Raw genomic sequence first — 43,386 nt, 5'->3', positions numbered from 1 at the left:
GCCCCACCCGGGACCGGCCCTTTTTCAGCGCCTGCTGTAACTCTCTACGCCGTCTTCTTCACCGCCGGCGCGAGGATCTCGCCCAGGGCGGCCAACCGCTCCGACCAATACGCCTTGCGTCGTGCGGCGTCGGCCTGGTCCACCAGCTTTCGGTGCTGGATCTGGACCAGGCTCATCGCCGCGCCCGTGCCGGTGAAGTAGGCCTCCACCGATGTCCCGTCCGGCCAGGCGATCCGCATGGACTTCTCACGGGTCGCCGTGCGCACCTTCAGCGCCACGCCGGAAAGCCAGCGCGCCCGCGTGCGGCTGTCGTGGAAGGCGCGATAGAGCCGGCCGAGCGGCACGGGGAAGACCTTGCTCCTGGTCGCCTCGTATCCGCCGCCGCGGCGCTGGCCCTTGGCCCGCAGCCCCTTGATGCGCTCGTAGCCCACCGTCACCATCTGCGTCCACCAGTCCGGGACCTTGTACTTTTCGTGGACGTAGTCGGCGATCTCGCGATGCGGCCACGTGTACGCCTCGACGTGGTCGAGCGCCTTGACCCACTTGGCCCACGGGCAGCCGGTCGCCTTCTTGACGGCCTCATCACTCATCCCTGCGATGCGGGCGAGGTCGGTTGTGGCGGAAGTGACCAGTGGCTCGGCAATGACCGGCGTGAATGGTGCGGCGGTCGCGACCGAGGCGCGCGAAGCAAACGCGCCGCGCGAGATCGAGGCCTTGCGGCTGGGGTTGCTTCTCTGTCGGAGGAGGTGTGAGCGGGCGGCGGTGTAGGATTCGCCCGTCTTCTTCATGCGCCCGCGAACCAGGCGCTTGAAATCCTTGTTGGTCGGCATCGTGGTCTCTCAGTCCTTTGGTGAAGCCACGGTACACGCCCCCCAGCAGCGACGCCCGCGGCGCCAAAGGCCCTTGCGATGCCGATCCGGGAGTGTGCCCCCCTTTGCCTCACAAGGACCCCCGCTGGGGGAGGGTCGAAGAGGTTGGGCGTGGATCGCCGCCACCTCCACGATGCAACGTCCGCCTTCGGCACGCAAGACCCAAGGCCGCCCTCTTCCTGAACCACCCCTCCGCGCGCTACCCTATAGGGGTCATCCACGCCCGATCCCGTCAGGAGACCCTGTGCGACCTCAGTCCCAGCGCGACGATTACGACGTCTGCATCGTGGGTTCCGGTGCCGGTGGCGGCATGGCCGCCTACGCCCTCACCCGGGCCGGCGCGAGAGTCATCATCCTCGAAGCCGGTGGCCCGTGGGACAATGCCACGGACGGCGCGATGATGCGGCCGAACTACGCGACCCAGCGGCGTGGCGCCTCCACCCGCGAACGGCCCTTCGGCGAATTCGACGCCTGCATCGGCGGCTGGGAGATAGACGGCGAGCCGTATACGCGGGCGGAGGGCACCCGGTTCGACTGGTGGCGCGCGCGGATGGTGGGCGGCCGCACCAACCACTGGGGCCGCATCTCCCTCCGCTTCGGCCCCGACGACTTCCGCCGCGGCGACCTCGACGGACTCTCCCCCAACTGGCCCATCACCTACGACGACATCAAGCCCTATTACGACCGCCTCGATCGGCTGGTGGGGCTCTTCGGCAGCAACGAGGGGCTGCACAACCAGCCCGACGGGGTCTTCCAGCCGCCGCCCCGGCCACGCGCGTATGAGCTGCTCGTGATGGACGCGTCGAAACGGTTGAACGTGACGTGCGTCCCGGCGCGGCTCTCGATCCTCACGCGCCCGCTTAACGGCCGCGCGGCTTGCCACTACTGCGGCCAGTGCAACCGCGGCTGCGCGGTTCACGCGAATTTCTCGAGCACCAACGTGCTGCTGGCGCCCGCCCGCGCCACCGGGCGCCTCACGCTGGTCACGAACGCGATGGTGCGCGAGGTCACCGTTGACGACCGCGGGCGCGCCACCGGCGTGCAGTACATCGACAAGACCGACGGAGGGGACAAGCGCGTGCGCGCGCGCGTCGTGGTGCTCGCGGCGAGCGCCTGCGAGTCGGCGCGGCTGCTGCTCAACTCGAAGTCGTCGCGATTCCCGCAGGGACTCGCGAACTCGAGCGGCGCCGTCGGGAAAGCCATCACCGACACGACGGGCACCGACGTCGCCGGCTTCATCCCGCGCCTCGTCGGCCGGAAGCGCTACAACGAGGATGGCGTCGGCGGCGGCCACGTCTACATGCCGTGGTGGCTGGACAATCGGCAACTGGACTTCCCGCGCGGCTACCACATCGAGGTTTGGGGCGGCCTGGGCCAGCCGGGCGCGGGGTTCTTCGGCGGCATCCACCGCTATCCCAACGGCGGCGGATGGGGCCGCACCCTGAAGAACGACTACCGCCGCTACTGGGGCACGACGATCGGCTTTTCGGGCCGAGGAGAGATGATCCCCAACGACGGCTCGTACTGCGAGCTCGACCCCGACGTGCGCGACCGGTGGGGCATTCCGGTGCTGCGTTTCCACTGGCAGTGGACCGACCACGAGTACAACCAGGTCCGCCACATGCAGCAGACCTTCCGCAACTTGGTGGACGCGATGGGCGGACAGGTCTTCTCCTCCATGCCCACGCGTGAGCAGGAGTACGGCATCGCCGCGGGCGGCAGGATCATCCACGAGCTGGGCGGAACGAAGATGGGGAGCGACCCTGCGACGTCGGTGCTCAACTCCAACTGCCAGGCGCACGAAGTCCCCAACCTCTTCGTCGCGGACGGCGGGCCGTTCGTCTCGCAGGCGGACAAGAATCCGACTTGGACCATCATGGCGCTGGCGTGGCGGACGTGCGACCACATCAGCCAGGCGATGCGGCGGAGGGAGATATGAAAGACGGGGAGCGGGGAGCGGGGAGCGGTACCTTCGGTTCGCACGAGATGGATAGGCGGGAGGCGATCGAGGCGATGGGGCTCGGCGCCATGGCGGCGTACGGGGTCGGCTCGCCCACCTGGGAGCGGTTCCGGAAGTGGACCGCGCAAGGGCAGGCCTCTTGGCGCTTTTTCAACGAAACCGAGCTTGCTACCGTGCGCGTCCTCGCCGACATGGTGATCCCGCACGACGAGAAATCCGGTGGCGCAACCGACGCCGGCTCGATCGAGTACATGGACTTCGTCCTGGCCGAGTCGGGCGATCAGGCGAAGCAGGCGTGGCACGACGGCCTCCGGTGGTTCGACGAGGAGTGCGGGAGGCGCTTCCAGAAGCCGTTGGTGCAGTGCGACGACGCGCAGCGCGCCGCCGTGCTCGACGACATCGCGTGGCCGGCTCGGGCGCGCGAGGAGCTGCGCCCGGCCGCCCAGTTCTTCAACCGCGTCCGCGACCTCACTGCTTCGGCGTTCTTCTCGAGCCGGATGGGAGTGGAGGATCTCGGCTACATCGGCAACGTCTTCATTCCGGTCTGGCTCGGCGCGCCGGATGAGGCTCTTCGTGAGCTGGGCGTGAGCTATGCCGAGTGGGATCGCCGGTACGGCGGGGCCGATGCGTCGCGCCGACCGCGAGGATCCCGCCCGTGAGCGAGCGTCTCGGCATCGGCATCATCGGGAGCGGTTTCAACGCGAAGTTCCACCTCCAGGCGTTCCAGGGCGTGCGCGACGCCGACGTGCTTGGCGTGTGGAGCCCCAACTCCGCGAACGCCTCGGAAACGGCGCGGCTGGCACGCAGACTCGATGTGGGCCGCGCGAAGGCGTATCCCTCGATCGCCGCGATGGTCGCCGATCCGGCGATCCGGGCCATCTGGCTCTGCGGCCCGAACCACGCCCGCATCGCCAACGTCGAAGAGATCGTGGACACCCTCGAACGTGGTAAGGGGGAGCTGGTCGGCATCGCCTGCGAGAAACCGCTCGCCCGCAACGTGGCCGAGGCACGTGAGGTCGCGCGAATGGTGAAGCGCGCGCGCCTCAAGCACGGCTACCTCGAGAATCAGGTATTCGCCCCCCAGGTCGAGGCCGGGCGCGCGCTCCTCTGGGCGCGCGGCGCGAAGCTCACCGGCCGGCCCTACCTGGCGCGCGCCGCCGAGGAACACAGCGGTCCGCACACGCCCTGGTTCTGGCAAGGGAAGCTCCAGGGCGGCGGCGTGCTGAACGACATGATGTGCCACTCTGCGTTGGTCGTCAGGCATCTGCTGACGGAGCCGGGGCAGCCGCTCGGGTCGGTGAAGGTGAAGCGCATCACCGGCCATATCGCGAGTCTCAAGTGGACGCGTCCCCGGTATGCGGCGAAGCTGTCCCGTTCGATGGGGAAGGCGGTGGACTACGCGCGCCGGCCGGCCGAGGATTTCGCCAGCGTGACCATCGAGTTCGAGACGAAGGACGGGCTGACGGTGCTAGGAGAAGCGACCACGTCGTGGAGCTTCGTCGGCGCGGGGCTGCGCCTTTCGGCCGAGCTGCTGGGCCCCGAGTACTCGATGTCCTGGAACACGCTCGACACCGGGCTTAAGCTCTTCTTCAGCCGGGAAGTGCAGGGCAGGGCCGGCGAGGACCTGGTCGAGAAGCAGAACGCGGAGATCGGGCTCATGCCCGTCGTGGCCAACGAGCCCGCTGCCTACGGATACGAAGCGGAGGATCGTCACTTCGTCCGCGTGTTCCTTGGCAAGGAGAAGCCGAGGTTCACCTTCGACGACGGCGTCGAGGTGGTACGCATCCTGATGGCGGCCTACCTGAGCGCCGAATCGGGGAAGACGCTGGCCTTCCCTCCGCGCGGGCTCGACGACTTCGTGCCGAAGGTCGCCAAGGGGACGTGGAGGCCCTAGCTCACCAGCTCAGCCAGTAGGACGCCTTGACCAGGAACGTGTTGTCGGGGCGGGTGTCGAAGAGATCGCGGAAGTCCCCGCCGAACGAGTTCGACCCCTCCGCGCCCGCGAAATCCTGCCGGCCCTGCGTCCAAACGAGGAACAGCGTCGAGCCGGGCCGGTACTCCCACCGCAGCACCGTGTTGGAGCGGAACTGCTTGAAATTGAAACCGCCAGGGTTATTGGCGAGCGCAGTGTCACGGTAGGGCTGGTAGCGGTCCTGGTAGCGCGACGCCCCCGGGTTCGACGCTTCCCGCACGTTCGAATAGGTGCCCTTACTCACGAACGGCTGCGCGTACAGCTGCACCGACAGCGTCGGCGACAGCGTGTAGTCCACCCGCCAGTTGACCGAGCCCGTCTTCTGCATGAGGCGCGCGAAAGTATAGTGCGTCCCTCCCGCGTCGGTGAAATTGCCGAACCACTGGGAGTCGTCGGTGTTCCAGGAATAGCTCACCCCCATGCTGGTGGAGAACCGGGTGGAGACGCGCAGGCTCACGAAGGGGTTTACGTTCCGGAACACCGAGCGCCCCCCGTCCCCGCTGAAGTAGTTCACCCACAGCTCCGGCACGATGATCTTCCGGTCGTCGCCGGCGACGCCGCCCCAGGCGGAGAGGTACGGATCCACGGTGAGGTTGGGACCGCCACGGGTGCAGCGGTCGCATGAGACGCCGCCGAGCTGTCCCAGGGTCCCGCCGGCGCGCACCCACCACCGGCTGTTGAGCTGGGCGTGCAGGTTGGAGTTGAAGGCGCGCTCGGTGGCCAGACCGGTCGCAGTCCAGTACTGCCACCAGTTGAAGTTCCAGGACGCCCGCTGGTACACCCGCGTCGGACGATTGCCCGAGAGCCCGAACCAGGTGTTCCAGCTCTGCTGGTCGGCCCGGCGCAGGAATCCCATGTCGTTGATCTCGAATCCGGGCGACCGGCGCTGGTAGGTGGTCTCGAAATGCGTGACGCGGCCGCCGACCTTCCCGAAGAACAGCTCCTCGGCGTCGCCGCCGAGCGAGGTGCGCGTCGAGTCGTAGGTGAGGCCGCCGTCGGGCCGCTGGAAGTAGTGCACCGAGCTCCGTTGCGTCGCGGCGATGGCCGGCGCCGCTCCCGTCACGCGGCTCAGGTCGAGCGAGCCCGAGACCTGGTACTTCCCGCCGAGGAAGCGGTGACGAAAATCCACGCCGCCCACATAGGCGCTGCCGCGCAGGTAGGGCTCGGTCCACTGGTCCACGTCGCGCCGCACCGCCGTCACGATCCCGCCGATCCCGCTTTCCCCGTGACGGAAGTCCTGCTGCACCCGCACCGCGGCGTAATTGGTCGCCGGCTCGATGGTGCGGTCTGATGTGCCGGCCGCGCGCGCCGTCACCGCGTTGAGCACGCCGAGCGTCAGGCCGCCGGGCAGCCGACCGGTGAGCTTGCCGGCGCCCAGGATCGTCGAGGAGGTAGCCGAGCTCGCGTCGCCGTAGAGGCCCCCCAACTGGGGCGAGCGCCCGATGCGGCGTGAGTAGAACAGCCCCTCGCCGCTGCAGTTCACCTGGCTGCAGTTCACGTTGAAGCGGAAGATCCCCGTCCCCTCGATGAAGAACGGCCGCCGCTCCCCGAAGAAGGTCTCGAAGGCCGAGAGGTTCAGCACCGCGGGGTCCGCCTCGACCTGTCCGAAATCGGGGTTCACCGTGGCGTCGAGTGTGAGGTTGGACGTCAGCCCGTACTTGAGGTCCGCGCCCGCGGTCAGCCGCTGGTCCCGGTCGAAGCCGGTCGCCGACGTCGTCGAGACGTTCTTCGTCACCGCATACGGACTCACCTCGAGCCGCCGTGGCGAGGCCAGGCCGGTGAGGCCCGTGACCTCGCCGAGCTGGGACATGAGGCCCGGCCGTGAATTCCGGTAGACCGGCCAGCTGAACCGCTCGGTGGTGCGCTGCAAGTCCCGCCACACGCCGAACCCGAAGGTGTTGGTCTCCGAGGGGGTGTAGCGCATCTGCGAGAGCGGGATGCGGAACTCGGCCGTCCAGCCGAGGGAGTCCACGGTGGTCGCGACCTCCCACACCCCGTCCCAGGCGCCGTCTTCGTCGCCGTCGTCGGAGACCGAGTAGTCGCGCTTCACGCCCGCCGGGTTCACCGCGAACTCGTAGCCGGTGCGGCGGTCGTGATAGGAGTCGATGAGGATCTTGATCTGGTCCGACGCGGAGCGCACGTCGCGCCGGGAGAGGAGCCGCAGGATGCTGTCGGGGTGCGGATCGTACGCGCGCACGAAGGCGTAGAAGTTGTGCGCGTCGTACGCGACTTTCACCTCGGTAGAGAATCGCGCCTCGGCATCCTCCACCGGCGAGAACTGCCGAAATTCGGTGATGGGAGTGGCCAACCGCCAGACCTCGTCATCGTCGCGTCCGTCCAGGACGGGCGGCCGGGCAGCGCGCACCGCCGCGGTGGTCGCCACGCTCGGCGCGGCGGGGCGGGGTGGCGCCCCGGCCGGCGTCTGGGGCGGTGTCTGGGTCGCGAGGGCTAGCAATAACGCCAACGACGGCATGGTGGTTCCCTGGTGGCTTTGGTACTTGGACGCTCGCGAGGGCCGAAAGGTTGAACAATGGGGTGCGGGGCGTTTCCTTCTGAGATCATGAACGCATTCTTCAGAGCGGCGGCTCCCGCCGCACGCGCCGTGCTCAGCGCCGTCGCGGTCCTGGCCGCGGTGCCGGTAGGGCTACTGGCCCAGGCCGCCGAATGGCCGGTGCACTCGATGGCCCGTCCTCGGCCGCCGGTGGTGAACCCAGGCCACGGGCGCCCGCCCGTGCCGCCGCCCTCGGACGCGATCGTGCTCTTCGACGGCCGCGACCTCGCGGAATGGGCAGGCAACGACAGCACGCCGGCCCGTTGGAACGCGCGTGACGGTTACATCGAATGCGCGCCGGGCACGGGCAACATCCACACCCGGCGCGTCTTCGGGGACGTGCAGCTTCACATCGAGTGGGCCACACCGACGCCGCCCCACGGCGAAGGCCAGGAGCGCGGCAACAGTGGGGTGTACCTGATGGGACTCTACGAAGTGCAGGTGCTCGACTCGTACCAAAACGACACCTACGCCGACGGGCAGGCGGCCGCCATCTACGGCCAGAGCCCGCCGCTCGTCAACGCCTCACGCCCGCCTGGCCAGTGGCAGACCTATGACATCGTCTTCCATCGCCCGCACTTCAACGCCGACGGATCCCTCGCGCAGCCGGCCCGCATCACGGTGTTCCACAACGGCGTGCTGGTGCAGGACAACACGGAGATCACGGGCCGAACCGTGCACGCCACGGTCGCGACCTACCGGTCTCACGCCGACCGGCTGCCGCTGGTGCTCCAGGATCACGGGAATCGCATCCGTTACCGCAACATCTGGGTGAAGGAGCTGCCGGAGTGAATGGCTGGGCGAAGAATCCAGATGCCCAACATGGGTTTCGGGCGGATATAGCCGAATGTCCGCAAAGTCCAGGTCGAAGGTGACGAGGATCCGCTGCTCACTCTGACAGGCGTCGAATACTCTGGGATCTGGAGCACCGGCCAAGCCCTCCGCTAGCGCGGAGTGCGCATCGTGACCTGCAGCGCGGAATACCGCTTCCGCCTCACGGGGTAGATTCTCGTCGAGCTTGAAACGCAGCGCCATCCGGAGCAACTAGGCGGGAATGGGGAGGATGCGTTCCCGCGCCAGCTCAGCCGCGTAGGCAAGGGCGGCTGGAAGGTGCTCTGCCTTCAGGGTAGGATACTGATCCAGGATGCGTTCGGCAGTCTCACCAGCCGCCAGATTGTCAAGTACCACCGTGACCGGAACACGCGTGCCACGGAAGCACACGGCACCGTGCATGATGTTGGGATCGGCAGTTATGTAGGGCTTCCAGTCCACAAAGGCCTCCGGCTTGTACCGTCGGGGCAATATAACTACCAGGCGGTCGTCGAATCGACGGGCGCCCGGTACTGGCGGGCCGACGTGCTCGCTGGTCTGGGCGTTGCGCTCGTGCTCGCCCACGCCACCCGGCTCAAGGCCATCTGCGCCGCCAAGGTCAAGACCGACCAGGTCGACTCCGACGTCCTGGCCGTCCTGCTCCGCGCCGGTCTCATCCCCGAAGCGCACATGATCCGGCCCGAGCAGCGCGGGCCCCGCGACCTCATGCGCACCCGGCTCCGCCTGGTCGAGAAATGCGTGAGCGCCCAGAACAGCATCGACCGGCTGCTCGAGAAGTTCAACGTGCCCGACGTGGGGCAGCTCGACGCGCTCTACCAGCTCCAAGCCTGTTGTCATCAGCGCCACCCCGTAGCGGACCCCCAATCATAAACTCCACCCACGCCGGTAAGTGGGAGTCACCCAATCGCCCGGGATCGAGGTAATGATCCGCCCGGTCGCCGGTTCCACGTCGAGGCTTGCACCTAGCCGCTGAGCGAGGCAGCCGAACAGGATCATCTCGGTCAGCCCCGTGGCGTGATTCGCGAAGTCCGAGCCGGCTCGCGTGCCGTTCTTGATGGCGTTCACGAACTCCGCATACCCGCCGCCTGGAATGCGCGGGTAGCGCTGTTCCAACGGATGCGCCGTCACCTCGGCCATGCGCGCGGCGTCGAGGAGCCGCGGGTTCTCGGCGTAGACCCCCGCGGTCATCTTGCCTTGGTCGCCGATCCACAGCTGTCCGCCGTCGTCACCGAACGGCCAAAGCTCCGTCGCCGGCCACTCCGCTGGCCGCGGCGCCACCAGCGCGCCGTCCCGCCACACCACCGTCACCGCCGGACGACTCCCCTTGGCAGGGAAGTTGAAGGTGATGCGAGAGCTTCTGGGCGCGGTCTCGGTGAACAGCTGCGAGCACTCGGCCTCGACGTGCGACGGGTAGCCGAGGTCCAGGATCCAGTATGCCGCGTCCATCAAGTGGCACGCCATGTCGCCCAGGGCGCCGGTGCCGAAGTCCCACCAGCCGCGCCACCGGAACGGCGCGTAGGCCGGGTTGTACGGCCGGTCAGGCGCCGGGCCGAGCCACAGGTTCCAATCGAGGGAGGGACGTGGGTTGTGCGCCTCCGTGGGACGCTGAATGCCCTGCGGCCAGATGGGACGGTTGGTCCAGATGTGCACCTCGCGCACCGTCCCGATGAGGCCGGCTTCCACCCACTCGCGCATGATGCGCACGCCCTCGTTGGCGTGACCCTGGTTGCCCATCTGGGTGACGAGCCGCGGGCGCTGCGCCGCCGCGTCCCGGATCGCGCGCGCCTCGGCGATGGTTCGCGTCAGCGGCTTCTGGGTGCGGCAGTGCTTGCCCGCCCGCAACGCCAGCATCGTCGCCGCCGCGTGACCGTGGTCGGGCGTGGAGATGTTGATCGCGTCCACGTCGCGCTCACGCTCGAGCATCTCGCGCCAATCCTTGTACTTGCGGGCCCGCGGATAGGCGCGGTACGACTCGGCCGCCGCCTCGTCGTCCACGTCGCACAGCGCGGAGATGTTCGCCCCGGCCTGCGCGATGCCGCGCACGTCGTTGCGGCCTATGCCCCCCACGCCGATGCAGGCGACGATGACCGTGTCGCTCGGCGCTTGGTGGCCGCGGCCGAGGACGTGGCGCGGTACGATGGTGAAGGCCGCCGCGGCGGCCGCCGACTCCTGTACGAACGTGCGACGCGGGATGCGGGCCATGGCCGGGTTCTCCATCAGGCTGCGGGTGCGGGCGAGGGCGCGACTATCCGCGCAGGCCGGAACAGCGCGGCGAACACCACCAGGATCGCGAGGGCGCCGATCGCCGGCACCTGCCAGATGCGATACCAGTCGTGTCCGCCGCCGGGCAGCCGGTAGGCGTCCACGACGCGCCCCGACACGAACGCGCCGATGAAGTAGCCGAGCCCGTTGGTCACGAAGTTGAGGAACCCTTGGGCCGCCGCGCGGATCTTGGGGCCGGCCCGCTCGTCGGTGTAGATCTGTCCGCTCACGAAGAAGAAGTCGTAGCAGACGCCGTGGAGCAGGATGCCGGCGTAGATCATCCACATTCCCGCGCCGATGTCGCCGTGCCCGAAGGCCAGGTACCGCAGGCTCCACGCCAGCATGCCGCCCAGCATGATCCACTTGATGCCGAAACGCTGCAGGAACCACGGCAGCAGGATCATGAACCCTATCTCGCTCACCTGGCCGAAGGTCTGGATGAAGGCCGGCTCGGGCGCGTGGATCTCGTTGAGGAAGGCGTTGGTGAAGGCGTAGTAGAACTGGAGCGGGATGCAGAGCAGGAACGAGCCGACCACGAACACCAGGAAGGCGCGATCACGCAGCAGTTCGAGGGCGTCGAGGCCCAGCGCGTCCCGCGCGCTGAACGGCGCTCCGGCCGCCTTGGGCGGCGTGTGTGGGAGCGCGAACGCGAACAGCCCCATCACGACGGACGCGCCCGCGGCCAGGCGCATCGGCGTGGCAAGCGCGTCCGCGTGCAGCACCTTGCCCACGATGATGCCGGCCACGATCCAGCCGATGGTCCCCAGGACCCGGATCAGCGGGAAGTCGCGCGCCGGGTTCTCGACGTGATGGAAGGCGACGGCGTTGGTGAGGCTGAGCGTGGGCATGTAGCAGAGCGCGTAGAGGATCAGCGCCGGGTAGAACGTGGCGAAGTCGCTGCGCGTGGAGACGAACCACATCAGGGCCGCGCCGGCCAGGTGCAGGATGCCTAACAGCTTCTCGGAGGCGAAGAACCGGTCCGCTACGATCCCCATGAAGAACGGTGAGACCAGCGCGGCGATCGCGGTGGCGCCGTAGGCGAGGCCGATCTGCTGTCCCGTGAAGTAAAGCGTCTGGCTCAGGTAGGTCCCCATCGTGACGAACCACACCCCCCAGATGAAGTACTGGAGGAACATCATCGCCGAGAGCCTGAGGCGGACGGCGTTCATCACTCGCCCTGTCCGGCGGCCCGGCGCAGCAGCCGGTTCACCCGCGCCGTGGCGATGTTGCCGTCGCTCTCGTACATGCTGTACACGATGGTCTGGCCGTCGGGCGTGAAGACCGGTGAGAACTCGTCGCCGGCCGTGGTGGTCAGGCGGGTCGCGGCCCCGCCCGCCGCCGGGATCAGGTAGATGTCGTAGCGGCCGCTCTGGTTCGAGAGGTATGCGATGCGGCCACCGTCCGGTGAAAAGGCGGGGCTGATGTGCCAGACCGTCGAATCGCTCGCCAGGACATGGGGCCGGCCGCCGCTGGCCGCGAGCACCGCCAGATCCACGCCGCGGCCGTTGTGCCATGGAACGGCGAAAGACCGGCCGTCCGGCGACCACACGGCATTGAACTGGTAGTGGTCAAAGATCAGCTGGGTGGCCCGTCCTCCGGTCGCAGCCACGGTCCAGATGTGCCCCTGGCCGTCCGCCGAGCTGGCGGAGTTGAAGAGCAGTGACCGTCCGTCGGGCGACCAAACCGGGCTGTTGGCCGATCCCTGAGTGGTGAGCCGTCGCGGCATCCCGCCCGCGGCCGCAATCGTCCAGAGGTCGCCGTTATCCCGGTCCAGACCGAACACGATGGCTCCCCCGTCCGGCGACCACTCGGCCTGGTACACGTTGGCGCTGTCGGTCGTGAGCTGGAGAGCGGTGCCGCCTGCGGCGGGGACCAGCCAGACCTGGTTCGTGCCGGTCCGGTTCGAGAGATACGCTATCGTCGCGCCGTCGGGCGACCAGCGCGCCGAGAATTCGTTGGTGCTGTCCGACGTCAGCTGGCGCGCAGCGCCGCTGTCGAGCGGCGCGATCCACAGATCGCTGTTGCCACCATGCTCCCCGGTATAGAGCACGGTCCGGCCGTCGGGTGAGACGCGCGGGTCTCCCTCGTTGCCGTCGCCTCTGGTGAGCTGGCGCGGCGCGCCACCGGCCGCCGCGATGGCCCAAACGTGGCTGTGGTTCTCGGAATGCGTGATCACGAGGCGGTCCCGATCGGCCCATTCTGCCGTGTAGTCGTCGGCGCGGTCGTTGGTGACCCGGACCGCATCGCCGCCGGCGGCCGGAACGACCCAGACATCCCGCTGTCCCCCTCGCTGGGAGATGAAGGCGATCCAGCGGCCGTCGCGAGACCAGCGGGGCGAGGTGTCGTCCCTGAGGTCGCGCACGAGCGTCGTCGGCTCGCCGCCGCCGCCGGCCACCGCGAAGATGTCCCAGTTCCCGTTGCGGTTGGACTGGAAGGCGATTCGCGATCCGTCCGGCGACCAGTGAGGCGTGGCGTCGTTGCCCGGTCCGGTCGTGACCGCGCGTGCCTCCCCGCTGTCGGCGGGCATCGTGTAGATCTTGGTGTGTCCGGTGCGGTTCGAGTTGAAGGCGATGGTGTGGCCGTCGGGCGACCACTCCGGGTTGGTTTCATCGGAGCGGTCGGTGGTGAGCTGCCTCGCCTCTCCGCCCGTGGCCGGCATCACCCAGATGTTGAAGTTCCCGCCCTTGTTGCCGGAGAAGGCGATCCGCGAGCCGTCCGGCGACCACCGGGCGTTCCACTCGAGGCCCGGGTCGCTGGTGAGGCGCGCTGGATCTCCGCCCGCCGCCGGCACGACCCACAGGTCGGGCGGTGCCGCGGCATCTGACGTGTAGAGAATGGTGTTACCGTCCGGCGACCACTGGACATCGTCGATGTAGTTGAGCGCCGGCGTCAGGCGCGTCGGGGTGCCGCCCGCCGTCGCCACCACCGCGATCGACGTCTTGCCGGCGTCGGACGACAGGTACGCTACGCGGGAACCGTCGTTCGAGACCACGGCGCCGCCATCGTCGGCCGGGCCGGTGGTGAGCATGGTGACGGTCGGCTCGGCGGTATCCCGGCCGCACGCCGCGAGCACCAGGGCCAGGCTGAGCAGGCGCGAGTAGAGACGGGAAGTGCTCATGGACCTCGACGTCCTTGTGAAGTGGGTGACACGGGAAGTGCTGCGCGGATCTCTTCCGCCATCTGGCGCGCGAGCGAGTCCTGGAGCGCGAGCACGTCGCGCACCTGGCGCTCGTAGCTTTGCGACCACAGCGGCCGGTCGGTCGCGACCTCGATGAGCTGCGCGTTGATGCGCAGCCGTGCTCCGTCGCGCAGCATGGAGCCTTCGATCACCGCGTCGGCGTTGAGCTCGCGGGCGACCTCCGCCATCGTCTTGTCGGTGTGCTGATAGCGCATGACGGAGCTGCGCGGCACCACGATCGGCCCGGCCACCTGCGCCAGCCGGTTGATAAGCGCGTCCAGCAGTCCGTTCGCAAAGGGGTCGGTCGCCCCGGCGCCGGAGGCGTCCGCGATGGGCAACACCGCCAGGCGCCGGATGGGGCGGGGGGCCTCGGCGGCGGCCGAGCCGCCGCGCCCGCGAAGCGCCAGGGCGGCGCCTATCCCGACCACCGCGACGCCAGCCGCGATCCCGGCCCACCGCCGCCATCCGGGCCCACGGCGCACCGCTTCGATCGGCCGGGTATTGGTCGGCGTGATCCCGCCGCTCGGCGTCGCGAACGACTCGAAGGCCGGCAGCAACTCATCGGCGGTCTGGAAGCGGTTCTCCGGCTTCTTCTCCAGACACCGCATCACGACCTTGGCGAGCGCCGGCGGCAGGTTGGGCTGGGTGCGGGTGATGGGCGGCGCCTCGGTGACGACGTGCGCCGAGAGCACCGCCTGCGCGCCCCCCTCGTGGAACGGCGGCTTGCCGGTGAACAGCTCGTAGGCGATCACCCCGAGCGCGTAGATGTCCGCGCGGTGGTCCGTATTCGGATCGGCCACGGCCTGCTCGGGCGACATGTAGAACGGCGTCCCCAGCGCGACGCCCGCGGTGGTCATCTTGTCCTGCGCGTTGGCGGCGTCGCTCACCGCTTTGGCCACGCCGAAATCCGTCACCACCGCGTGCCGGCCGGAGAGCATGATGTTCTCCGGCTTGATGTCGCGGTGCACGATGCCGTGGCGGTGGGCGTAGCCCAGCGCGTCGGCCACCTCCGCGAGGATGCGCGAGGCCACCGCCACCGGAAGCGCGCCTTCGCGCTCGATCCGGGTTCTGAGGGACTCCCCTTCGACGAACGGCATCACGTAGAAGAGGAAGCCGCCCGCTTCGCCGGAGTCGTGCAGTGGCAGGATGTTCGGGTGCTGGAGGTTCGCGACGATGCGGATCTCGCGCAGGAAGCGGTCGCGGCCCAGCGCCTGCGCCAACTCCTGGCGGAGCACCTTCACCGCGACCTGGCGATCGTGCTTGCGGTCCCGGGCGAGGAAGACCGTGGCCATCCCGCCCGCCCCAACCTCGCGGTCGAAGGCGTACCGGTCTCCGAGCGCGACCTGAAGGGACTCGAACGTGGGTGGCACGAGGCGCCTAAGATACGGGCTGGTCGGGCGCGCGGCCAGCCGATCCCTTGGCGGCCCCCGGGGGGGGGGGAGGAGCGCCATACGGTGCGTCACCTCGGCGGCAACCGCTCCTCGGTCACGTCTGACCGGGCGCTGAAGCGCCTGCTCGGCACAGGCGCGTCCTGAAGGACGTCATCACTCCTCGATGCGCCCGGCCCTTCATGGCCTACCTTCGCCGAGCGTGGGCTTCAGCCCACGTCACTGCGTCCGTACGGACCGATCCCTCTTCTCACGGCAGCACCCGGATGTTGATGTTTCGGTAGGCCGGGTGGTAGTCACCGCCGTGGTCCTGCAGCGCGATGTGGCCGCGGTGGGCCATGCCGTACTCCGGCCACTGGCGGAACTTGCTGGCCTGGACGCGCTGTTGCCAGTCGGGGCTCCACAGCTCGTACTCGAAGAACTTGACGCCGTTGAGCCAGTGCTCGACGTGCGCGCCGTTCACCACGATGCGTGCCTGGTTCCACTCGCCGGCGCGGTGTACCACGGCGGCCGGCGCCGGGTAGAGCCCGAAGTCGGAGCCCGCGGCGGTGAGCCGCGACCGGCCGTCCGCGTGCCCCGAGTCGTCGAGCACCTGCATTTCGGGGCCGGAGGTATAGGTAGCCGCGCCCTGCTCGGTGACGCGGTACATGATGCCGCTGTTGCCGCCCGGGGCGATCCTCCACTCCAGGCTCAGCTCAAAGTTCGCGAAGGTGTCGCGCGTGATGATGTCACCGCCGCCGCCCGCGACGAGCGTCAGCGCGCCGTCCACCGCCTGCCAACCGCCCGGCATGCTGTCCCGGCGATAGCCGCGCCGGCCCGCCGTCGCGCGGCCGTCGAAGAGGAGGCGCCAGCCGGCGGCGGCCTCGTCCGCCGTCAACCTGTTGAGCTGGCCCGAGGCGGCGCCTTCGGGGGAAGCCGCGGGCCTGGCGTTCGGCCGGCAGCCGTCCGTGAAGAGCGCCAGGACCATGATGCCGAGAAAGACGGCGGCCGATCCCGCGACGCGCCGGGCGGCGAAGAGTTAACGCAGGACGCGCCAGCCGACGAGGGCTCCGATCACCACGCTAACCTCCCGTACCGAGCACGACGACGGTATAGGCGGTGGATCGGCGCGGCGCACGGCCACGCCGTCGATCAGCGAATATACGGACGGCCACAGCCCGACCGCGAGCGCGGCCAGGAGCGCCCGTGGCCGTATAGGCACTACCGCGCACTGCCGACCACGTCCGATTCGAGTTAGCTTTCCTTCGCCCCAGGTCCATCGGGCTCGAGCTTGCGAACCGCGTCAGAGCCCCGCAGGCAGCAGCGCTAAGTGATGTCTCGTGTCGCGGTGGGTAGCCTGGGGCAATTCCTTTACGGCAAGCGGCAGCCGATGGGGTGTAGGTCAACTGGCAGACCGCCCGGCTGTTAACCGGGAAGTTGGAGGTTCGAACCCTCCCGCCCCAGTCTCGATGCACATAGCCCTCGCCCGAAAGTACCGCCCCCGCCTCTTCTCCGACCTGATCGGGCAGGAGCACGTGGCGCGCGCGCTTCACGGCGCCATCGAGCAGAACCGCGTGGCCCACGCCTACCTGTTCTCGGGGCCGCGTGGGGTAGGGAAGACCACGGCGGCGCGCATCCTGGCCATGGCGCTCAACTGCGACACGCGCCACGCCGGGAAGCCGACCTCGGCGCCCGGCGAGCCGTGCGGCACCTGCTCCTCGTGCGAACGGATCTGGGGCGGCTCCACTTCGCTCGATGTGGTCGAGATCGACGCCGCCAGCAATCGCAGCGTGGACGACGCCCGGGACCTGCGCGAGCGCGCCATGTATGCGGCGTCACAGGAAGGACGCCACAAGATCTACATCGTTGACGAAGCGCACATGCTGACCCGCGAGGCGTGGAACACCCTCCTCAAGATCCTCGAAGAGCCGCCCCCCGGCGTCGTCTTCGTGTTCGCCACCACCGAGCCGCACAAGATCACCAATGCCGCCGCGCCGGTCATGAGCCGGCTCCAGCGTTTCGACTTCCGCCGCGTGGGGCCGCAGGCCATCGGCCGACGGATGGCGGAGGTGATGACGGCGGAGGGGCTCGCCGCCGATGCCGACGCCATCGAGCTGATCGCACGAGTCGCCAACGGCGGGATGCGCGATGCCCTCTCGATCCTCGATCAGGTCACAGCTTTCGGCGAGGGCGCGGTCACCGCGGCCCGCGTGCGCGAGGTCCTGGGGCTGGTGGGCGACGAGTCCTATTCCGAGCTCCTCGCCATCGTGATCGAGCACCGCCCCGCCGGCGTCTTCCCCTTCGTCGCGAGGCTCGTCGAAGCCGGAGTGGACCTCGTCGCTTTCGCCGAGGGCGCAGGGGACCTCTGGCGTGCCGTGCTCGCTACCCGCCTCGGCGCGGAGCCCGACGGCGTGAGTGCTGCTCTGGGGGCTGAGGTGAAGCGCCGTGCCCCGGAGCTTTCGGCCGGAGACCTCCTCCGCATCCTCCGGGTGCTCGAAGAGGCGGAAGAGCCGATCAGGCGTGGCTCGGCGCCGCGTCTCGCGCTCGAAACCGTGCTGGTGCGGTGGGCCTTGATGGACCGGACGGTGGAGATCGAGCAGCTGCTGAAGGGAGGCGCGGCGGCCGGCGAGGCGCGGACTCGGGGGCGCGCCGAAGCGAGCACTGCCGGTGCGCAGCCCGGTGCGCCCCCGGCTCCGCGCGAGCGGCAGGCGCTCGCGCCGGCATCGCGCGCGATGCCGAGCGGACCAGTGACGCTGGAGGGCCTGCGGGAGCGCTGGCCCGACTTCCTCGCCGCGCTTCGCGCCGACCGCAAGATGCTGGTGGCCGAGGCTCTCGAGGACAGCGATCCGACGGGCCTCGAGGGGAAACTCGTGATCCTGAGTCCCAGGGGAGGCAACCCCATGACCCGGGAGTCCCTGGAGCGCAACCGCTCCGCGATCGAGGCGGCGTTGAGCCGGGTGACGGGGTCCGCGTTGGTGATCGGACTGGTGCCCGCGACCGTCCCGGCCGCGACCCCGACGGCCGCGGCGCTCCCCGCGACGAGGACGCAGCGCGGGTCGGTCAGCGACGCCAAGGCCGAGCGGACGCGGGCCCTTCGCGGGCGCGATCCTGCGCTGGATAGCGCCATGGAAGCCTTGGACTTGGAGCTTCTGGAGTAGGCTTGCCACCCGCTCCCCCGGGCTCTAGGTTTTAGCCAATGACCGATCTACGCGCGCTCCTGCAGTTCGGGCAGCAGATGCAGGGCCGTTTGGCAGCCATTCAGACTGAGCTGGCGCAGCGCACGGTGACCGGTTCGGCCGGTGGCGGCATGGTCACGGTGACGGCGGACGGGCGGGGCCAGGTCCGTGAGATCAGGATCGACCCGAGCCTCCTGGGCGGGGATGTCGAGATGCTCGAGGATCTGGTGGTCGCCGCGATCGCCGAGGTGCAGAAGCGGGCGGCGGACATCGCGCAGGACGAGCTTAAGAAGGTCCAGAGCGCGCTGCCTTTCCCGCTGCCGTTCGCGTTGTAGCCGTGTCCGCGATCGAGGAGCTGGTGGCCGAGTTCGCCAGGCTCCCGGGCATCGGCCGCAAGACGGCGCAGCGTCTGACGTACTTCCTGCTCAAGCAGCCTCGTGAGGAAACGGCGCGACTGGCGCGCTCGCTCGCCGCGCTCGGCGACCGGGTGCGGTCATGCTCGAGTTGCGGCAACCTCACCGAGCAGGACCCGTGCGCGATCTGCGCCGACGCTCGGCGCGACCCGTCGGTAGTTTGCGTGGTCGAAGAGGCGTCGGATGTGCTGGCCATCGAGCGCGCCGGCGAGTACCGCGGGCTCTACCACGTGCTGGGCGGACGGCTCTCTCCGTTGGACGGCGTGGGTCCCGAGGCGCTGAACATCCCGTCGCTCCAGCGGCGGGTCGAGAATGGGTCGGGGGTGCGGGAGGTGATCCTGGCGACCAACCCGTCGGTGGAAGGCGAGGCGACGGCGCACTACCTGGAGCGCGCGTTGAGGCCTCTCGGGGTCTCGGTTTCGCGCCTCGCGCGCGGGCTCCCGATGGGTGGGGAGCTGGAATACGCCGACGGCGAGACCATCGCCCAGTCGCTCTCCGCCCGGCGCACGATGGGCGGCGAATGAGGACCCAGGGCTGGTACTTCGCCGGCGCCCTGGCGGCGGGGTTCGTGGTCGGCGCGCTGCTCGCGCAGCGCTCGATGGGCCGGTGGCGCGCGTCCCTCTTTTCGGCCCGACCCTTGCGCCGGCTCGCCGCGCTGGGGTATTTGAGCGGGCACCCGGGGCCGGAGGCGGTGCGGGTGCTGCGCGACTACCTGGCCTGGGAAGAACACCCCGCGCTCAGGCGCCGCGCGGAGTCGATCAAGCGTCACATGGAAAAGAAACTGGCCTAAGCCGAGGGCGCGGATGCCGGGTGCTTCAAGCTGGTCGTTCCGGGAGGAGGACTTCAAGGCCATCTCGGACCAGATGAACGGTCTCCTCAGGGAGACCAACGTGAAGAGTCTCCTCCTGGTCGATCGCAGCGGCCAGGTCGTCGCGAATGTCGGCGAGCCGCCGACCTTCGACCCCCAGGCCTTCGCGTCACTCACCGCGGCCGACTTCAGCGCCAACGACCAGCTCGCCAAGATGATCGGCGAGCACGAGTTCAGTTCGCTCTTCCACCAGGGAGAGAAGGAATCGATGTACCTCGCGGACGTGGCGCACCGCGTCATCCTCGTCGCGTTGTTCGACAACCGCACCACCCTCGGTATGGTGCGGCTCAAGGTGAAAGTCACGGTCGAGACCCTCACCAAGCTGTTCGAGGACATGTTCAATCGAGCCGGGACGGAATCGGTGAAGCTCGAAGGCTTCGGGAGCAAAGAGGCGGAAGATGAGATCGACAAGCTGTTCGGGGACTGAGGGGCTCACGTCATGTCGATGATCAACTACGCCTCGCGCGAGATCAACTGCAAGATCGTCTACTACGGGCCGGGTCTCGGCGGGAAGACCACCAACCTCGAGCACGTCTTCGCTAAGGTGAACCCGGCCGCGCGCGGCAAGCTCATCTCGCTCGCCACGGAGACCGAGCGCACCCTCTTCTTCGACTTCCTCCCCGTCGACCTCGGCACGGTTCGCGGCTTCAAGACCCGGTTCCACCTTTACACGGTCCCGGGCCAGGTCTACTACAACGCGAGCCGGAAGCTGATCCTGAAGGGCGTGGACGGAGTCGTGTTCGTGTCCGACAGCCAGCTCGAGCGCATGGAAGCGAACATCGAGTCCATGCAGAACCTGTACGACAACATGGCCGAGTACGGCTACGACCTCACGAAGATCCCGTTCATCGTCCAGTTCAACAAGCGCGACCTCCCGAACGCCGCGCCCACAAAGGACCTCCAGGCGGCGCTCAACCCCGGCTGGGCGGTCACGGATCCCGCCAGGCAGAAAGCCATACCGGACCCGGTCTTCGCGGGCGATTTCCTCGTGCAGCAGCTTCCGGGTGGCGAGTGGGTCGAGCGCGCGCCGGCACACGAGGCGGTGGCCGTTACCGGCGACGGCGTGTTCGAAACCCTTAAGGCGGTCAGCAAGCTCGTCCTGAAGTCCCTGGCGTAAGCACGGGTCATGTGGACCCTGCCCAACATCCTCACGGTCGCGCGCATCGCCCTCGCCCCGGTGATCGCGCTCCTTCCGTTCATCGAGGGCTACTGGCCGAAGGTCACGGCTTTCGTGATCTTCCTGATCGCGGGCTTCAGCGACGTGGTGGACGGCTACATCGCGCGCAGCCGGAACCAGGTCTCCGACATCGGCAAGCTCCTCGACCCCATCGCGGACAAGATGATCCTCTTCGCGACGCTGGTCCCGATCTACTGGATCACGCGCCACCCCACGCTCCTAGCTGACTACCAGATCCCGTGGTGGGGTAGCCTGCCGCTCTGGGTGGCGGTGCTGCTGGTGGGCCGCGAAGTGCTGATCACCGTCTTCCGCTTCCAGGCCAGGAAGCGCGGCGTGATCATCCCGGCGGTCAGCGCGGGCAAGCTCAAGACGCTGTTCCAGAACATCTTCATCGGCGCAACGATCGCGTGGTTCGCCTGGAAGGACCTCATCGTCGAGATGCGCTGGACCGGACGCTACCGGGACTGGTGGAACGAGTTCCACGGCACCCTGGTCGCCGTGACCCTCGGCGTCGCGGTGGTCCTTACCGCCTATTCGCTCGCGGTGTACCTCTACCGCTATCGCTCGCTGCTCCGGGCCACCGGTAGGTAGATGGATTGCGAGCTGCTGACCGTCGGCACCGAGCTGGTGCTGGGCTTCACCCTCGACACCAACGCTTCCGACATCGGCCGCGTGCTCTCCGCGGCGGGGGTGCGCGTGGTTCGGCGTGCCACGGTCGCCGATGAGCCCGCCGAGGTGCGCGACGCCCTGCGCGCCGCCCTCGACCGTACCGGCGCCGTCATCGTCACGGGCGGTCTCGGTCCCACCAAGGACGACCTGACCAGGGACGCGGCGGCCGAAGTCTTCGGCAAGCCGCTCCGGACCGATCCCGCGATCCTCGCCCAGCTCGAGGAGTCGTACCGCCGCCGCGGCATTCCGCGGATGCCCGGCTCCAACCGCGCCCAGGCCGAGGTCCCCGAGGGCGCGACCGTCCTGCCCAATCCCCTCGGCACCGCTCCAGGCCTCTGGATCGAGGACGACCGCGGGCGCTTCGCGGTGCTCCTGCCCGGCGTGCCTAGAGAGATGCGCGGGCTGCTGGAGAACGAGGTGATGCCGAGGCTGGTGCAAAGACAAAAAAGACGGACCGACGGACCGGCGGACGGACGCACCGAGGTCATCAGGTCGCGAGTCATCAGGACGACGGGCATCGGAGAGTCGGCCCTCGCGGACAAGGTGGGTGATCCGGTCAAGCTGCTGCCGCACCGGGTGACGCTGGCGTGGCTGCCGTCGCTGGAAGGGGTGGACTTGCGGCTCACCGCCTGGGACCTGCCGGAGGAGGAAGCCGACGCCGCGCTTGCCAGGGCGGTGGAGGTCCTGCGTCCCCGCGTCGCGGAGCACGCCTACGGCGAGGACGCCGACGACCTGGCCGCGGTGGTCTTGCGGGCGCTCGAATCCGCCGGCTCGCGCCTCGCGGTGGCCGAATCGTGCACCGGCGGGCTCATCGGCGCGAAGCTCACCGCGGTGCCCGGCAGCTCGCGGGTGTTCGCGGGCGGCGTCATCGCGTACGACAACGAAGTCAAGCTCGGCCTGCTGGGTGTTTCCGCGGACGCGATAGCCGAACACGGCGCGGTCAGCGAGGAGGTGGCGCGCCAGATGGCCGTCGGCGCCGCGCGGGCGCTGGGCGCGGATTCGGCCGTGTCGGTGACCGGCATCGCGGGGCCCGACGGCGGTTCGGAGCAGAAGCCGGTCGGCACGGTCTGGATCGCGGTGATGTGGAAGGACGCGGTGCGGGCCTTCACGTACGTCCTTCCCGGCAACCGCGAGGACGTGCGGCACCGGGCGGCCCAGGCGGCGCTCAACGCCCTGCGCCGGATCGCGACGGGCAGCCTGTAGTGAGGGGCTTCGGCGAGGTCGACTTCTGGACGGCGGCCGACGGCGCCCGGCTGGCCTTGCGGCGCGAGCCCGAGCGTGGTGCGCGGCGCGCCGCGATCATCATCCTCCACGGCTTCGGCGACCACAGCGGCCGGTACGCGCCCGTCGCCGGGTGGCTCGCGGAGCGCGGGGTGGCGGTCTTCGCCCTCGACCAGCGCGGGCAGGGCAGCACTCCCGGGCCGCGCGGGCACGTAGCGCGGTTTTCGCAGTTCCTTTCCGACGTCGCGGCGCTGCGGAAGCTGGTGCAGTCCGAGGCGCCGGGGCCGCAGCTCCTGCTGGGCCACTCGTTCGGCGGCCTGGTCGTGCTGCGCTACCTCGAGACCGCGCCGCAGGGCCTCGCGGGAGCGATCCTCTCGAGCCCCCTCGTGGACGTGGCCATGCCCGTGCCGCGATGGAAGACGATGCTCGGCCGTGCGCTCGCCGACCTCCTCCCGTCCTTCCCCGTCAAGATCGGGGTGCGCTACCAGGACATCTGCCGCGACCCGGCGGTCGGCGAGGCGGTGAAGGCCGACCCGCTCTGCCATGACGTGATGTCGCCGCGCGCGTACCGGGAGACGATGGAGGCCCAGGCGGCGCTGGGCTGCGAGCGGGGCAGGATCTCGGTCCCGCTGCTCTTCGTGCTCGCGGGGGACGACCGGATCGTCTCCACACCCGCGGCGCTCGGCTTCGCCGCCGCGCTCTCCGGTGACGTCACCGTAAAGGTCTACGAGGGCTTCTACCACGAAGTGCTGAAGGAACAGGAGCGCGGCCGCGTCCTCGCCGACCTCGAGCCGTGGCTCGCCAGGATCGTGCCCGCCGCTTGACGCCGCCCTTGCGCCGCACCACGGATGCGCAATAATCAACCGAACGATCACCCGGCACCACAGGAGCGCCTATGTCACTTGCCCCGATCAACCTCAAGAAGTGGGTCGACGAGCACCGCGACCTGCTCAAGCCGCCCGTCGGCAACAAGATGGTGTGGGCCGACCGCCAGTTCCTCGTGATGGTCGTGGGCGGCCCGAACCAACGGAAGGACTACCACGTCGAGGACGGCGAGGAGTTCTTCTTCCAGGTCGAGGGGGACATCGTCCTCAAGGTGATCGAGGACGGCGTGAAGCGCGACATCCCGATCCGCGAAGGTGAGATGTTCCTCCTGCCGGCGGGCGTTCCACATTCGCCCCAGCGCCCCGCGAACACCGTCGGCCTGGTGATCGAGCGGGTCCGCGAGGAGGGCGAGCACGACCACTTGCGGTGGTACTGCGAGAGCTGCAACTCGGTCGTCCACGATGCGGAGTTCCAGCTGGTGGACCTGGGCAAGCAGCTCAAGCCGATCATCGAAACGTACTACCGGGACGAGAAGCTGCGGAAGTGCCCGAAGTGCGGCGCGGTGATGGAGGTGCCGGCCCCCGCCAAGACGTGAGCGGCGGGCGGGCCGTAAGCGTGGCGCCGCTCAAGATAGACCTGCACACCCACATCCTTCCCGAGACGTGGCCGGACCTGCGCGAGCGGTACGGCTACGGCGGCTTCGTGCAGCTCGACCACTACCAGCCGGGCTGCGCGCGCATGATGGTGGACGGCCGCCTGTTCCGCGAGATCGGCGACAACTGCTGGGACCCGGAACGCCGCATCGAGGATTGTGACGGCGCCGGCGTCGGCGTTCAGGTGCTCTCCACGGTGCCGGTGATGTTCAGCTACTGGGCGAAGCCGGAGCACGGGCTCGACCTCTCGCGCTTCCTCAACGACCACATCGCGGAGGTCGTCCGGAGCCACCCGAAGCGCTTGGTTGGCCTCGGCACGCTCCCGCTCCAATCGCCCGACCTCGCGGTCCGCGAGCTGGAGCGCTGTGTGCGCGAGCTGGGTTTGGCGGGGGTCGAGATCGGCACCCACGTCAACGCGTGGAACCTGGACGAGCGCGCGCTATGGCCCGTGTTCGAGGCGGCGGCGGACCTTGGCGCCGCGGTCTTCGTTCACCCGTGGGACGTGGTCGGGGCCGAGCGGATGCCGAAGTACTGGCTCCAGTGGCTGGTCGGCATGCCGGCGGAGACCGCCCTCGCCATCTGTTCGGTGATCTTTGGCGGGGTGCTCGAGCGCCTGCCGGCGCTGCGGCTTTGTTTCGCTCATGGCGGCGGCTCGTTCATCGGCACGCTGGGACGCATCGAGCACGGCTTCCACGCCCGGCCCGACCTCTGCGCGGTGGACAACCCGGTGAATCCGCGCGCCTACCTGGGCCGATTCTACCTCGACTCGATGGTCCACGACGCCGACATGCTGCGGCAGACGATCAAGCTGGTGGGCGCCGAGCGCGTGGCGCTCGGCTCGGACTATCCGTTCCCGCTGGGCGAGGCGGTGCCGGGGCGGCTGATCGAGTCGCTCGCGGAGCTCGACGCGGCGACGAGGGACCGGCTGTTCGCCGGCACGGCGCTCGAGTTCCTGGGGAGAACGCGTGACGCATTCGTCTGATGAGGCGTACGCCCGCCGGCTCGACGCCGAGGACCCGCTCGCCGGGTATCCCGATCGCTTCCACATCCCGGCGGGCCCGGATGGCGCTCCGGCCATCTACCTGTGCGGCAATTCCCTCGGCCTGATGCCGAGGGCGGCGCGCGACGTCGTCGAGCAGGAGCTGCACGATTGGGAGACGCTCGGCGTGGAGGGCCACTTCCAGGCCAAGACGCCCTGGTACTCGTACCACGAGCAGTTCCGGGACAGCGGGGCGCGGTTGGTGGGCGCGAAGCCCGGCGAAGTCGTGATGATGAACGGCCTCACCGTGAACCTGCACCTCATGATGGCGTCGTTCTACCGGCCGACGCCGGAGCGCCACAAGATCCTCGTGGAAGCGCCGGCTTTCCCCTCCGACAGCTACGCGGTCCAGTCGCAGCTCGTGCACCACGGGTACGGCGCGGAGGAGGGTCTCGTCGTCGCGCGCCCGCGGCCGGGCGAAGATGCACTCCGCACCGAGGACATCGAAGCGCTGCTCGCCCAGCGAGGCGCTGAGATCGCGCTGGTGCTGTTGGGCGCGGTGAACTTCCACACCGGCCAGCTCCTCGCCATCCCTCGCATCACGGCGGCCGCCAAGCGCGCCGGCGCCATCATCGGTCTCGACCTCGCGCACGCGGCGGGTAACGTGCCGCTCGCGCTGCATGACTGGGACGTGGACTTCGCCGCCTGGTGTTCCTACAAGTACCTCAACGCGGGGCCAGGCGCCGTCGCGGGATGCTTCGTTCACGAGGCGCACGGGCGCAGCCGCCTGCCGAGGTTCGCCGGCTGGTGGGGCAACGACCCCGCGACGCGCTTTCGCATGCACCGGGAGGAAAGGTTCGCCCCGCGCGATGGCGCGGACGGCTGGCAGCTCTCCAACCCGCCCATCCTCTCGCTGGCGCCGCTCGCGGCCTCGCTCGCGATCTTCGACGAGGCCGGGATGCCGGCCCTGCGCGCCAAGTCGGAGAAGCTGACGGGATACCTGGAGCATCTGATCGACGGGATCGGGAGTCCGCGCATCGCCCAGATCACGCCACGCAAGCCCGCCGCACGCGGCTGCCAGCTCTCGCTCAAGGTTGCCGATCGCGGCCGCGGGTTGTACCAGCGCGTCCGCGCCGCGGGCGTGGTGTGCGACTTCCGCGAGCCCGACGTGATCCGCGTGGCGCCGGTGCCGCTCTACAACACCTTCCACGAGGTCTGGCGCTTCACCCGGATCCTCGCGGGGGCGCTCGCTTGAGCGCGCCGAAGCAGCGGTTCACGGTGCTCGGCGCCGGCCTCGGCGGGGCTCTGATGGCGGTCTACCTGGGCCGTGCCGGGTACGAGGTCCTGGTGATCGAGCGGCGGCCGGACGCCCGGAAGGGGTCGGGGGATCGCGGGCGGTCCATCAACCTCGCCATCTCCACGCGCGGCATTCACGCCCTCGGGCAGGTCGGCCTCGCCGACCAGGTCTTGGCGATGGCGGTCCCGATGCGCGGGCGGATGGTCCACGCGCTGGACGGTCATCTCGCGTTCCACCCCTACAGCCCGGACGGCGGGCAGTGCCTCAACTCGGTGTCGCGGCAGGGGCTCAACAACGTGCTGCTCGACGCCGCGGAGGCGCTGCCCAACGTGCGGCTGCACTTCGGCATGAAGTGCGAGGGCGTGGACCTCGACGCGGGCACCGCGACCGTCGAGGGCGCGGCTACCGGCGCCTCCCGGACCACCCCGCCCGGCATCCTGATCGGGGCGGACGGCGCCTTCTCGGCGGTGCGGCGCGAGATGCAGCGGCTCGACCGGTTCGACTACTCGCAGACCTGGGAAGCGTACGGATACAAGGAGCTGACGATGCCGGCGGCGGCGGGCGGCCGCCACGCGCTGCCCGCGAACGCGCTGCACATCTGGCCGCGCGGCGGCTACATGCTCATCGCGCTCCCCAACGCCGAAGGCTCCTTCACCTGCACCCTCTTCTGGCCGCTCGAGGGGCCGAGCAGCTTCGCGTCCGTGAAGACGGCTGGTGACGTGGCGCGGTTCTTCGAGTCCAGCTTCCCCGACGCGGTGTCGCTCATGCCGGGACTCGCGGAGGACTACTTCGCCAACCCGACCGGATCGCTCGTGACGGTGCGGTGCCGCCCCTGGCGCTACCGGGACCGCGCGGTACTCTTGGGCGATGCCTGCCACGCCGTCGTCCCGTTCTACGGGCAGGGCGCGAACGCGGCGTTCGAGGACTGCGTGGTGCTGGACGAGTGCCTCCGGGCCCACGCACCGGACGTCGCGGCGGCGTTCGAGGCCTACGAGGTGCGACGGAAAGAGGACGTGGACGCGTTGGCGAACCTGGCGCTCGCCAACTTCGTCGAGATGCGCGACACGGTGGCGTCCACGCGGTTCCACCTGATGAAGCGGCTCGAGCACGCGCTGCATCGGGCGTTCCCGACGTGGTTCGTGCCGCTCTACAGCATGGTGACGTTCTCGCGCACGCCCTACGCCGAGGCGGTTCGGCGCGCGGAGCGGCAGTGGAAGGTGGTCCGGTGGGCGGCGGGCGCGGGAGCGCTCCTGCTGCTCTTGCTCATGCTTTCAATCGTGGTGTGACATGGCCCTGACGTACAGCAAGTACCTCAAGCTCGACCAGCTCCTCGGCCTCCAGGCGCCGCGCTCGGACCCCGAAGAACACGACGAGATGCTGTTCATCGTCATCCACCAGGTCTACGAGCTGTGGTTCAAGCTGTTGCTGCACGAGATCGACCGCTGCAAGCGGGAGTTCACGTCGAACGAGATCTTCGCGGCCATCGCGCGGTTCAAGCGGATGCGCACCGTGCTGAAGACGCTGGTCGAGCAGATCGACATCCTGGAGACGATGAGCCCACTCAGCTTCTTGGCATTTCGCGACCGGCTCGAGACGGCGTCCGGCTTCCAGTCCGCGCAGTTCCGGCAGGTCGAGTTCGTGCTCGGCTTCAAGCGGCCGGAGATGCTGAAGCACTACGAGGGTGAGGGCGCGCTGTACGAGGCGGTCGCGAAGCGGCTGCACGAGCGTTCGCTCGTCGACCACTTCTACGACCTACTCGCGGCCCTCGGGATCGACATCCCGGACGAGCTGAGGAACAAGGACGTCACGGCGGCCAACGGCCCGCACGAGGCGATCCAGGATGCCATCATCCGCATCTACGAGGTCGAGCCGGCGATGCTGGTGCTGGTGGAGCTGATGACCGACTTCGACGAGGGGTTGCAGGAGTGGCGGTACCGGCACGTCAAGATGGTGGAGCGCACCATCGGCAACCAGCGCGGCACCGGCGGCTCGCCCGGCGTGGAGTTCCTGAAGCAGTCGCTCTTCCAGCCGGTCTTCCCGGACCTCTGGGCGATCCGGTCGAAGCTCTAGGCTAGACCTCCGCGACCACCTTCAGCTCGACCGCGATCAACGTGGGGAGCGCGCCGACTTCGACCGTGGTGCGGGTGGGCCGGTTGGTGGGGAAGTACTCCGCGTAGATCTTGTTGAACACCGGGAAGTCGTTCTTCATGTCGGTCAGGAACACCGTCACGTCAACGATCTTGTCCCAGCCGGAGCCCGCGTCTTCCAGGACCAGCCGCACGTTCTCCAGCGCGGCGCGGGTCTGCGCCGCGATGTCGTAGGAGACGACCACGCCCTGGTCGTTCGTGGTCACACCGGGGATCCCTGAGGTACCGCGCTTCCTTGGCCCGATGCCGGCCAGGAAGAGCAGGTTGCCCACCCGCCGGGCGTGCACGTAGGCGCCCACCGGCTCGGGCGCGCGGCCGCTGGTGATCGCGTCGCTCATGGCCGGAGCGCCACGCAGACGTTCTTGGCTTCGGTGAAGAAGTCGAGCGCTTCCTCGCCTCCTTCGCGTCCCACGCCGCTGCTCTTCACGCCGCCGATCGGCACGCGCAGGTCACGCAGCATCCAGCAGTTCACCCACACCGTGCCGCACGCGAGCTGGTCCGCCACGCGGTGCGCGCGGGTCAGGTTCTCGGTCCAGACCGTGGCCGACAGGCCGTACGGCGTCCCGTTGGCCCATTCGACCGCCTGCGCTTCGTCGTCGAACGGGATGATCGTGACGACCGGGCCGAACACCTCTTCCTGATTCACCCGGCAGCCGGCGTCGAGGCCGGTGATCACCGTGGGTTCGATGAAGTAGCCGCCCCCGCACCGCTCGGGGAGCTTCGGGGGCGGGCCGCCGCCGCAGAGCACCCTCCCGCCTTCCTGCTTCGCCACCGCGAGATAACCGCTCACCTTCTCGAAATGGGCCTTCGACACCAGCGCACCTTGATCGGTCACGGGCTCCAGCGGGTCGCCCACCTTGAGCTTCCGGGTCTCCGCCACGAACCGTTCGACGAACCTGTCGTACGCGCCCCGCTCGACCAGGATGCGCGAGCCGCAGTGGCAGATCTCGCCCTGGTTGGTGAACGCCGCCCGCACGCTCTCCGGCACGGCGCGCGTGAAGTCGGCGTCGCCGAAGATGATGTTGGGGTTCTTCCCGCCCAGCTCGAGCGCGAGCTTCTTGAACGACGGGCCGGCGCGGCGGGCGATGTCGGCGCCGGTCGCGGTGCCGCCCGTGAATGAGATCGCGCCGATCTTCGGGTGACTCGTGACGGCGGCGCCCACCTTGGCGCCCCGGCCGTGCACGATGTTGAGCACGCCCGGCGGAAGACCCGCCTCGATGCACACCTCCGCCAGCAAGTGCGCCGTCATCGGCGTCAACTCGGACGGCTTCGCTACCGCCGTGTTCCCGGTCGCAAGCGCCGGCGCGACCTTCCACGACAGGAGGTAGAGCGGAAGGTTCCACGGGGAGATGAGGCCCACCACGCCGATCGGCCGGCGCAGCGTGTAGTTGAGCGCGCGGTGGTCGGTGGCGTGCGCTTCGGAGCGGGTGTGGAGGATGGCGGTCGCGAAGAACCGGAAGTTGGCGATCGCGCGAGGGATGTCGACGCTCGCCGCGAGCTTGATCGGCTTCCCCGTATCCACGCTTTCGGCGCGCGCGAACCTCTCCAGGTCCGCCTCGATCAGGTCCGCGATCTCCAGGAGCACGCGCGACCGTTCTGCCGCCGGGGTCGCCGACCAGGCGGGGAACGCCCGCGCCGCGGCGTCCACCGCGCAGCTGACGTCGCGCTCGTCGCCGTCGGGGAGGCGGGAGTAGACCTGGCCGGTCGCCGGCTCCACGTTGTCGAGCCAGGTGCCCGACGATGGATTCACCAGCGACCCACCGATGTAGTTCTGGATCGAGATCATGCGGCCGGGGTGCGCGGAGCTGGCGTCATGGTCGGCGCAAGCTGCCGCGCCGTCCCGGCCGGGTCAAGTGCGCGGGCGTCGGTGCGGTGCTACGGCCGGCGCGGCCTCGGGGTCGAGGGCGCGGGAGCGCTTGGCGGCGTCTGGACGCGAAGCGTGCGCCGTTCACCCGCGCGCATCACGGTGACGCTCAGCGCGCCGGGTGGGCTGGCGCGAGGCGTGCCTCGGCGGGACGCGGCCGTGAGGCCCGCGACGCTCTGACCGAGGGAGTGGCCGTTCGCCTCCAGCAGGACGTCGCCCGCCTCGATGCCGAGCGAGTCGGCGTGCGAGCGCGGCACGACATCGAGCACCAGCAGGCCCGACGTCGCCCCGAAGGTGCGGCCGAGCCCGGCGTTGATCGGATACGCAGTCACACCGTACACGAAGTCCCCTTCGCGGGTGAACGCGCTGCCGGCGGTGATGGGCGCCCCGGACGGGTATGCGTACGAGTAGCCGGGCGCGCGACCGCGCGGCCGCAGCGCGACCCGCACGGAGAGGTCCCCGGCGCTTACGACCACTTCGCTGTCGCCGATCACATCCGTGTTGACGGGCCCGCGGGCGCGCGCCTCGACGATCGCGTCGCCGAGCCGGCCGCTGTAGCGCAACCCGCCGGACCCACGGAAGAGCGTGTAGGGCGGCGTTGGCGGCGTCGGAGGCGTCGGCGCCGTTGGGGCTGTTGGTGCCACCGGCGGCGTTGGTGGCGTCGGAGGCATGAGCCCTGTGAAAACCTTTCCGCTCGGGCGTGGTGTCGACGGCCAGTCGCTCAAGGCGCGGCCGGACCGCCTGAGCGCGGCCCGCATCGTGCTCTCGGCGGTGGCCATGCGACTCCGTACCACCTCCGTCATCTCGAAATCGCGGCGGCTCATCTCGCGTTGCAGGCGCGAGATCTCCTGCGCGGCACGCGCCATCTCCTGGCGCGACTGGTCGAGCCGATGCAGCTGCGAATCCTGGAGCAGGCGCATGCGCTCGGCCCGCGAGTCCTGGAGCAGCCGCAGGCGCTCGGCCGTGGCGGCCATCGCCGCGCTCTCGGGCCGCTCGGTAGCGGTCATGCGCGCCTCGCGCTCGCGTCCGTCCCGACGATACGTGAGCCGGATGCGCTGCCCCGGTGCCACCCGCGCGAACGCACGGCCGCCTTCGTCGGACGTGAGGCGCTGGCCGTCAATGGCGATGAGGGTGTCGCCGTTGCGGAGGCCCGCGCGATGGGCCGGGCTTTCCGGATCGACCCCGTACACGGTCGGCGGAGCGCTGAACCACCACCGGCCAGGCTCGCTCAGCGACCTACGCAGCGTGCAGTTGTCGCACGAGAGCCCGATGCCGAGCCAGCCCTCCTGGCCCTCCTGCACGCCTTCGCCGACGCCCTCTCCTACGCCGCTACCCACCCCGGTCCCGCGGACGCGGCTGCCTTGCACGCTCTGGCCCGCGAGCGGCATCGCCCACAGCGCCAGCGCCATCACGAGGATCGTCCGTCCCATCGCCATCCGTCCTTTCATCGTCAGAACCACACCACGGACCGGGACGGCGGTGCCGGTCGCTGCAGTTGCGAACGCTGGTCAAGGCCACGCAGGACCGCTCCCGCGAGCGGGTCGTCCGGCGCGAGATGCACGATCTCCTCGGCCGCGGCGCCCAGGATCTGGAGCGCCGCCTCTCGCGCCTTGGCGCGTGATGCCACGTCGGAGGTGTCGCGGAGCTGGGCGAGCAGTGTCAACGCGTTGACATAGTTGGAGCCGGCGCGCTCGACATGCCCGGCAAGAGCGGCCGCGGAGACGTTCTGGCCCGCGCTTACGAGCAGCACGGCGTTTCGGGTGCCGAGGTACTGGCCGAGCGCCATTCCGCTGGCGAAGAGGGCGAGGCTCGCCGCCACGGCGCCCACCAGCCACGGCCCACTCCACCGAGGGCGACGGGCCGCGGTGATCGGTGTCGGCAGATGGCCGTGAGCACGCAGCAGCGCCACCGTCCGGTCCTCTAAGGAGCGCGGGGGCATCTGCTCGCGAGGCAGAGCGTCGAACGCCTGCTGCTCGGCGGGACTAAGCGTGTCGGGGGGATCGACGTCATGCATGGGCTCGTTCCTTTCTGGCGCCCAGCGTGGCGCGGATCGCGCGCCGGGCGTGAAACAGCTGCGACTTGGAGGTGCCGACCGAGACTCCCAGGTGCTGGGCGATCTCGTCGTGCTTGTACCCCTCCACATCGTGGAGCACCAGTACCGTTCGATAGCCGTCGGGGAGCGTGGCGATGGCCCGCTCCAGGTCCATCGGCTCGAGACGCTCCAGTGGCGGGGCCGCCGCCGGCGGCTCGTTCTCCTCGGGCCACTCGACTTCGCGGCGCCGGCCGCGCTTGCGCAGGGTCTCGCGGGCCACGTTGAGCCCGATGGCCGACAGCCAGCTCCCGAACGAGGCCTCCCACCGGAACCCGCCGAGCCGCTCGGTGGCCTTCAGCCACGTATCCTGCACGATGTCCTCCGCGTCGGCCTCCACGCCTCCCACGAACCGGAGCACCAGCTGGAAAAGCCGGGGCGAATGCCGGCGATAGAGCTCCCGGAACGCCAGCTCGTCGCCCGCCAATACCTGGTCGGCGAGAGCGCGGTCTAACTCGGCCACGCGGCCTTCGGCACTCGGGCTGGACGGCGAGCCATGTGTCTGGTCCTTAGTTGCCCGGCGCGGCTGGTTGGTTGGCCGATGGGGAGCGGGGAGCGGGGAGCGGGACCAATGGTGCCCGACGCGGCGAAGCTGCTCGGGAACGACACACCAAGGTACCGCTCCCCGCTCCCCGCCTTTCCGGCACCCGAATCTGGCCCCTCACTTGCCGCGTATGTTATTGTTCGGCGCTGATCTACGAAGCATGCGACGCGGGAGTGTCATGGGCAAGAAGCCGAAGCCGGAGCCGGCCGTCGAGGATGTTGCGCCGGGGGCAGAGGGGCTCGATAACATCGAGGCTGAGGACGCGGCCCGGGCTGCCACGGCATCCGGAGCGGCGGTGCTCGAGCCGGTCGAACAGGCGGTGGTCCGTCTGGAGCGGGAACTGGCCGACTGGAAGGACCGGGCGCTTCGCGCCGCCGCCGAATTCGAGAACTTCCGCAAGCGCGCGGCCCGCGAGCGCGACGAGATGTGGAACCGTGGCCAGGTGGAGGTGATCGGCGGCATCCTCGAGGTCGTGGACGACCTGGCCCGCGTGGCGCACCTGGACCCTGCCCAGACCACGGCCGGGGCACTGCACGAGGGTATGGGCCTCGTCGAGCGCAAGTTCCTCAAGGTGCTCGAGGGCGTGGGCCTGGAGCGCGTGGATCCCGCCGGACAACCGTTCGATCCACACAGTCACGAAGCGGTGACCACGATGCCGGCGGCGTCCGCCGAGGCGGATCACACGGTGGGCGCTGTCTTCCAGGCCGGCTATCGCTTCCGCGGTGCGCTGCTCAGGCCGGCGCGCGTGGCAGTGCTGCAGTGGACCGGGCCCGCCGGGGATGCACCAGCGGCCGAACCACCCGCCGAGGAGGCGGCGAGCTAGGCGATGTCGCAGCAGAAGGACTATTACCAGATCCTTGGTGTCGCCGAATCGGCGACGCACGACCAGATCAAGCGCGCCTACCGCAAGCTGGCCAAGCTGCACCATCCCGACGCGCATCCCAACGACAAGAAGGCGGGCGAGAAGTTCAAGGAGATCTCCGAGGCGTACTCGGTGCTCTCCGACGCCGAGAAGCGGAAGCAGTACGACCGCCTCCGGAAGTACGGCGGCTTCGCCGGCGTGGGGACTCGCGGGTCGGGCGGCGGCGCCCGGCCGGGTCCGACCTCCGGCGGAGTCCGGTACGAGGACCTTGACCTCAAGGACTTCGGCGGGTTCGGCGGGATCGGGGACATCTTCTCGTCGATCTTCGGCGGAGAGGAGAAGCGCGCGGGTCAGGGCCGCGCGGAAACCGTCGAGACCGTCGTCACTATCCCGTTCCGGGTGGCGGCGCTCGGAGGAAAGGTGCCGGTCGTAGTGCCCGTGACCGAGGCCTGTCCCACCTGCGGCGGTTCCGGCGCCCCTCCGGGCGCCACGCTCGCCGTTTGCCAGGAGTGCAAGGGAACGGGGCAGGTCTCCTTCGGCTACGGCGGCTTCGCGGTCAAGCGGCCGTGCCCGGCGTGCCGCGGCAGGGGCAAGATCCCCTCGCAGCGGTGCGGCACCTGTCAGGGCCTGGGCGACGTACGCACTGAGAAGCGCCTGATGATCGAGGTCCCGCCGGGCACGGACGACGGCACCAGGATGCGGCTCAAAGGCCGGGGCGCGCAGGCGAAAGCCGGCGCGGCCGGCGATCTCCTCATCGCCTTCCAGGTCGAGCCCGACCGGTTCTTCCGCCGCGATGGTCTCGACGTCGAGTGCTCGATCCCCATCAACCTCGCCCAGGCTGTGCTCGGCACCAGGCTCAAGGTGCGCACGCTCGACGGGAAGCACGTGGTGCTCCGGATCCCGCCCGGCACTCAGCCGGGACGCAAGTTCCGCATCAAGGGGCAGGGGATCGAGAAGAACGGCGCGCGAGGCGACCAGCTGGTCGAGATCAGCCTGGACGTTCCGACGAAGCTCTCGCCGGAACAGGAAGCCAAACTGAAGGAATTCGCCGACGCGGCCGGCCTGAGGTACTGACGGCCGGCGCCCGTTCATGCTGTCCGTCCGGCCATACGCTCGCTAGCATTGTCCGATGCCTGTGCTCACCCGCTGGTTCCTGAAAGCCGCGCTCCTGTATCTCGTGGCCGCGCTCATCACGGGTGTGGTCCTGGCGCTGCCCGCTTCGAGAGCGTCCCCCGCCATCGCGGCGTTGACACCGGTCTACTTCCATCTGCTGATGGTGGGCTGGGTGACCCAGATGATCTTCGGCGTCGCCTACTGGATGTTCCCGCGGCGGAAGACGCCGGCGCTGGTGGGCCCGGAGTGGCCGGGGTGGCTGGCGTTCGGGGCCTTGAACGCCGGCCTGGTGCTTCGGGCGGTGGCCGAGCCCGTGGTCGCCGGGCCCCACGTTCCGGTCATGGGTGCGCTGCTCGCCGTTTCCGCGGTGCTCCAGCTCGCCGCGGTCGCGGTCGTCGCCGTTGGTCTCTGGCCGCGCGTGAAGGAACGCTGAGGTGCCGAGGCTCAGCGTCTGGCTGGTGCGCACCGCCCTGGTCCAGCTGGTCATCGGCGCGGCGCTGGGAGCGCTGTACCTCGCGTGGAAGGGGTTCGGCGTTCCCGCGTTCGCCCCGTCACTGCTCCCGCTGCACGTCGAGTGCGTGCTGGTGGGCTGGGTCATCCAGTTCGTGCTTGGCGTGGCCTACTGGATCCTTCCCCGGCGCGCGGACGAGCGCACCGGCCCGGGCGACGGCGCGATCTGGCTGGCCTACGTCCTGGTGAACGGCGGAGTGGTCGCGGTGGGGGTCGCTCCGCTGCTGGGTGCGCTGTCCTCGGTGGCGCTTGCGGGACGGGTGGCCGAGCTCGCGGCGGCCGCTGCCTTCGCGACGCACGCCTGGCCGCGGGTCCGCCCCTACGGCGCGGGCCGGGCCCGGGCGGCCGGCGCGTAAGCCGGCGGGTTCGCCTTCCGGCTCCTACCTCGCCCTCAGCGCGTTCAGGATCACCGCCGCATCCAGGGCTTCCTGCATCACCGCGCCCAGCGCCGGCGTCAGCAGGCCGAAGCTCGCCACCACCATCAGCGCGAAGCTCATGCCCAGCCCCACGCCGATGCTTTGCAGCGCCACCCGCCGCGTGCGGCGGCTGATCTCGATCGCGTCGGCCACGCGCGAGACGTCGTCCACCAGCAGCACGATGTCGGCGGCTTCGGCGGCGGCCGCGGGTCCGTGGGCGCCCATGGCCACCCCGACGGTGGCCGCCGCGAGCGCGGGCGCGTCGTTGATCCCGTCCCCGACCATCAGCACCGAGCCGTGCTGCCGCCGCAGGGTGCCGATGGCTTCGACCTTGTCGGCCGGGAGGAGGTCGGCCCGCACCGCGCCGATGCCGGCGTGCTCCGCCATCGCCATGGCGGCGGGCCGCCGGTCGCCGGTCAGCATCACCGTGTGCTTGATGCCGAGCGCGGCGAGCCGGCGCATGAGCGACGGCACTTCGGGCCGCAGCTGGTCCGCGAAGAAGACCTCGCCGGCGAGGCGGCCGTCCACGCACACCTGGGCCGACGTCTCCGTGTCGCGGACCGGCGCCGTGGCGATGCCGCGGCCCCGGAAGTAGGCGGCCGATCCGACCTCGACCCGGCGCCCGTCCACGAGGCCCGAGACGCCCAGGCCGGGGGACTCCAGGAAGTCGGAAGGCTGGGGCAGGGGGCCGAGCCGGTCGCGCCCCGCCCGCGCGATCGCCTGGCCGAGGTGGTGGGAGGAGAGCTGCTCGACCGCGGCGGCCAGGCGGAGCACGTCGTCCGGCGGAAAACCGTCGGCGGAAGTGACGCGCTCCACCCTGGGCTTGCCCAGGGTGAGGGTCCCCGTCTTGTCGAAGACCACGGCGGCGACCCGGCCGGTCTCCTCGATCGCCGCGCCGTGCTTCACGATGATGCCTGCCCGCGCGGCGCGGCCGATGCCCGCGATCACGGCGACGGGCGTCGCGAGGATGAGCGGGCAGGGCGTCGCGACTACCAGGACGGCCAGGACGTCCGCTACGTGCCCGGTGATCCCCCAGGCCACGGCGCACATGACGAGCGTGAGCGGCGTGAACCAGACGGCGTAGCGGTCCGCCAGCCGCTGGATGGGCGGTCGCTCCCTGCGCGCACGCTCCACCAGCCGCACGATCTGCTGGTACTGGCTCTGTGCCGCCGGGCGGGTGGCCCTGAGGCGCAGCGCGCCCTCGAGGTTGACGCTGCCGCTCATCAGCGCCGTCCCGGGTACGGCCCGGGCCGGCAGCGGCTCGCCGGTGAGCGCCGACTGATCCACCGATGACGTGCCTTCGACGACGTCGCCGTCCACCGGGACCAGGTCGCCTGGTCGCAGCACCAGCACGTCGCCGGTCCGGACGTCGTCCACGGGAACGTCCGTGATCTGGGCGTCCGTCACGCGGTGGGCGATCTTGGGCGCGCGGGCGAGCAGCGCCTCGAGCGACGCCGAGGCGCGGTGCATCGCGAACCGCTCGAGCGCCTCGCCCCCCGACTGCATGAGGACGATGACGGCGCCGGCGAAGTGCTGGCCCAACAGGATGGCGGTGACGATAGCGAGCGCGGCGACGATGTCGGCTGCGAACCGGCCGCGCAGCATGCCCGCGACCGTCGTCACGACGAGCGGTGTCCCGCCCAGGACGAGCACCGCGGCGAACAGGCCGCGTGCGACCGCGGGTGCGTCGAGGAGGAACTGCGCGAGGAGCGCCGCGGCGATACCCAGCGCGGCGCCTGCCGCGACCGGATACCGGCGCAGCGCCGGGATCACGACCCGTCCGCTTCCGGGACCTGGAGCTTGAACCCGACGCCGCGCACCGTGTGGATGAGGTCCGCCTCGGCGGCGCGCTTGAGCTTCCGGCGGAGATTGCCCACGTGGACGTCCACCACGTTGCTCTCCGGATCGAAGTGCATGTCCCACACCTTCTCCAGCAGCTCGGTGCGCCTCACCACCTCCTCCGGCCTGAGCAGGAAGTGCTCCAGGAGGTGGAACTCCTTGGGCGACAGCTCCAGCGCCTTCCCCTTCACGCGCACCTTGTGCTTGAGCCGGTCCATCTCCACCGGCCCGTAGGCCAGGACCTCGGTGCGGCCGGCGCCGCCGCGCCGCATCAGTGCGCGCACCCGGGCGAGCAGCTCGTCGAACTTGAACGGCTTGGTGAGGTAGTCGTCGGCGCCGGCGTTGAGCCCGCGCACCACGTCCTCGGTGGCGTCACGGGCGGTCAGCATGAGGATCGGGGTGCCCCGCCCTTCGCGCCGCAGCTCGGCGGCCACCTGGAGGCCGCTCTTCTTCGGCATCATCACGTCGAGCAGGATGACGTCGTAGTCGTAGACGTGGGCCAGCATCGTCCCCTCGTCGCCGTCCTGCGCGACGTCCACCGCGTACCCCTCTTCACGGAGCCCCTGCTCGATGAAGCCGGCGACCTTCCGGTCGTCCTCGATCACCAGGATCTTCATTGGCTCAGCCTGCCTCGCCGAGGTTGGATGGCTTCCGATGCCGCCGCGGGGCGTGCATCATCCCTGCGGCGGGACGGCGGGGATCGCGACCGTGAACGTCGCCCCCTTGCCTAACGCTGATGACACGCTGAGCCGTCCGCCCAGCAGCTCGGCGAGCCGTCGCGACACCGGCAGGCCGAGGCCCGAGCCGAGTCCGGACTCGGGGTCCACCCGGATGTAGGGCTCGAAGATGCGGTCCTGCTCCTCGCTGGGGATCCCCTTGCCGCGGTCGATCACGTGGATGAGGATCTCGTCCGCCGTGGTCTCGGCCCGCACCACGATCGTCTCGCCGGCGGGGCTGTGGCGGACCGCGTTGCTCAGCAGGTTGACGATGATCTGCTCCAGGCGCAACGGGTCGGTGCGGCACGCGGGCTCGGGCTTCCCGTATTCCTCGCGGATGGTGACGCCTTTCGAGTCCGCGACCGGTTGCACGAACACCCGCGCCCGCGTCACCACGGCGGGGATCCTCGCGTCGCGCCAGACGGCCTGCACCTTGTCGGCGTCTAGGCGGGAGAGGTCGAGCAGGTTGTTCATCAGCGTGACGGTTCGTTCCGCCGCCTCGTATACCTCCTTCGCGGCTCGCGAGATGGCGCCGGAGGCCTTGGTTCGCACCAGCTGTTCGGCCCACCCGTAGACGCCGGTGAGCGCGTTGCGCAGCTCGTGATTGATCATCGCGAAGAACTGGTCGCGCTGGCGCTGCATCGTCTGGACGCGGTCCAGGAGCTGGGCGCTCTCCACGGCCACCGCCGCCTGCGCGGCCAGCATCACCGCGATGGACTCGTCTTCGGGGCTGAACTCCTCGGCCCCGATCTTCTCCGTCAGGTAGAGGTTCCCGAACACCCTGCTTCGCGCGATGATGGGCACGCCGAGAAACGCGTTCATGTGGGGATGATGGGGCGGGTAGCCGTACGAGGAGGGATGCCCGGCGATGGAGCGGATGCGAATCGGCCTGGCCTCGCGTATCACCAGGCCGAGCAGCCCGCGGCCCTGCGGCACCGCCCCGATGCGGTCGCGCTCCGCCTGTGAGAGCCCCGACGTCACGAACTGGACCAGCGACCTGCCGTCCTCGCCCAGCACCCCGAGCGCGGCGTACCGAGCCCCCACCACGTCCCGCGCCGAGTCCACGACCTGCTGCAAGAGGTCGTCGAGCGCATGCTCCGAGGAGATGGCGACGCCGGCGGCGAGCAGCCTCTCGAAGCGCGACCGCACGCGGGTGACCTCGGCCTCGAGGTCGTGGTTGGATGGGTCGGGGCGTTCAGCGGGCAGGGAAGCCTCGGCGCGGGCGGCCGCGGGCCGCGTGGGTGTGGCGGTAACCTATGCCTCCCGCGCCGATTCGGCGAGAGCGCGGCGGCGCCGGGCCGTCACCGTGCGCCGGCCTCCCAGGGCATTTCATCCATGGCCAACCGGCGGCGTTCCGCGTTACTGGGCCGGTGCACCGGGACCACCAGGGTGAGCGTCGGCAAGAGGTGCAGCAACCGCTCCGAGGTGCTTCCGATCAGCAGCCGGTCCACCCACCCCTTCCCGTGCGAGCCCACGACCACGAGGTCCGCGCGCCACTGCTCGACCTCGTTCACGATCACGGCGGCCGAGCGGCCGCGCCGCATCACGGTCTCCACCCCCGCGAGCGTGACCAGCGGCCAGACCCTGGACTCGACGTACTGCTCCGCGCCGCGGTAGCAGTCGTCGTCCGGAACGTCGACCGGGAACCCGGGGATCACGGGGATCGGTTCCACGACGTGCATCACCCGCAGCTGGGCGCCGAAGAGTTTGGCGAACCGCTCGCCGGCCTCGATCGTCGGCTTCGCGGCGTAGGAGAGGTCCACCGCCACCAGCACGCGCTGGAAGCCGCCCGACGAGCCGTCGGTCGCCATCAGCGGCACGTCGCAGGTCCGCACGAGGTGCGGGATCGTGCCGCTGAAGAGCCGCGCCACGCCCCGATGGTGCTTGCCGCCCAGCAGGATCAGCCCGGCGCCCAGCTCCGCGGCCACTTCCGCCAGCACCAGCGGCGCCTTTCCGATCCGGACCACGAGACCGGCGAGAAGAGTTTGCGGGACGTTGCCCTCGAGCGCGCCGGTGATGAGCGTTCGCGAGTGCTCGATCGTCGCCTGTCTCAGACCCTCATCGTCGGTCCACAGCTCCGGCACGCTCGTCGCGTTGCCGTAGTCCGGCGCCGCGTACACCAGCGTGCATCCGGCGCCGGAAGCCTGCGCTATCACGTATCCTGTGACGGCCGCGCGCACCGATTCCGGCGAGCCGTCCACTCCCACGACGATCGGCTTCCAGTCCATACCCACAACTCCGGGCTCGCGTCCCTTTCTCCCACCCTTCTGCTTCACGATACTGCCGATCAGGTGAACTCCCGCCCAACGGGAGATGAAGACCTCTTCACATCAGGTCGAGCTGCCGGTCGTGGCGCCGGGAGAGGAGCACCTGCGCCGCGACGGCGCCGATCAGCGCGAGGAACATGTCCCACTGGGTGTCCCAGACGTCGCCCTGAGTGCCCAGGAAGTCCGTCGCGGCCTCGCCGCCCAGGACGGCGCTCCACCACTCGACGAACTCGTAGCACGCGCTGATCGCGAGGGCGATGCTCGCCACGATGCCGAACAGCCACTTGCCGGGTTTGAGTGGCGAGCGCCGGAGGAGGAGCTCGCGGGCGATCAGCGCCGGCACGAACCCCTGAGCGAAGTGGCCCAGCCGGTCGTAGTGGTTGCGCGCCAGGCCGAAAAGCTCCTGGACCCAGAAGCCCAGTGGCACCCGGGCATACGTGTAGTGCCCGCCGACCAGGAGGATGAGGGCGTGGATGAAGATGAGCCGGTAGAGCAGGGGCGTGAGGGGGAACCGGCCGGCTGTGACCACCAGCACCGGCACCCCGATGAGCAGCGGCGCGACCTCGAGGACCCAGGTCGTCCAGTCGTACGGATGAACGGCCGACACGGCCAGCAGGGCGGCGCCGGCAAGGAGCAGTACGATGGGCTCTGGATGGCGTGACATGGGCCTCCCTTGGGCCCCAAAATGCAGTGCATTGTGGTTTGGGGGCAACCGGGTTAGGATTATTGCGCGCTATCTGCGCGGCCTATCGTGAGGGCTTTGATCACGAACACCAACGTAGTCGGCGGCACGGCACTGACCGGACTCCGATTACACATCCAAAGAGGAGCAGGTCAGTATGCGTACCACCGGCAAAGTGAAGTGGTTCAACGACGCGAAGGGTTTCGGTTTCATCACCCCGGAGAATGGCGAGAAGGACTGTTTCGTCCATCACTCCGCGATCAAGGCCGATGGCTTCAAGAGCCTCGCCGAAGGTGAGCGCGTTGAGTTCGACGTCGTCCAGGGCCAGAAGGGCCCGGCGGCCGAGAACGTGGTCAAGCTCGGCGCCGCGTAAGGCCGCGCACCAGATGATGCAGGCCGGCTTGCCGCAAGGTGAGCCGGCCTCATCTTTTGTGGGACCGCCGGACGGCAGGCCACGTGCGGCGCGCTTCGGCCAGCGAGAGATCATCCCGTGACCCGACTTCCGAGCCTCTCAGCGGGCGACGATTCGGGCCGGCACGATCCTATTCCGGCACCGAGACCAGGGCCCTCACGTCGTCCGCGACCCGCATCGGTCGGCCGGAGTGGGGGTCTATCGGGAACCACACGGTGCGCGCCCGCGCGAGGAGCCGCCGGTCTTGAGCCCGCAGGATCTCGGTGTGGCGTTCGAAGGTATTCTTCGATGCCGGGCCCACCCAGGTCCGGGCGACGATCCCCTCGCCCAGGAGCGCCGCGTGCTGGTAGTCTATCTCGTGCCGGACGACCACCCAGACCACGCCGGCCTGCTGGGCCGGTGTAGTGAGCGCAAACCAGTGCGCGATCGCGACCTCCTGGACCCAGCGCAGGTACACGACGTTGTTCACGTGACCCAGCTCATCTATGTCCGCTTCCCGGACCTCGATGGCGAGTTCAAACTTTGCGGTGGGCAACTCCGCTACTCGAGCGGGATGCGGCTCTTGTTCTGCGCCAGCCACTGGTCGAAGGTCTGGAGCGCCGGGTTGAGGGCGCGGGCGACGTCCAGGTTGCGGGCGCCGCAGTAGTCCTTCTCGAAGTCGCGCTTGAACTGGAACATGTTGCCGAGGTCCTCGGCGCCCGGGAAACCGAAGCTGCGGTAAACGTCGGGAGTCACCGCGTTGTAGCGGACGTCCTGGCCCAGCGCCTTGGTCAGCGAGGCGGCCATCTGCGTACCAGTCAGGTGCTCGCCGGCCACGCCGACCGTCTTGCCCATGAACTCGCCGCCCCGCTGGAAGATGCCGAAGGCGCACTTGCCGATGTCCTCGGCGGTCATACTCGGCATCTTCTTGTCGCCCATCGGCAGGGTGAACGCCAGTTTGCCGTCGGGGCCTTTCTTGGGGCCCATGCCGAAGTAGATGAGGTTCTCCCAGTACCACGACGTCAGGAGGAACGTGGTCGGCACCCCCAACTCGGTGAACGAGGCGTTGGCCTCGCCCTTGGAGTCGAAGTGCGGGACCTTGTACTTGCCCATCAGCGTGGGCATGCGGTTGTCGCCCAGCGGCACCCATTTGCGGGTGTCCTCGAAGGTGGACCAAATGGCGTGCTTGACGCCCGCGTGCTTCGCGGCCTGGGCCATGGCGCGGGCACCCGCGATTTCCTTCTCGGGCGAGAAGTGCGCCCAGAAGAAGGTTACGCAGTAGACGCCGTGCACGCCCGCGAACGCCCGCTTGAGGCTCTCGAGGTCGTCGAGGTCGGCGGCTACCACCTCGGCGCCTTGCGCCGCCAGGGTCCGTGCCTTGTCGGAGTTGACGTCGCGGGTCAGCGCGCGCGCCATGAAGGAACTGCCCTGGTCGTTCAGGATGGCGCGGACCAGTCCGCCGCCCTGGGCGCCGGTCGCGCCCATCACCGCGATGATCTTCTTGTCGGCCACGTGGATTCCTCCTCATGAGTGCCGGTAAAGGGTGCCGCACGTCTCCGTTCCGACGTGGCTTCCACACCGGAGGATATCACTTCGCGGGCTTTTCGGTAATGCAAGCTTAAGGCATCAAGCCCGTACCCGCCGGCCGCGCTCCCGTTCGAGCCGCTGCGCCAGGAAT

Annotated in this window: 44 protein-coding genes and 1 tRNA gene; 25 read left to right on the top strand and 20 right to left on the bottom strand. The window is 69.5% G+C overall.

What is annotated here, in order from left to right:
• Positions 1 to 44: 44 nt before the first annotated feature.
• A complete protein-coding gene (locus Q8Q85_09065) occupies positions 45 to 830 on the bottom strand; it encodes a hypothetical protein (GenBank protein ID MDP3774403.1) in 786 nt (261 codons plus the stop codon).
• 283 nt (positions 831 to 1,113) lie between these two features.
• Here Q8Q85_09065 and Q8Q85_09060 point away from each other — a divergent pair, with 283 nt between their 5' ends.
• The 3 genes from Q8Q85_09060 to Q8Q85_09050 are packed head-to-tail and all read left to right on the top strand — an operon-like array spanning position 1,114 to position 4,723.
• Positions 1,114 to 2,808, top strand: a complete 1,695-nt coding sequence (locus Q8Q85_09060) for a GMC family oxidoreductase (protein MDP3774402.1) — start codon at positions 1,114 to 1,116, stop codon at positions 2,806 to 2,808.
• Positions 2,805 to 3,488 carry a gluconate 2-dehydrogenase subunit 3 family protein gene (locus Q8Q85_09055; GenBank protein ID MDP3774401.1) on the top strand — a complete coding sequence of 228 codons (684 nt, stop codon included), beginning with the start codon at positions 2,805 to 2,807 and terminating at the stop codon, positions 3,486 to 3,488. The genes Q8Q85_09060 and Q8Q85_09055 overlap by 4 nt, the downstream gene beginning before the upstream one ends.
• Positions 3,485 to 4,723, top strand: coding sequence for a Gfo/Idh/MocA family oxidoreductase (locus Q8Q85_09050; protein MDP3774400.1), 1,239 nt, complete (start codon positions 3,485 to 3,487; stop codon positions 4,721 to 4,723). Before Q8Q85_09055 ends, Q8Q85_09050 begins: the two co-directional genes overlap by 4 nt.
• A 1-nt stretch (position 4,724) precedes the next feature.
• Here Q8Q85_09050 and Q8Q85_09045 read toward each other — a convergent pair whose 3' ends face one another.
• Positions 4,725 to 7,184, bottom strand: a complete 2,460-nt coding sequence (locus Q8Q85_09045; protein MDP3774399.1) for a DUF5916 domain-containing protein — start codon at positions 7,182 to 7,184, stop codon at positions 4,725 to 4,727.
• Positions 7,185 to 7,361: 177 nt separating this feature from the next.
• Here Q8Q85_09045 and Q8Q85_09040 point away from each other — a divergent pair, with 177 nt between their 5' ends.
• Positions 7,362 to 8,144 carry a DUF1080 domain-containing protein gene (locus Q8Q85_09040; protein MDP3774398.1) on the top strand — a complete coding sequence of 261 codons (783 nt, stop codon included), beginning with the start codon at positions 7,362 to 7,364 and terminating at the stop codon, positions 8,142 to 8,144.
• 252 nt (positions 8,145 to 8,396) lie between these two features.
• Here Q8Q85_09040 and Q8Q85_09035 read toward each other — a convergent pair whose 3' ends face one another.
• Positions 8,397 to 8,624, bottom strand: coding sequence for a DUF433 domain-containing protein (locus tag Q8Q85_09035; protein MDP3774397.1), 228 nt, complete (start codon positions 8,622 to 8,624; stop codon positions 8,397 to 8,399).
• Here Q8Q85_09035 and Q8Q85_09030 point away from each other — a divergent pair.
• Positions 8,580 to 9,053, top strand: a complete 474-nt coding sequence (locus Q8Q85_09030) for a transposase (GenBank protein MDP3774396.1) — start codon at positions 8,580 to 8,582, stop codon at positions 9,051 to 9,053. The two genes, Q8Q85_09035 and Q8Q85_09030, sit on opposite strands and share 45 nt — an antisense overlap.
• Here the strand turns inward: Q8Q85_09030 and Q8Q85_09025 are convergent.
• The 5 genes from Q8Q85_09025 to Q8Q85_09005 all read right to left on the bottom strand — a co-directional run bounded on the left by Q8Q85_09025 (position 9,048) and on the right by Q8Q85_09005 (position 15,978).
• A complete protein-coding gene (locus Q8Q85_09025; protein ID MDP3774395.1) occupies positions 9,048 to 10,385 on the bottom strand; it encodes a Gfo/Idh/MocA family oxidoreductase in 1,338 nt (445 codons plus the stop codon). The two genes, Q8Q85_09030 and Q8Q85_09025, sit on opposite strands and share 6 nt — an antisense overlap.
• A 14-nt stretch (positions 10,386 to 10,399) precedes the next feature.
• Positions 10,400 to 11,614, bottom strand: coding sequence for a nucleoside permease (locus Q8Q85_09020; GenBank protein ID MDP3774394.1), 1,215 nt, complete (start codon positions 11,612 to 11,614; stop codon positions 10,400 to 10,402).
• On the bottom strand, positions 11,614 to 13,563 hold the full coding sequence (locus tag Q8Q85_09015; GenBank protein ID MDP3774393.1) for a DPP IV N-terminal domain-containing protein: 1,950 nt from the start codon (positions 13,561 to 13,563) through the stop codon (positions 11,614 to 11,616). Before Q8Q85_09015 ends, Q8Q85_09020 begins: the two co-directional genes overlap by 1 nt.
• Positions 13,560 to 14,993: a serine/threonine-protein kinase gene (locus Q8Q85_09010; protein ID MDP3774392.1), complete on the bottom strand. Its 1,434-nt coding sequence runs from the start codon at positions 14,991 to 14,993 to the stop codon at positions 13,560 to 13,562. The genes Q8Q85_09015 and Q8Q85_09010 overlap by 4 nt, the downstream gene beginning before the upstream one ends.
• Positions 14,994 to 15,261: 268 nt before the next feature.
• Entirely contained in the window at positions 15,262 to 15,978 is a 717-nt protein-coding gene (locus Q8Q85_09005; GenBank protein MDP3774391.1) for a DUF1080 domain-containing protein, read from the bottom strand.
• A gap of 403 nt (positions 15,979 to 16,381) precedes the next feature.
• On the opposite strand from Q8Q85_09005, the gene Q8Q85_09000 reads away from it, so the two are divergent.
• From Q8Q85_09000 to Q8Q85_08930, 15 genes are all read left to right on the top strand, one after another.
• Positions 16,382 to 16,454, top strand: a tRNA-Asn gene (locus Q8Q85_09000).
• Positions 16,455 to 16,459: 5 nt separating this feature from the next.
• Positions 16,460 to 18,148 carry a DNA polymerase III subunit gamma/tau gene (gene dnaX / locus Q8Q85_08995; GenBank protein ID MDP3774390.1) on the top strand — a complete coding sequence of 563 codons (1,689 nt, stop codon included), beginning with the start codon at positions 16,460 to 16,462 and terminating at the stop codon, positions 18,146 to 18,148.
• A gap of 38 nt (positions 18,149 to 18,186) precedes the next feature.
• Complete coding sequence (locus Q8Q85_08990) at positions 18,187 to 18,501, top strand: YbaB/EbfC family nucleoid-associated protein (protein ID MDP3774389.1); 315 nt, start codon at positions 18,187 to 18,189, stop codon at positions 18,499 to 18,501.
• Positions 18,502 to 18,503: 2 nt separating this feature from the next.
• Positions 18,504 to 19,103: a recombination mediator RecR gene (recR, locus tag Q8Q85_08985; GenBank protein MDP3774388.1), complete on the top strand. Its 600-nt coding sequence runs from the start codon at positions 18,504 to 18,506 to the stop codon at positions 19,101 to 19,103.
• Positions 19,100 to 19,369 (top strand): hypothetical protein, encoded by a 270-nt coding sequence (locus tag Q8Q85_08980; protein ID MDP3774387.1) that lies wholly within the window; start codon positions 19,100 to 19,102, stop codon positions 19,367 to 19,369. The genes recR and Q8Q85_08980 overlap by 4 nt, the downstream gene beginning before the upstream one ends.
• Positions 19,370 to 19,382: 13 nt before the next feature.
• Positions 19,383 to 19,874 carry a roadblock/LC7 domain-containing protein gene (locus Q8Q85_08975; protein ID MDP3774386.1) on the top strand — a complete coding sequence of 164 codons (492 nt, stop codon included), beginning with the start codon at positions 19,383 to 19,385 and terminating at the stop codon, positions 19,872 to 19,874.
• Positions 19,875 to 19,886: 12 nt separating this feature from the next.
• The gene (locus tag Q8Q85_08970; GenBank protein MDP3774385.1) at positions 19,887 to 20,564 is read left to right on the top strand and encodes a GTPase domain-containing protein; all 678 of its coding nucleotides are present in this window, start codon (positions 19,887 to 19,889) and stop codon (positions 20,562 to 20,564) included.
• Positions 20,565 to 20,573: 9 nt separating this feature from the next.
• Complete coding sequence (locus tag Q8Q85_08965; protein MDP3774384.1) at positions 20,574 to 21,215, top strand: CDP-alcohol phosphatidyltransferase family protein; 642 nt, start codon at positions 20,574 to 20,576, stop codon at positions 21,213 to 21,215.
• Positions 21,216 to 22,496 (top strand): competence/damage-inducible protein A, encoded by a 1,281-nt coding sequence (locus Q8Q85_08960; protein ID MDP3774383.1) that lies wholly within the window; start codon positions 21,216 to 21,218, stop codon positions 22,494 to 22,496.
• Positions 22,496 to 23,338: a lysophospholipase gene (locus tag Q8Q85_08955; GenBank protein ID MDP3774382.1), complete on the top strand. Its 843-nt coding sequence runs from the start codon at positions 22,496 to 22,498 to the stop codon at positions 23,336 to 23,338. The genes Q8Q85_08960 and Q8Q85_08955 overlap by 1 nt, the downstream gene beginning before the upstream one ends.
• Before the next feature lie 71 nt (positions 23,339 to 23,409).
• Positions 23,410 to 23,934 (top strand): 3-hydroxyanthranilate 3,4-dioxygenase, encoded by a 525-nt coding sequence (locus Q8Q85_08950; protein MDP3774381.1) that lies wholly within the window; start codon positions 23,410 to 23,412, stop codon positions 23,932 to 23,934.
• A 20-nt stretch (positions 23,935 to 23,954) separates the two neighbouring features.
• Positions 23,955 to 24,974 carry an amidohydrolase family protein gene (locus tag Q8Q85_08945; protein MDP3774380.1) on the top strand — a complete coding sequence of 340 codons (1,020 nt, stop codon included), beginning with the start codon at positions 23,955 to 23,957 and terminating at the stop codon, positions 24,972 to 24,974.
• Complete coding sequence (gene kynU / locus Q8Q85_08940; protein MDP3774379.1) at positions 24,958 to 26,226, top strand: kynureninase; 1,269 nt, start codon at positions 24,958 to 24,960, stop codon at positions 26,224 to 26,226. Before Q8Q85_08945 ends, kynU begins: the two co-directional genes overlap by 17 nt.
• On the top strand, positions 26,223 to 27,554 hold the full coding sequence (locus Q8Q85_08935; protein ID MDP3774378.1) for an FAD-dependent monooxygenase: 1,332 nt from the start codon (positions 26,223 to 26,225) through the stop codon (positions 27,552 to 27,554). Before kynU ends, Q8Q85_08935 begins: the two co-directional genes overlap by 4 nt.
• A gap of 1 nt (position 27,555) precedes the next feature.
• The gene (locus tag Q8Q85_08930) at positions 27,556 to 28,338 is read left to right on the top strand and encodes a tryptophan 2,3-dioxygenase family protein (protein ID MDP3774377.1); all 783 of its coding nucleotides are present in this window, start codon (positions 27,556 to 27,558) and stop codon (positions 28,336 to 28,338) included.
• Position 28,339: 1 nt separating this feature from the next.
• Here the strand turns inward: Q8Q85_08930 and Q8Q85_08925 are convergent, their stop codons facing one another.
• The 5 genes from Q8Q85_08925 to Q8Q85_08905 form a co-directional block, all read right to left on the bottom strand.
• A complete protein-coding gene (locus tag Q8Q85_08925; protein MDP3774376.1) occupies positions 28,340 to 28,753 on the bottom strand; it encodes a RidA family protein in 414 nt (137 codons plus the stop codon).
• The gene (locus Q8Q85_08920) at positions 28,750 to 30,201 is read right to left on the bottom strand and encodes an aldehyde dehydrogenase (protein ID MDP3774375.1); all 1,452 of its coding nucleotides are present in this window, start codon (positions 30,199 to 30,201) and stop codon (positions 28,750 to 28,752) included. The genes Q8Q85_08925 and Q8Q85_08920 overlap by 4 nt, the downstream gene beginning before the upstream one ends.
• Before the next feature lie 89 nt (positions 30,202 to 30,290).
• Complete coding sequence (locus Q8Q85_08915) at positions 30,291 to 31,727, bottom strand: PDZ domain-containing protein (protein ID MDP3774374.1); 1,437 nt, start codon at positions 31,725 to 31,727, stop codon at positions 30,291 to 30,293.
• 2 nt (positions 31,728 to 31,729) lie between these two features.
• The gene (locus tag Q8Q85_08910; GenBank protein MDP3774373.1) at positions 31,730 to 32,293 is read right to left on the bottom strand and encodes a hypothetical protein; all 564 of its coding nucleotides are present in this window, start codon (positions 32,291 to 32,293) and stop codon (positions 31,730 to 31,732) included.
• Positions 32,286 to 32,831, bottom strand: a complete 546-nt coding sequence (locus Q8Q85_08905; GenBank protein MDP3774372.1) for an RNA polymerase sigma factor — start codon at positions 32,829 to 32,831, stop codon at positions 32,286 to 32,288. The genes Q8Q85_08910 and Q8Q85_08905 overlap by 8 nt, the downstream gene beginning before the upstream one ends.
• Positions 32,832 to 33,072: 241 nt before the next feature.
• Here Q8Q85_08905 and Q8Q85_08900 point away from each other — a divergent pair, with 241 nt between their 5' ends.
• Genes Q8Q85_08900 through Q8Q85_08885 form a run of 4 tightly spaced genes read left to right on the top strand, consistent with a single transcriptional unit; the run spans position 33,073 to position 35,753 of the window.
• Entirely contained in the window at positions 33,073 to 33,735 is a 663-nt protein-coding gene (locus tag Q8Q85_08900) for a nucleotide exchange factor GrpE (GenBank protein MDP3774371.1), read from the top strand.
• 3 nt (positions 33,736 to 33,738) lie between these two features.
• Complete coding sequence (locus Q8Q85_08895; protein MDP3774370.1) at positions 33,739 to 34,848, top strand: J domain-containing protein; 1,110 nt, start codon at positions 33,739 to 33,741, stop codon at positions 34,846 to 34,848.
• A gap of 55 nt (positions 34,849 to 34,903) precedes the next feature.
• A complete protein-coding gene (locus Q8Q85_08890; GenBank protein MDP3774369.1) occupies positions 34,904 to 35,320 on the top strand; it encodes a hypothetical protein in 417 nt (138 codons plus the stop codon).
• Position 35,321: 1 nt separating this feature from the next.
• Positions 35,322 to 35,753, top strand: a complete 432-nt coding sequence (locus tag Q8Q85_08885) for a hypothetical protein (protein ID MDP3774368.1) — start codon at positions 35,322 to 35,324, stop codon at positions 35,751 to 35,753.
• Between the two features lie 24 nt (positions 35,754 to 35,777).
• Here the strand turns inward: Q8Q85_08885 and Q8Q85_08880 are convergent, their stop codons facing one another.
• The 5 genes from Q8Q85_08880 to Q8Q85_08860 form a co-directional block, all read right to left on the bottom strand.
• Positions 35,778 to 37,586, bottom strand: a complete 1,809-nt coding sequence (locus Q8Q85_08880; protein MDP3774367.1) for a heavy metal translocating P-type ATPase — start codon at positions 37,584 to 37,586, stop codon at positions 35,778 to 35,780.
• Complete coding sequence (locus tag Q8Q85_08875; protein MDP3774366.1) at positions 37,583 to 38,269, bottom strand: response regulator transcription factor; 687 nt, start codon at positions 38,267 to 38,269, stop codon at positions 37,583 to 37,585. Before Q8Q85_08875 ends, Q8Q85_08880 begins: the two co-directional genes overlap by 4 nt.
• Before the next feature lie 57 nt (positions 38,270 to 38,326).
• Complete coding sequence (locus Q8Q85_08870; GenBank protein MDP3774365.1) at positions 38,327 to 39,517, bottom strand: GAF domain-containing sensor histidine kinase; 1,191 nt, start codon at positions 39,515 to 39,517, stop codon at positions 38,327 to 38,329.
• A gap of 152 nt (positions 39,518 to 39,669) precedes the next feature.
• Positions 39,670 to 40,596 carry a universal stress protein gene (locus tag Q8Q85_08865; protein MDP3774364.1) on the bottom strand — a complete coding sequence of 309 codons (927 nt, stop codon included), beginning with the start codon at positions 40,594 to 40,596 and terminating at the stop codon, positions 39,670 to 39,672.
• 97 nt (positions 40,597 to 40,693) lie between these two features.
• Positions 40,694 to 41,299 carry a DUF2238 domain-containing protein gene (locus tag Q8Q85_08860; protein MDP3774363.1) on the bottom strand — a complete coding sequence of 202 codons (606 nt, stop codon included), beginning with the start codon at positions 41,297 to 41,299 and terminating at the stop codon, positions 40,694 to 40,696.
• 175 nt (positions 41,300 to 41,474) lie between these two features.
• On the opposite strand from Q8Q85_08860, the gene Q8Q85_08855 reads away from it, so the two are divergent.
• A complete protein-coding gene (locus Q8Q85_08855) occupies positions 41,475 to 41,690 on the top strand; it encodes a cold-shock protein (protein MDP3774362.1) in 216 nt (71 codons plus the stop codon).
• A gap of 169 nt (positions 41,691 to 41,859) precedes the next feature.
• On the opposite strand, the gene Q8Q85_08850 is transcribed toward Q8Q85_08855, so the two are convergent.
• On the bottom strand, positions 41,860 to 42,264 hold the full coding sequence (locus tag Q8Q85_08850) for a thioesterase family protein (protein MDP3774361.1): 405 nt from the start codon (positions 42,262 to 42,264) through the stop codon (positions 41,860 to 41,862).
• 5 nt (positions 42,265 to 42,269) lie between these two features.
• On the bottom strand, positions 42,270 to 43,220 hold the full coding sequence (locus tag Q8Q85_08845; GenBank protein MDP3774360.1) for an NmrA/HSCARG family protein: 951 nt from the start codon (positions 43,218 to 43,220) through the stop codon (positions 42,270 to 42,272).
• Between the last annotated feature and the right edge of the window lie 166 nt (positions 43,221 to 43,386).

Source organism: Gemmatimonadales bacterium (genome assembly GCA_030697825.1).
Classification (GTDB): domain Bacteria; phylum Gemmatimonadota; class Gemmatimonadetes; order Gemmatimonadales; family JACORV01; genus JACORV01.
The sequence above is the reverse complement of the archived record's forward strand: the minus strand, read 5'-3'. Positions and strand labels throughout refer to the sequence as shown.

What these genes read in the sequence shown, in the direction of transcription:
- dnaX (MDP3774390.1), top strand. Translation starts at nt 16,460, where the DNA reads ATGCACATAGCCCTCGCCCGAAAGTACCGCCCCCGCCTCTTCTCCGAC.
- Q8Q85_08875 (MDP3774366.1), bottom strand. Translation starts at nt 38,269, where the DNA reads ATGAAGATCCTGGTGATCGAGGACGACCGGAAGGTCGCCGGCTTCATC.
- Q8Q85_08970 (MDP3774385.1), top strand. Translation starts at nt 19,887, where the DNA reads ATGTCGATGATCAACTACGCCTCGCGCGAGATCAACTGCAAGATCGTC.
- Q8Q85_09025 (MDP3774395.1), bottom strand. Translation starts at nt 10,385, where the DNA reads ATGGCCCGCATCCCGCGTCGCACGTTCGTACAGGAGTCGGCGGCCGCC.
- Q8Q85_09055 (MDP3774401.1), top strand. Translation starts at nt 2,805, where the DNA reads ATGAAAGACGGGGAGCGGGGAGCGGGGAGCGGTACCTTCGGTTCGCAC.
- Q8Q85_08975 (MDP3774386.1), top strand. Translation starts at nt 19,383, where the DNA reads ATGCCGGGTGCTTCAAGCTGGTCGTTCCGGGAGGAGGACTTCAAGGCC.
- Q8Q85_09005 (MDP3774391.1), bottom strand. Translation starts at nt 15,978, where the DNA reads ATGGTCCTGGCGCTCTTCACGGACGGCTGCCGGCCGAACGCCAGGCCC.
- Q8Q85_08890 (MDP3774369.1), top strand. Translation starts at nt 34,904, where the DNA reads ATGCCTGTGCTCACCCGCTGGTTCCTGAAAGCCGCGCTCCTGTATCTC.
- Q8Q85_08860 (MDP3774363.1), bottom strand. Translation starts at nt 41,299, where the DNA reads ATGTCACGCCATCCAGAGCCCATCGTACTGCTCCTTGCCGGCGCCGCC.
- Q8Q85_08900 (MDP3774371.1), top strand. Translation starts at nt 33,073, where the DNA reads ATGCGACGCGGGAGTGTCATGGGCAAGAAGCCGAAGCCGGAGCCGGCC.
- Q8Q85_09065 (MDP3774403.1), bottom strand. Translation starts at nt 830, where the DNA reads ATGCCGACCAACAAGGATTTCAAGCGCCTGGTTCGCGGGCGCATGAAG.
- Q8Q85_09015 (MDP3774393.1), bottom strand. Translation starts at nt 13,563, where the DNA reads ATGAGCACTTCCCGTCTCTACTCGCGCCTGCTCAGCCTGGCCCTGGTG.
- Q8Q85_08950 (MDP3774381.1), top strand. Translation starts at nt 23,410, where the DNA reads ATGTCACTTGCCCCGATCAACCTCAAGAAGTGGGTCGACGAGCACCGC.
- Q8Q85_08895 (MDP3774370.1), top strand. Translation starts at nt 33,739, where the DNA reads ATGTCGCAGCAGAAGGACTATTACCAGATCCTTGGTGTCGCCGAATCG.
- Q8Q85_08960 (MDP3774383.1), top strand. Translation starts at nt 21,216, where the DNA reads ATGGATTGCGAGCTGCTGACCGTCGGCACCGAGCTGGTGCTGGGCTTC.
- Q8Q85_08980 (MDP3774387.1), top strand. Translation starts at nt 19,100, where the DNA reads ATGAGGACCCAGGGCTGGTACTTCGCCGGCGCCCTGGCGGCGGGGTTC.
- Q8Q85_08990 (MDP3774389.1), top strand. Translation starts at nt 18,187, where the DNA reads ATGACCGATCTACGCGCGCTCCTGCAGTTCGGGCAGCAGATGCAGGGC.
- Q8Q85_08920 (MDP3774375.1), bottom strand. Translation starts at nt 30,201, where the DNA reads ATGATCTCGATCCAGAACTACATCGGTGGGTCGCTGGTGAATCCATCG.
- Q8Q85_08865 (MDP3774364.1), bottom strand. Translation starts at nt 40,596, where the DNA reads ATGGACTGGAAGCCGATCGTCGTGGGAGTGGACGGCTCGCCGGAATCG.
- Q8Q85_08930 (MDP3774377.1), top strand. Translation starts at nt 27,556, where the DNA reads ATGGCCCTGACGTACAGCAAGTACCTCAAGCTCGACCAGCTCCTCGGC.
- Q8Q85_08915 (MDP3774374.1), bottom strand. Translation starts at nt 31,727, where the DNA reads ATGAAAGGACGGATGGCGATGGGACGGACGATCCTCGTGATGGCGCTG.
- Q8Q85_08855 (MDP3774362.1), top strand. Translation starts at nt 41,475, where the DNA reads ATGCGTACCACCGGCAAAGTGAAGTGGTTCAACGACGCGAAGGGTTTC.
- Q8Q85_08910 (MDP3774373.1), bottom strand. Translation starts at nt 32,293, where the DNA reads ATGCATGACGTCGATCCCCCCGACACGCTTAGTCCCGCCGAGCAGCAG.
- Q8Q85_09040 (MDP3774398.1), top strand. Translation starts at nt 7,362, where the DNA reads ATGAACGCATTCTTCAGAGCGGCGGCTCCCGCCGCACGCGCCGTGCTC.
- Q8Q85_09020 (MDP3774394.1), bottom strand. Translation starts at nt 11,614, where the DNA reads ATGAACGCCGTCCGCCTCAGGCTCTCGGCGATGATGTTCCTCCAGTAC.
- Q8Q85_08965 (MDP3774384.1), top strand. Translation starts at nt 20,574, where the DNA reads ATGTGGACCCTGCCCAACATCCTCACGGTCGCGCGCATCGCCCTCGCC.
- Q8Q85_08925 (MDP3774376.1), bottom strand. Translation starts at nt 28,753, where the DNA reads ATGAGCGACGCGATCACCAGCGGCCGCGCGCCCGAGCCGGTGGGCGCC.